Source organism: Acinetobacter sp. YH01003, from assembly GCF_013420525.1.
GTDB lineage: Bacteria > Pseudomonadota > Gammaproteobacteria > Pseudomonadales > Moraxellaceae > Acinetobacter > Acinetobacter towneri.
On sequence record NZ_VOXY01000002.1, the window covers coordinates 57,672 to 115,342 of the forward strand.

The window sequence follows — 57,671 nt, forward strand, 5'->3', positions numbered from 1 at the left end:
ATCACGTTGAGTGACCAAGTGATCATCCCACAATTTGTCGTACAAAGTTTTTGCAGCTGGATTTTGTGCTTGTTGGTTTTCGCCTGCCATGTCAGATCTACTCCACTGGACTGGGTAATTTTTTCATTAATTTGATTATAACCGCGAATTTGTATAAATCTAATTTATCATTTTTATTAATTTAAAAACTTTTAGGAATTTCTAGCAAAATAATTTTTATTGATTCATCACGACCTGCCTATAAGCAAAAACAAATAGATGCTTAAAATTTTGACCTTATAATCTTTCTATTAAAATCTAATTTTCCAATCAAAATTACAAAATTATTCGTTTTTACAAATTAAATAAGAATAATTATCCTTTAGCTATCCACACAGAAAACGGTCAAAGCAGCAGAAGGAGTATTCACATGAGCCATATTCAAAAATTTGTCGCCAACAATCAACGCATGTTCAAAAAAACTTTAAGCTACTACATCATGCACATCACCGTGGCGATGGTGGTCGGTTATATAGTCACAGGCAATATTTGGATGGCCATTACCTTAAGTTTGGTCGAACCGACAGTACAAGCTGTTGCGTATTTCATTCACGAGCGGATTTGGGAAAAGAAAGCACAAACGCAAGATTCTAAAATTATCGCTTAATGGTTTTATAGATTCTGCTTGTGAATATTCCATTTCAGTTTGAGATCATCTTGGTTGCAGCCCACGATGATCTTTTTTTTATCTCTACTGTATCTCCACAAGATCATCCCAAACGCATAGTTTCAAAATAAGTAGAATTTGTTTTGATTAATTCTAATTTTTTCTAAATAATAAGCACAGTAATAAAAAATCTTTATGGATGGTTCAAATGAATCTTGCAGCCTTTGAAGCCTTTGTAAAAGTCATGGAAACAGGTTCTATTTCTTTGGCAGCAGATCAGTTATTTATTACCCAACCTGCGGTGACCAAACGCATTCACAGCCTAGAAGACTATTTTGGCGTGAAACTGTTTGAATCAGCAGGTCGTGGAGTGCAAGCCACGCATGCAGCACATTCATTATTACCCAAAGTCAAAAACTGGCTGAATGAACTGGGCGATATTCACCACACTCTCAGTCATGAGCAAGGACAGGTTCAAGGCAAACTGAAAATCGGCACCAGTCATCATATTGGTTTGCACCATTTACCCAATCATTTGCGTGAATATGTGCAGGAATTTCCCAACGTCACGCTAGATGTGCATTTTGTCGATTCCGAACAGGCGCATGAACAAGTTTTGGCGGGCGATTTAGAACTGGCTTTTCTGACCTTACCGCCCAAATTAGATGAACGTCTGTCTTATGTCACCATTTGGAATGATCCATTGGTGTTTGTGGTCGCATCTTTTCATCCGCTTGCACATCAGAAAAACCTGCAATTGACCGATTTACTCGCCTACCCTAGTTTGTTGCCTGCCGCGCAAACCTATACCAGTCAAATCACTTTGGCAGAGTTTGAAAAGCAAGGTGTTAAACCTAAAGTCACCATGAGCAATAATCCGCTAGAATCTATTCGGATGTTGGTGTCAATTGGTTTGGGATGGTCTGTTTTACCTAAAACTTTGGTCAATCAAGACTTACAACAGTTAGATATTGACTTAGAAATGAACCGTCAATTGGGCATGGTATGGCATCCGGGACGAACGCAATCACGCGCTGTTTTAGAATTGATTGAGATGATGAAACACTAAAAGATTAATCGTTTCTTTTGAATGAAAAACACCCTCAGACACGATTGTACTGAGGGTGTTTTTTTATTGGCTCAACTTGGACACAAGTGAAGTCTTAACGACTCACCGAATCTTCATGCAAAGATTCATTCAATTGGTCTACCACAATTGCCCATGAACCATCCGATTTCATTTTTTCGACGATAAACTGACGCTGTGCTTCCGTCCAAAATTCTGCCTCGGCAATTGTTGTTTCTGCATTCAATTGATGCGTTTCAATAAATTGCTGAATCGCAGCTTCACTGGCATCCAAACCCAGTTGTTCAAATAAATGTGTCATTCTTGGGCGTACACCACTCATTTTTTCACTCCTGATCATTTTTAATTCTTGTCTTACCTTAGCATGCCTATTCTAAAAATGAATGACATAATCCAACATTGCAATAAATAAAAACAAAAAACAAATCAATAAGCTAGTAAAAGCCAAAGTAGCAACACCTCAAAAAAATTCAGACTTAAATTGACCAGTCCTGCACATCCCAACCTTGCTCTTCAGCCAAAGCCTGTAAACGTGCATCAGGATTTACAGCAATGGCGTGATCTGCATATTCCAACAAGAAACGGTCGTTAATGGAATCTGAATACGCCCAAGACTCAGTCACATCGCGGCCTTCTAGCCATTGCTCCAAACGCACTAATTTGCCTTTTTGGTAACATGCGGTGTTAATCACTTTGCCTGTATATTTACCATCGACTACTTCCGCATTGGTGGCAATAATTTCAGTAATGCCAAATTCACGAAAAATAGGTGCTGTAATAAAGTCAGAAGTTGCGGTGATGCCCACCAATTCATGTCCTAAAGCCTGATGACGCTGAATTGCTTTAAAACCTTCAGGACGCATTTGCGGACGAATCACCTTTTGCATAAATAATTCATGCAATTCGGTCAGGTATTGATTGTTGTGCTGAGTTAAAAATTCAAATACAAATTCGTTATATGCAATTGGGTCGAGCTGCCCTGCCTTATAGTCTTCATAAAACTTGTCGTTCATGGCGCGATGGCGAACAGGATCAACCAAGCCTTCACTTACCAAAAACTCACCCCAAGAATGATCTGAATCAGTATTTAACAAGGTGTGATCGAGATCAAATAGCGCCAATTTCATGAAAATACTCGTAAAAACTGAAATTTAAGAAAAAAATTGTAAATCTATCTCCGCTAGTCGATAGAAATTCGTTAAGATCATAGCAATTTTAACATTATTTACACTTTGCGTTTTCGAGTTGGAGAAAAGAAATCATCATCCCCGAGTGCAAAGTCATAAATTAAACAATATTTAGGTAGCCAAATGATCGACTCAGAAGGTTTCCGACCCAATGTCGGGATCATTTTGGCAAACGAGTTTGGACAAGTTTTATGGGCAAAACGCATTGGTCACAATGCATGGCAATTTCCGCAAGGAGGTATCCAATATGGAGAAACCCCTGAACAGGCACTTTATCGTGAGCTGAGAGAAGAAGTTGGCTTACTGCCCGAACACGTCCAAGTTATCGCGCAAACTAAGGGTTGGCTGCGTTATCGTTTGCCACATCGGTATATACGCACGGATTCAGATCCCGTATGTATTGGTCAAAAACAGAAGTGGTTTTTATTGCAACTGACAGCGTCAGCGCATCATATTCGGCTGAATTTGTCAGACCCACCCGAATTTGATCAATGGCAATGGGTCAGTTACTGGTATCCGCTTGGTCAGGTCGTCAATTTTAAACGTGACGTCTACCGTAAAGCGATGGTGGAATTGTGCAATCAATTGCCCCTGAAAAAACCTTAAAATTTGCATGAAGATGTAGATTTTTTAGCTTATTGTTATAGGGTCATCTGTGGTGTAAAACTGACCTCAAATCATTGATTGGAATATGGAGTAGCGCGTATGTCGAACATGCAACTGGATACCCTTAGACGCATTGTACAAGAAATCAATGCGTCCACCAGTTTGCATGAATCACTCGATATTATGGTCAATCAGGTCGCAGAAGCCATGCATGTGGATGTCTGCTCTATTTACCTGTTAGATGAACGCAATCAACGCTACTTGCTCATGGCATCAAAGGGTTTAAATCCTGAGTCCGTGGGGCATGTGTCATTACATACCAGTGAAGGTTTGGTCGGTTTAGTCGGACAACGTGAAGAAATTGTCAACCTAAACGATGCGCCCAAACACGAACGCTTCATGTATTTACCCGAAACAGGCGAAGAAATTTATAATTCCTTCCTTGGCGTGCCTGTCATGTATCGTCGTAAAGTTATGGGCGTTCTTGTGGTGCAAAACAAGGACAAACAAGACTTTTCTGAAGCCGCAGAATCCTTTTTAGTCACACTTTGTGCTCAGCTTTCAGGTGTCATTGCGCATGCGCATGCCGTGGGCAACATTGATGTGTTCCGCAAACCCAACAACCTGCCTGCCTACAAAACCTTTCAGGGCGTATCAGGTTCGGGCGGGATTGCACTGGGTCGTGCGGTAATTCTGTATCCACCTGCAGATTTGGCGGCTGTACCTGATCGTGAAGCTGAAGACATTAGTGAAGAGTTAGAATTACTAGACAACGCACTAGATGCAGTGCGTCAAGAAATTCAGGCACTAGATGACAAAATGCAGGATGCCTTAATGGCAGAAGAACGCGCTTTATTCAGTGTGTTCCTACGCATGTTGGATGAAAATGCCCTGCCTGCAGAAATTAAAGAACTGATTCGTGAAGGTAACTGGGCACAAGGTGCAGTGCGTATTGTAATTGACAATCACATTGCCCTATTTTCGCAAATGGAAGATGACTATTTACGCGAACGTGTTTCTGACCTGAAAGATTTAGGGCGTCGTATTCTCGCCTCTTTACAAGAAGCCGATGCCAGTCACCGTGAACTGACCGATGAAAGTATTTTAATTGGCGAAGAAATTTCCACAGCAGCTTTGGTAGAACTACCTGTCGATAAAATTGCAGCGATTGTTACCACCGAAGGCGCAATGAATTCTCACATGGTCATTGTGGCACGTGCTTTGGGTATTCCAACCGTAGTTGGCGTAACTGAATTGCCCATCAACAGCCTAGACGATGTGGAAATGATTGTAGATGCGCACCAAGGTCGGGTGTTTATCAACCCGCCACGTCGCATGCGGACGCGCTATAAAGAAATTCAAAAAGAAGAAGAACAGATTGCCAAAGACCTCAAGCAATATGAAACCAAAGATGCCATTACCCCTGACGGCGTAGCGGTAAAATTGTATGTCAATACAGGCTTGATGATTGACGTAGTGCGTGGCGTACAACGCGGTGCTAAAGGTGTTGGTTTATATCGTTCTGAAATTCCATTTATGCTACGTGACCGTTTCCCGGGCGAAGAAGAACAGCGTGCTATTTACCGCCAACAGCTCAGTCACTTTGCCAACAAACCTGTGGTGATGCGTACGCTAGATATTGGCGCAGACAAGGACTTGCCGTACTTTTCGATTGAAGAAGAAAACTCAGCCTTGGGTTGGCGCGGGATTCGCTTCACGCTAGATCATCCTGAAATTTTTTCTTCGCAAATTCGTGCCATGCTCAAAGCCAGTATTGGTTTGAATAATCTGCATATTTTGCTGCCAATGATCACCAGTGTCAGCGAGGTTGAAGAAGCCTTGTATTTGCTAGATCGTGACTTGCAAGCAGTGCAGGAAGAAGAACAGGTTAAAATCACCAAACCGAAAATTGGCATTATGGTAGAAGTACCGAGTGTGCTGCTGCAAATTGATGAATTTGCCCCGTTGGTGGATTTTTTCTCGGTAGGATCAAACGATTTAACCCAGTATTTATTGGCAGTGGATCGTAACAATCCGCGTGTGGCCAACGTCTATTCACACTTTCATCCTGCAGTACTGCGCGCCTTAACCCGCTTGGTGAAAGAATGTCATAAATATGACAAGCCTGTGAGCGTTTGTGGCGAAATGGCAGGAGATCCGCTGTCTGCGGTAATTCTGATGGCAATGGGCTTTAATACCCTGTCGATGAGTTCAAGTAATATCTTGCGGGTGCGTAAAGCAATTTGTCATGTACCGATGACCGATGCGCAACATTTATTAGATCAGGCGTTAAAAATGAATAATCCGCTGATGGTGAAAAGTCTGATGGAATATTATTTTAAAACCCATGGCTTGGGCGATATGGTGAAACTAGCGACACGTATCGTATCTCCATAAAACTTAGTTTAAGCCTCAAGCAACACACCATTCACTCCAAAAACAACAAGGGCGATAATCATCGGAATATCGCCCTTGTTTGTGTTTGCTATAGCCTCGTTTGGCATTTTTCTTACGGTCTACAAAAACCTGACTTTTGTTGACCTCGTGCATGTGCTTGGCCACAAAGTTATGCTGAATAAGCTCAGGCTGTTTTTTCTTTGCCATTACGCTGTTCCTTTCGGTTGATCATGGAAATGAGCAGTGTCGCTACTCTTTTAGATGGAGATGTTGAGGGAAAATTCAAGCCAATTGCTTCTGCATAACGTGACTATTCTCTCACCAATGTTCCATATTAAATTGGGAAGCCGATCATACGCTTTTTGTACATTTTACAAGCGATTTTCACTCAATAGTGCTAAGATAAAAAGAAGGGTAAATAAATTATTGCCGCCACTTTATCAGATTTTTCTGACGGTTATTTTTGAAGGCTATTTTAAAGAACACTCAGCGGCTTCACCCATACAATTATAGCATAAAATTCTAAAAAATTTTATTACTTTTCAAAGACTTATTAGTTATAAAATCCACTAGAAAAACTGCAATGATTGGCTAATATGAATATAGAAGATCAGTTTAACAAGACCATTAAAAACAGGAGTCAAATTCATGATTTATGAAGTTTCTGGAGATATTTTACTGAGCGAAGCACGTGCGATTGCTCACGGTGTTGCCCCTAACGATAACTTTGCAACAGGTTTGGCTTTAAGTCTGCGTGAGCACTGGCCTGCGCTATATAAAGACTTCCGCAACTATTGTCATATTTACCATCCTAAAGCGGGTGAGCAATGGACTTGGGTCAATGCCGAAGGTCAACGCATCGTCAACCTGATGACTCAGGAAGCGGCTTATGACAACGGTTCAAAACCAGGTAAAGCATCGACAGAATACGTCAACCGCACTTTGAAAAACTTAAAACAGTTGATTGAAGAAGAGAAAATTGAAAGCTTGGCATTACCGCGTCTTGCAACAGGTGTAGGCGGTTTAGATTGGGAAGATGTACGTCCACTGATCTACAAACACTTGGAAGATTTGGATATTCCAATTTACATCTACACTCTATATCAAAAAGGTGTAAAAGCTGAAGAGCCTGCGAAATAAGTTTCGCTGAAGCAATCAGCTTTGCTACAAGCGAGCGTGATTGATCACGACTCGACTGCAATATACGGTTCAATTCACCCGTTTGGTTTTACCAAGCGGGTGAATTTTTTGTGCAGAATCAAGTAGCAAGGGATGCTATGCTGAAAATGCACGCTGCAAGATGGATGCAACATCGACCTGTTTAGGTTTAAGCATACCCACCACTTGCCCATGCAATGCACTATAACGCGACTGAATAAAACCTTCTGCCACAAAACTTGGCGCATAACGCAACAACAAAACCGCTTGTGCCAAAATCACCAAACGGCTCACCAAAGCACGTGCCATAAATTGTAAATCGTTGCTGTTCGTGGTCTGCAATAACTGCTGCAAACCATCTAATTCACTGCCCAAAATAGGATGAGTAACGGCAGTGCGAGCAAAATCCTGCAATAACACCTGAATCAGCTCAGGTTCTCGCTGCATAGCGCGTAGTACATCCAGACACATGACATTGCCTGAACCTTCCCAAATGGTATTTACAGGTGCTTCTTTGAAAATACGTGCCATGATGCTGTTATCGACATAACCATTGCCACCAAAAACTTCCATCATCTCACCTGTAAGTTCCACCGCGCGTTTGCAAATCCAGAACTTTGCAGCAGGGGTCATTAAACGCTTCCATGCCAAAGACACAGCATCATCGCTTTCATAACAATGTGCCAAATGAAAACTGAGCTGTACCGCAGCTTCAGTTTCCAAAGCCAAATCTGCCAAGACTGCCTGCATTAATGGCTGATTCGCCAAAGTCTGTCCAAATGCTTGACGTTGTCGAGTATAGGCAAGGCATTGCACCAAGGCTTGACGCAGCATGGCACTACTGCCCACAGCACAGGTTAAACGAGTGTAGTTCGCCATTTCAATAATGGTGGGAATACCGCGCCCTGCTTCGCCAATCATGATGCCCCACGCCTGCTGAAATTCGACTTCAGAACTGGAGTTACTCCGATTTCCCACTTTGTCTTTTAAACGCTGTACCTGAATATTATTTTTTCTGCCATCTTCTAACCAACGCGGTACAAAGAAACAAGCCAAACCATCTTGTTCGGTATTGGCGACCACCAAATGTGCATCACACATTGGTGCAGAGAAAAACCATTTATGACCTGTGAGCAAATAGGCTTGCCCACGCCCTGTTGCTGCGACTGGAATGGCAAGCGTTTGGTTGGCACGTACATCTGAACCACCCTGCTTTTCGGTCATGCCCATGCCCAACCAAATAGATTTCTTTTGTGAAATCGGCACATCACGCGGATCATATTCATGCGATAACAGTTTTTCGCCCATGCTTGCCCATAATTCAGGTTCACGCTGAATGAGCGGAATACTGCCTAAAGTCATGGAATTTGGACATAAATTGCCACACTCAACCTGTCCCGCCAAATAAAAGCGACTGGCCCAATCGACCCATTTTGCCGTAGATTGCGGTTGTTTAAATGGATGTGCATGCGTGTCAAACTTGCGATTCAGCGCCATCCAGTGATGCCATGCGGGATGAAACTCCACTACATCTTTACGGCGTCCACGTGCATCGAAGGCATGTAAAATAGGCGTATGCCGATTGGCTAAATCGGCATAGTGATAATATTCTGCCGATGCTGCAATATGTCCCAATTCGCTCAGTCGAGTCTGATCTTGACTGCCATAACGGGTTAAAATTTCTTGTAAAACCGTATCGGTTTCAAATAAGTTATAGTCTTGTAATTCATCAAACTGATTTTGAATTTGATGGGTCATCCATGTCTGCATTGTGTCACTCCTAGACAAACGCGATGCTATCATTGCATTTAGTATAGAGAAAAATATGTGCTCAGGTGTTCGGCTTTATTTATGAAAAATTCTGAGGTTCAAGTGCGCCGTAAGCCGCGCCAATCGCGGGCTAAACTGACTCAAGAGGCTTTACAGGAAAGTTTTGTTCGGCTTTTGCATGAACGCTCGGCAGCTGAAATTACCATTCGTGAAATTACTAATTTGGCAGGTGTCGGTTTAGGCACTTTTTATGAATACTTTGCCAAGAAAGAAGATTTACTGGCATTGACGATTCACCTGCAAGTCAAACAGCATGCAGAACACTTAAAAAGTTATGCCCAACAGCAACTTGAGTTATCCACAGTTGTTGAAATAAACCGCTATATTGCAACCATCATTCAGTTTCAGCTTCAGCAAATTCAGGCACAACAATGGCTTTGGGCGCAGACTTTTTTACTGGAACGGCAGGTATCACACATTGAAACTTACCAAAAAAGTTACAGCATGATGCTACAGATGTGGCAACAGATTTTCGCACCTGTCATACACAATGCCGAACAACAACTGCGCCTTGCTTTGAATCTGCATCGCATCAGTTATGGTTTTATTTCGCAAAGTTTATTAATCAATCCACATTATCAAGATTGGGATGCCTTGCACACCGATATTTCATTGGCGATTCAACCGTTTTTAGCAGCAGTTTCAGACATTTAGTGCAGCAAAACTGATTATTTAGTTTACAAAGATCTATCGAATACACCAATCATAAACAATAAATTTATCTATTTGTAAAATTATAAAAATCGTTTTACATTAAAATGGTGAGATTTGAAAAGCTTTCATCTACAAAGCCCGATCTGCATGGTATTGTGGTGTTGTAGTTGATTTTTTAAACAAACAAAACGGTTCATGGCCGCTTGTTTTAGAAGCTAAATTTCTAATACAGCCCACCACATGATGATCACAATAATGGAGAACAACGATGAGCCAAGAGATAAAAAAATGCCCTGTAACGCATTTAACCACCGATGCAGGCGCACCTGTTGTAGATAACCAAAATAGTATGACTGCGGGCGCACGTGGCCCACTCCTTACTCAAGATTTATGGCTCAATGAAAAGTTGGCAAACTTTGTACGTGAAGTAATTCCTGAGCGTCGTATGCATGCCAAAGGTTCAGGTGCGTTTGGTACGTTTACGGTCACGCACGACATCAGCCAATATACCCGTGCCAAAATTTTCTCTGAAGTTGGCAAAAAAACTGAAATGTTTGCTCGTTTCTCTACCGTTGCAGGTGAGCGTGGCGCTGCCGATGCAGAACGTGACATTCGTGGTTTTGCCTTAAAATTCTATACTGAAGAAGGCAACTGGGATTTAGTCGGCAACAACACACCAGTGTTCTTTTTCCGCGACCCACGTCAATTCCCTGACCTGAATAAAGCGGTAAAGCGTGACCCACGCACCAACCTGCGTAATGCGACCAATAACTGGGATTTCTGGACTTTGCTGCCAGAAGCACTGCACCAAGTCACCATTGTGATGTCGGATCGTGGTATTCCTGTGGGTTATCGTCACATGCATGGTTTTGGTAGCCACACCTATAGTTTTATTAATGCCAATAATGAGCGTTTCTGGGTGAAATTCCACTTCCGCACTCAACAAGGCATTCAAAACCTGACCGATGCAGAAGCAGCAGAATTGATTGGTCGTGACCGTGAAAGCAGCCAGACTGACCTTTACAATGCCATTGAACGCGGTGATTTCCCGAAATGGACGCTGTTCGTGCAAATCATGCCTGAACTGGATGCAGAAAAAGTCCCTTATCACCCATTTGACCTCACCAAAGTTTGGCCGAAAGGTGATTATCCACTGATTGAAGTGGGTGAATTTGAACTGAACCGTAACCCTGAAAACTACTTCCAAGATGTTGAACAGGCTGCCTTTGCACCAAGCAACCTTGTACCAGGAATTAGCTACTCGCCAGATCGCATGTTACAAGCGCGTTTGGTCAACTATGCCGATGCTGCACGTTACCGTGTTGGTGTGAACCATTCACAAATTCCAGTGAATGCTGCACGCTGCCCTGTGCACTCAAACCGTCGTGATGGTCAGGGTCGTATGGATGGCAACTATGGCAGCTTGCCACACTATGAGCCAAACAGCTTCCATCAATGGCAAGAGCAACCACAATACCGCGAACCACCGCTAAAAATTCGTGGCGATGCAGATTTCTGGGATTATCGTGAAGATGATAGCAACTATTTTAGCCAGCCGCGTGCCTTGTTCAATTTAATGAACCCTGAGCAAAAACAAGCACTGTTTGATAACACGGCACGTGCAATGGGTGATGCTTTAGACTTTATTAAGTATCGTCATATTCGTAACTGTTATGCATGTGACCCTGCTTATGGCGAAGGCGTTGCAGCGGCTTTAGGCATGACCGTTGCCGATGCGCAAGCAGCACGTGCCAGTGACCCTGCACTTGGTCAGCCTGGCGTACTGTAATCTTTGTAGTTAAAGATCAAGTCAGTCTGAACAGCAAGACTTTAAACACCAAAACAAAGCCCCTATTTCGATAGGGGCTTTGTGTTCTATATCTATCATTGCCACTTTTCAGTAGCGTGAAAAGTAGCGTGTCACTTTTATTTAAGGTCAAGTTTTTAAAAGATTAAACAATTAATTTCTTACCTTCACGAATACAATAAAACGGATTCATTAATTTAGATGAACGCTTCATGGCATGATGCAAGTCTGCCTCTGGTTGCTCACGCCCTTCATCGGTCAGCTCAAAAGTGCGGTAATGAATGGCCAAAGAACATTTGGAATGTAAATCTTTATGGGCCTGAAAGGCATCTTCAGGGTTCATATGCATATAACGCATCAGATTCCGTGGCTCGTAAGAACCTATAGGTAAAAGTGCCACGCGCGGTGCGCCAATGCGGGTTTGGATTTCTTTAAAGTGTGACGAGTAACCTGTATCGCCCGCAAAGAAGCAATGATCTTGCCCATGCAAAATAGAAAAACCGCCCCATAACGCCATGTTCTGATCACGTGCGCCACGCCCTGAACCATGTTGTGCAGGGGTGTAGACAATTTTCACTTCTTTAAATAAAGCCGATTGCCACCAGTCCATTTCAATCACATGCAAATCAGGCGGCAAATACCAAGCATTGCCCAAACCTGTATAAATAGGCATGGCAAATTGATGATTCAGCCATTTTAAGGTGGCTAAATCCATGTGGTCATAATGGTTATGGCTCAAGAAGACGGCATGAATGGTCGGTAAATCTTCCAGTGCAATCCCTGCAGGACAGGCACGTTTAGGCCCTCGCCCCTGTTTCGGACTGGCATGCTCTGCCCAGACTGGATCGGTTAAAAAGTTATACGGTCCAATTTGAATCAGCACCGTTGCATGCCCCACAAACCAAACTTGCCAATCATCCAAACTGGCGTGTGGACGTAATTGTGGCAAAGCACTTGGCGCTGTAAAAAATTGCTGTGCTTCTTGTTGCGGATTGACATTCCAACTGTTCGATTTGCGTTTTAGCAACCATTTCAATAAATCAGTTTGGCTGCGCCCCTCAGGACACGCAATCGGATTAAAAAACTGCGCTCCATCATAATGATTTGAAGGCAAAAACTGCAGCTTGGGTTTACGCCAAGTATGCGACCAACAGGCTTCCGTTGGCAGTTGAAAATGCTTTTGTTCCACGTTGTTCATGTAAGCCCAATAATATATAGCGCATCTACCATGATGCTTTTTATCCTGATCTGTTCAGAAAAAAACACAGCTTTGGTTCATGTGTTGACTCTATCACGCATAGTAGCGAAATCAAGCAGGCAATTTCCTTTATGTTTTTGTTGTTTTGAGAAAAAAGTCGTATCGACAGCGGGTTAATGATCGGAAATTTATACCTCAGATAAACGAGGCTTTAGAAAAACCTAAACACGGGTATAGCAATGCGGGCTTAGCGTTTAGCAAAATATTGTTCGCGCCATTCTTTCCAGAAATACATCACAATCCCGAACATCACCACGGCAATGCCAATAAACGCATTCATGCTGATGTGTTCATTATTTAAGGTCGCACCTAAAATTAACGCGATGATGGGAGTCATCACATTACTTAAAGATACGGTTGAGGCATTTAAACGACGAATCAGCCAGAAATAACACAGCATGGCGACAATAGACGACATGATCATGGTAAATACAAAACCAATCATGGCTTGGCTGCTTGGCATTTGAGTCGGGAAATGCGACCAAATAAAGGGAATTAATAACAATGACCCTGCCGATGATACCAATAAAGAACCTGTGGCTTGTGACATCGGCTTTAAAGGAGCATTGATTTGTTTGACCCAAAAAATTGAGCTGATATAGGACAACATGCTGATAAACATCAGCACCACGCCCCATGGATTCACTTTGCTGTCGGCAGAGTCTGCAAAGACAAAGCTGAGTCCTGCAATCGCAATTGCCATCCCTGTCCACTGTAAGGCAATCAATTTTTGCGTGCGTAAAATCACATGACCAATCAAGCCTGCGATTAAAGGAGAAAAGCCAAAAATCAGCGCCATTAAGCCTGAAGTTAAATAATTGGCAGCCAAGTAAATAAATAGCTGTGCACCAATTAAATTCAGACTACCCGCCAAATAGCTTTTCACTGAGGTGTGATCAAAAGGCAGTGGATCGCGCATCAGTTTGAGCAAGCATAGCGCAATCACGGAAGCCCCAATGTAGCGGATAATCAAGACCCACATAGGGTGAATTTCCTGCACACTCCAGACAATCGCCAATGGCGTGGTCGCCCAGATGAGTACCAATAAGGCATAAATACTGGCAGTTACCACAACAGGAGATGTATTCGCATTCATCGTTTGCTCAACATAAAATGGACACTTTTCTTCGGCAGATAAAAAACAGACCTAAGTTGCCTCAGGTCTGTTTGATATCAGTTCAAGCTTACTTCACCAATTTACGAAGGTCTTGGCTCACATCTAAATATTTGTCTGCTTCAAAAGTAGCTTGCTTGGCAATCATCTTTTTCAAGTGACGCATATCTTTGGCTGAGTTGACGGTAATTCCGCCGACAATCACGCCATCGGTCACACCAAACAATACGAATGAAGACTCACTGCGTTTGGCAGCATCCATCTCACCACGCACATGCCATTCTGCTGCTGACATATCTCCTACAAACTGGTAGTTAATGTCGAGTTGATCAGTCCAGAACCAAGCAGGATTGGCTACAGGATGTTCCACGCCCATCACATGACGCGCGAAGATACCTGCTTGCAGGTTGGCATTTTCCCAAGTTTCTACACGACGATGGTTGCCACATTCACGCAGTTGTGATGCGACATCACCCGCGGCATAAATATCTGGGTTTGAAGTTTGACAGTTTTCATTCACATGCACCGCAAAGTCTGCATCTAAACCTGCTTCAACTGCCAATTGTGCGTTTGGAATAATGCCAATACCGTAAATCACCGCATCGGCACGTAGTTCTTCGCCACCTTCTAAGGTCACGACAATTTCTTCACCATCTAGCTTGCAGTCTGCAATTTGCGTAGACAGACGTACATCAACTCCTGCCAATAACTGCTGTTGCAGTAAAAACTCACTCAAGATGAGTGGTGATGAACGTCCCATCACCATTGGTCCCATTTCAATGACGGTTACCTGACAGTCTTTAAAGCGTGCTGAAGATGCCAACTCTAAACCAATCACACCACCACCAATTAAGATGATGCGATGACCCGCTTGTAATACAGGGACTAAGGCTTGCGAGTCTTCAAGATTACGCAACGTGTAAACGTGTTTACCTAAGGCATCAAAATTTGGCAAGCGACGTGCAGCACCGCCTGTGGCAAGTAACAACTTGTCGTAGGCAATAACCTCACCATTTTGCAATTCAACCGTATGTGCTTCGGCATTGATTTTGCTCACGCCATTGCCACGAATAGTGGTCACACCTAGTTCTGCCAATTTTTCTTCCGACAGAATCTCGATTTTGGTTTCTTCAGGACGCAAAATCACGTCTTTAGACAGCGGTGGACGCTCATAAGGCAAATGTGTTTCATCGCCAATTAAGATGATGTTGCCTGCATATTGATTGCCGCGCAGCTCAAGAATGGCGCTCGCCCCTGCCTGACCTGCACCCACAATCACAATTGTTTCTACACTCATGGGCTTAACCTTTTAACTCGGCAGATACGATGCCAAAGCCCGCAATCCACTCACTAATATCTTCATAGCAATGCGTGGTCATTTCATACGCACCCAGTTCATCTAACGCAGCAAAAGCAGCCATCCACGAACGGACTTCCTGACCACCACGACCACCATCACGACGAATTTCAGCTTCGGTCATGGCTTCCATAGCCACAAAGTCTGCCTGTTTGAATTTTTCAAGCAAGGCAATATCCCACTCAGGGCTGAGCGGCACAGCCACAGAGGTATCGCCTGCGGCAAGTTTCTGACCGACTGCAATCACTTTGGCCTGACGCGCATGACGTGCTTCAGGGTTCGGATTACGACCTGCAATTAAAAATTCTTCAACTTCTGGCGGTACTGAACCCATTTGTGGTGTTGGTGGATCGTGTGAAAGACCACCTGTACCCAAGACCAAAACGCGCTCATTTTCAAGATTCAACGACTTGATGAATTGACCCACAGCACGACCTAAAGCAATAGTACGCTTGGTGGTTGGCATCGGTGCTGCAGCGCCATTAATAAATACGGGAATGGTTGGATAACGATCTAGCTGCCCCTCACACAAAAAGTGTAATGGCTGAGTCACCCCATGGTCGGCCTGCATACGATACGAATATGCAACATCTACACCTTCATCCAACACACGGCGCACCATCGCCAAGGCTTTGTCTTCAGGCACATCAATACGGTTGTTGTCTTTGCCGTAGTCCCAGTCACCCGCAGCCGTAGCACGAATACCGACACAGAAACTTGGCATCAAATCGTAAAAGAAACCGTTGAAATGGTCTGGACCAAAGGTAATGATCAGGGTTGGATCGTATGCTTTGACTTCGGCAGAAAGTTGCTCAAAGGCAGCACGAACTTTTTGTTCTTTAGATTGATCTTGCGGTGTTGCAAATTCCATTAAAGGACTGTGCGATGCACAAATGAGTTTAACGGCCATGAAAGACTCCTAAATAAGGAAGGCAGCCCAGAGAAAGGCTGCCGATTCGTCTATTGAATTTAGACTCAATTTTATTCGTCAAAAAAACCTGCACGTGGTTGACGCAAACCACGAATACCCAAACCACATTCTGCATTGATCAGAACGCCAGTCAGCGCACGGTTATTTTGACGCGATGCCAAGAGCACATACGAACCAGTCATGTCTTCTGGCTCAGGCAAGAAATTCAGCGGCATACCGCGTGCAATTTTTTCAGGATCACGTGCATCGAGTAAGCCTAGGTTTTCCTGACCTAAAGATGCTGCGCCCTTAATATTGACATTCATCGCTGAAGGCGCAACAGCATTGACACGTACTTTAGGTGCCAATTCATAAGCCAACTCTTTCATGATGCCAACACCTGCATGTTTAGATGCAGTGTAAACAGGACCACCGCCTGAAGAATACAGCGCAGAATTGGATAAGGTTAAGATGATAGAACCTTCAGATTTCACCAACTCATCCAGTGCTGCTTTTGCCCCCAAGATTAACGCCTTGGTATTGATGCCCATGATTTCATCAAAGGCTTTTTCAAGCTGCTCACCAGAAGTATTGACGATATCTGCGTAGTGATCCCAAATCCCTGCATTGCCAATAAAGCAATCCAGCTTTCCAAAACGCTCCACAGTGGCCTGCACAGCACGGACATTGTCTGCATAGTTGGCAACATCACCAGCGACTGCCACGATTTGATCACCAAAACGTTCTTTTAAGGCATCGACTTTAGATTGTGAGCGCTGTAACACGCCCACATGCGCACCTTCTTCAAGAAAGCGCTCGACCAAAGCCCAACCTAAACCAGAACCGCCACCTGTAATCAGTGCCACTTCGCCTTTTAGCCAACCCATGCTTACTCTCCTGCCATTTCTACATATAACGCGCCGTCTTCAACCACCACAGGGAAAGTTTGAATCGGGTCGGTGGCTGGCAAGCATAATGCTTGACCAGTCTTTAAACAGAAACGTGCAGAATGCAGTGGGCATTCAACTGTGCCATCATCTTCAAGATAACCTTCAGACATTGAGGCATTGCCGTGTGAACAACGGTCATTCATGGCAAAGAACTCACCACCGTTGTTGAATACTGCCAGTGCTTCAATACCGTTCACACCGCAATCCACTTTTAACGCTTCGCCTTCGTCTAATTCGTCAACTTGGCAAACAAAGATTTTATTCATTAGAAGAATACACTCAGGTTGTGTGAGTTATAGGTTACTTGGTCAAGTACAATCTTACGGTTGAAGATCTGGAAGCCTAAGCCACCTTCAACACGACGGATTTTGTCATGGCGCTTACCACAGTAAATAGTCACGTCTTTCTCTTTTTGAGTACGGTACAACAAGTAAGTCACGTGTACGTCGTATTCGCCTGCTACCTCTGTCGCTTCAACAATCACGTTGCTGACCATGTGCGTTGTACGTGACGGAGGTTCTTCAGCCCACGCCATACCAGTTTCCAGACGTGCAACACGGCGCTCAAGCAAGTGTTTGTTGTCGTTGAACACCCACGTTGTTGGCGGTTCAACTGAACGACGACGGTCACGAGTTTGTGCATTTGGTGTAGTACGCAAGGTATAAGAAATGTCTTCTGCCATGAGGTCTAACCACTCACGGAATTTCCAGTCGTCCAGCAATTTTGCTTCGCGATACAAGAATTGGCTCACTTCATGTTGAAGTTCTAAACTGATTTGACTCATTTCATTAGCTCCTTCTCGTATTCGTCAGCTGCTTTTTCAACGTCTTCCCATTTTTCATGGATCAGCAAGTCTGCCCAACGGCGGTACATACCACGTGCTGCAGTTTCAGAGAAAATGTAGTTGGTGATTCCTGGAATACCATCTTCACGTACTTTTTCGTTGCCTTTACCCATTTCTACAATGAGCTTGTTTTGACGTGCTTTATAGCCGCGCAATACTTTTTGAATTTCAATCCAGTTCTCAGAGTCATCTTGCTCTAAGAAACCTGCAGGACCGAAAGCACGTGTTGCAGAACGCTCAAATGCTTCTTTCACGTCTTGAGGTGCTTCAGCATCGGCAATACAGAATGCCCATACTTCAGTTTTATTTGGACCACGTGGATGCCATACGCGCAGTGTTGCAGTACCGTTCAACCAAGACAGTGTTGGGAACATGGTGTTGTGACCTGCAAGACGTAAGGCACGTACTTCGCCTAAACGCTCTTTCACTTCTTCGTAAGTTTCACGGAAGTAGTTGGCAACTTCACCATCAACCCAAACGTTTGCATCTGGTTTTTCTGTAAAGAAGAAACCTGAACCATGACCACGTGAACCATACTGAATCGCATCTTTGGCAGTTTCCCAAACAGGACGAGCTGTTTGCGCTGCACCTAATTGTTTGCTGCTGTCATCATCTGGTTTTGCACCAAGTACCTGAATCGCAGAGGCGTGTGAGAACAAAGCGTGATATTGGTCAGAAGCAAACTGTTCTGCAGCAAATTTCCAGTTACAGTCAATTTCCCACTTGTGTACACCACCAATAATTTCAGTACCACCCGGACGACGGTCAATCACGCCATCTAAGTACCAAGCGATGTCGCCCATGTATTCTTCTAGATCTGGAGTAGTTTCATCCCAGCAACCAAAGATCAAGCCTTTGTAAGACTTCACACGGTTCACTTCCACCAAGCCCCATTGCTCTTTACAAGCACCTTGTGGATACGCACGTTCTTCTAAAGGAATATCTTTGAGTGAACCATCAATACCGTAAGACCAACCGTGATATGGGCAAGTAAATGCACGGGTATTACCACAGTCTGCAAAGCTCACACGCATAGAACGGTGACGGCACTGGTTTAAAAATGCTTTGATTGAACCGTCTTTTTGACGTGCCACAATAATTGGATCTTCACCCATGTAGGTGTTGAAGAAGTCGCCAGCTTTAGGAATTTGGCTTTCATGACACAGGAACAACCACGTACGGCCGAACACACGTTCAAGTTCTAATTCGTAGATATCTGGATCTGTATAAATAGATGGAGTGATACGTCCATTTTGTGCATCGACCAAAGCGTCGATTTCGCGCACATCAATTTTTCCACTCATGAAAAGCTCTCCTGTGACCAACAACGGCACAAAGTAAATAGACTCAACTTCTGATGGATAATGGTTTTTTAGGGACGTTTAGTGAAATATTTTTTTTGTTTCAATTAATAGTTTTTATAGATTAATCCAACATTATATTTTGCATTTAAATCGTTGCATAATGATGAAACCCTATTTACTTCGCGAATGACACAATAATTCTCACCGAATAGTTGTTTATAGATCATTCTTTTATTAATCTATAATTAGACATATTTTGAATTAATCTTTGGAATGGTTGTATGGAATTACGTCACCTTCGCTACTTCATTACCGTTGCTGAAGAACTCAACTTCAGTAAAGCCGCACTTAAACTTTATACGGCGCAACCTTCGCTGAGTCAGCAAATTAAAGATTTAGAAGAAGATGTCGGCGTTAAGCTACTCAACCGTACCAAACGTAAAGTCGAGCTAACCGAAGAAGGTGCTGTATTTTTAGAACAGGCGCGTCTGACTTTGGCGCAAGCCGACAAAGCGGTTGCCATGGCACGTCAGGTGTCACAAGCCAAACAGAAAATGCTGCGTATTGGCTTTGTTCCTGTGGCAGAAATGAAAATTTTCCCTTTTGTACTGCCTAATTTACGAGTACAAAACCCAGAATTAAAAATTGAATTGCTAAGTTTGAACAACACTGAGCAAATGAAAATGATTAAAAAAGGTGAACTCGATATCACCTTTACCCGCCACAATATCAACAGTGATGAAATTGAGAGCCAGTTTGTACTGCGTGAACCGTTAATTTTTATTTTGCCCAAAGATCATCCGTTAGCAAAATACGAACGCATTCCTGTCAAAGCATTGAATGGTATTGATTTTATTATTCCTTCGGCAGAAGCTTCGTATAATCTGCATCACCTGATTGTCGATTTTGCCAAACAGCACAACATTGAACTAAACATTGTGCAAAAAGCTGACAACATTTTATTTAATATCAACTCGATTGGTATGGGCTTGGGTTGCACCATTTTACCGGGCTATGTTGCTCCGCTAACCATGGAAAATACCGTCATCCGCCCACTTGATGTAGAACTTCCGCATTTAGATTTGTACGTCAGCTACGGCAAAAACAGCCATTCCGCTGCGGTACAGAAATTTATGGAACTGCTCACACGTGTGTTCTATTTGGACATCAACCGCGAACAATAATTCTAAAACCACTCGCGTTTTTCAACCTTTCAAAAGTGCTTGCTGCTTGATGTAGTAAGCACTTTTTTTGTGCATCCTAAATGCTAAAACAAAGCTTTAGACTTAAGTCTAAACTTATTTTTTTAATCTTTTTCTGAACTACTGCTCATTCTTACACTCAAACATTCGCATTTTTGCAGTCTGCTTTTTCCTCGCTTCGCTACCACATTTCCTGCAAATTACAACTTAAGTCTAATAAGTTAAAATAGGCACCCCATCGCTATTTTCTAAAATTAAGCCGATGATAACAGGCAGTAACACCTTTAGATTGCACATCCAGAAAGGATCAAGAATGATAAAAACACCCTTCAGCAGAATGAAAACAGGGATTCAATATCGTCCTTATTTTTTTATCAGTTTTGTGATTACCATTGTGCTGTATGCTATTTTTCAGACCCTCACTGCATGGTCATGGTCAAGCTGTTTATTGATTAGCTGGAATATCGCGATTTCCTGCTATTTGGTTTTAACCATGCGCAGTTTGTGGCACAGCGATCATGCACATATTTTACAACGTGCCCAACAACAAGATGCCAGCAAATGGCTGATTTTATTCTTGGTATTTCTAACCTTAGTGATGTGCTTTATTGCGATCATTGTCGAGGTGAATTTATTTGCACAAAGTGAGTTTGTGCGCATGGGACATTTTATTTTATCCATTACCACTATTTTATGTGCTTGGTTTTTTATGCACACCATTTTTGCGATTCACTATGCGCATGACTATTATTTGGCACTGCAACAGCAGCAAGAAGGTGGTTTGGATTTTCCCAAGACGTCGCATCCAACCTATCCTGACTTTTTATATTTCAGCTATGTGATTGGTACATCTGCACAAACCGCCGATGTCTCGATTAGCTCACAACCCATGCGGGTACTGAACACGCTACATATTATTTTGGCTTATAGCTTTAATACCACTATTTTGGCAATTTGCATTAACTTGGTCGCGAGCTTTATTCAGCACTAAATTGGGTACATAAAACATCCATAAAAAAGGATGGCAAATTGCCATCCTTTTTTACCTCACTGCGCTTAATTTACGCCACGTGCAGTTAAGTAGTTTTTAATCACAGTGTTAAATTCTTCCGCTTTTTCAACCTGTGACCAGTGACCACATTGGCTGAAAATGTGTGCATCGGCATGTGGCACAATATTTAAAATATCCCATGTACGCGATACTGGAATCACCACATCTTGCGTACCGTGAATCAGCAATACAGGCACAGTGATGTCTTTCATTTTGTCAAAGTCGAGTGGGAACTCGAAACGGTCACGGTCACGCGCGCCCACAACATCCATTAAACGGTCTGAAGCATAGTCATTTTTTGCAGAAGCAAAACGGACTTTGACCAACTCATCTGTAATCAAGTCTTTATTTACCACGAACATTGAAAGCGTCTTTTTAATGCCTTCTTCAGTCAATACAGGATTTGCATGCGCTTTGAGGGCTGCAGTCTGTTTTGCACCGCCTGTACCCATTGAGATAATACCAAGAACACGCTCTGGGTAATCCAATGCCAACTGGAATGCCAACCAGCCACCCAACGAGTTACCCACCAACCAAGTTTTTTCAATGCCCAATGCATCTAAAGTACGTACAGCATGATCTACCCATGCACGGATGCCATATTGTGTGCCCGGTGCAACCACAGTTTGACCATAGCCGATGGTATCAATGGCGATACAACGTGCTTGCTCACCAATTTGTGGCAAGTTTAACCACCAGTTTGCAGCAGCCGATACGCCTGTACCTGAACCGTGTAAAAATAGAATAGGTGTACCTTCACCCACTTCATGATAATGCGTTAATTCGCCTTCTGCTGTTTCAATCCATTTATCTTCTAAGCCAAAGAATGGATCTGTTGTATAGTCAGGGATTTGAACAGTGCTCATATATACTCCTCGTACAGTCTTTAGCTTGCGTTTGGCTCTAGGTATAGAATTTGACGTCAAGTGGACTCATTCAACATTACTTTTTACAGGCTTATATTACCTGTTCACACAGCATCAACTGATACAAATTTACGATCACAACCCATAAAAAAACGATTAAACAACTCTTTGAATTTTATAACTTTAATAAAATAAAAGTCTTAATTTATATAAGGTATTTATTCAGTAAATATTAAAAAAAGAGCGACTATAAAAAGCCGCTCTGATTTTTATCTAGCTTTAGAATTTATAAGTGTAAGTCGTGGCGATACGGTGTTCTTCTAAGTCATTCGCAAAGTTAAAGTTGGTATCGATGAACATGTACTGAAAACCAAGTCCTTTAAGTTTACCTTCAGGCACAACATAATTTACGATTACATTCGTTTCGTTTTCTTTACCCTCTTTAAGCGACTGACCAGCATTGTTGGTTAACTTATGGTAAGTACCATCTATATTATCACCGCGAAAATGACGTACTGTCGCTGTTAAACCAGATACACCCACATCGGCAAAATTATAGGTATAACCCAAACTCCAAGAACGCTCATCTTTACGAATGAAGCTCGCCACAGACCAGTTGTCTAAGTAAGGCTGCGGCACCCACCCGCCCAAGGTCGGGAACATTGGGGCTTTTGTACCGTGCTCACCAAACATTTGTTGATAACCTAACTGTACAGTGTGCATCCCATTGTTGATTTTTGCACCCGCAGACACGGCCTGGCTGTCAATATTGCCATACAGCTTGTCACCCGATTCGCTGTTGTCAAAATAGCGTACATGGGTATCCAGCTTAGTTTTTTCAGCCAAAGTCGTTTTATAGTTTGCAGCGACATAATGTTGTTGATAGATGTTGGTTACATCCGCATACCAATAACTTCCACCTACTTTAGGGGTAAATTGATGATCTACTCCCACAAGATACATGCCATCGTCTGTGCTTAATTTATTCGCTTCAGCAGCAGAAAAATTATTTTGAGGGAACAACGTAAAATCTTGGTATTGGTTATCATAACGTGCATTAATACCATCTAAATAAGCCAAAGTTAATTTAGTATCTTTTAAATCCTTTGATTCTAACCATGCACCGCTATAAGTCGTTAACAATTGACGCGATGGGTCAAAAAACACCACAGGTGACATTGGTAATAAGTCACCTACTTTTAATTCAGTTTCAGAAAATTTAACTTTTAGAGTTGCACCAACTTTTGCATTATCACGCTCAGTACGCTTCTCGGTATAGTTAAAAGGCATGTGAATATCATTCACTTCACCACGTGATTTTAAACCTATCGCATATTGAGCTAATAAATCTGCACCGACTTGAATGCCTGCACCAATATCTTGATAGCCAGATTTGGCATCTAAAGTTACAGCTTGAGTCCAGTTTCCATAACCCGGAGTAACTGAGCGTCCTGCTTCATGAGCATATTCACGATCTAAATAAAAATTCTTAAATTTAAGTTGAATATTGCTGTCGTCAATAAAATCTGCCTGAGTTGCAGTTGTCCCTAAAGTTGCTGTCGCAGCAAAAAGTACTATCCATAAATTGTGACGATGCATGCGTTTTTCCTATTCATCCAATAAGCGAATCTGGGCATCATGCAAAACTCTTGTCATGAAAAAAATCCGACCACAGTATTAAGCTTTTCTACAAATTCAGCACTTTCTGTATCGAGCAGCTTTTTTCCAAGTTTTTTAATTCTTTTTAACGATAAAAAATTAAGCTCAAAATCCTCACTAAATGAATTTTTATTTGAATTCACTGCTTAATTTAGGTGAAAAACGCTGTTATTTTTTGCATCATGTGAAGGATTAATCTTTTTTAACTTTAAACCCATGTGTTAGCGTTATTTTCTATAAACCTAACTTATAAGAAAAACATTTTAATTAGCACAAAATTCAGCACGTTTTACATCTTTCACAGCATAAAAAAAGCACCCCAAACGCATTTGGAGTGCTTAATTCAAGCCTGCTTTATATTAAAAACTTAGGCTTGCATTTCACGTGCTTTAGACATAGTCAATGCCAAGTCTTCAATCATATCTTCCTGACCGCCCACCGTACCGCGACGACCAAGCTCAAGTAGAATTTCACGCGCAGATACTCCATATTTTGCTTCGGCACGTTTTGCGAACAATAGGAACGATGAGTAAACACCTGCATAACCTAAAGTTGCTGCATCACGGTCTGCACGAATTTGATGCGTCATCATTGGAATGATCAAGTCTTCAGCAATATCCTGCACTTTAAACAAGTCCACACCTGTTTCCATTTGCATACGGTTTGCGACCGCTACAAACAATTCAAGTGGTGTATTACCTGCGCCTGCACCTAAACCAGCCGAAGCCAAGTCAACACGGGTTGCACCTGCGGTCACAGCCGATACAGAGTTCGCAACGCCCATGCCCAAGTTATGGTGACCATGGAAACCAATTTCGATGTCTGAGGCGAGGTTGGCACGTAAAATACCTACGCGATCAGTCACATCTTGAGGCAACATATAGCCTGCAGAATCTGTTACATAGATACAGTTTGCACCGTAAGACACCATTTTTTGTGCTTCTTCGAGCAATTTTTCAGGAGAAGCCATGTGCGCCATCATCAAGAAGCCCACAGTGTCCATACCCAGTTTACGTGCTGCAGTAATGTGCTGTTCAGAAACGTCTGCTTCAGTCGAATGTGTCGCCACACGAATGGTTGCCACGCCTACATCATGCGCCATTTTCAGATGATCAACTGTTCCAATACCTGGCAGTAATAGTGCAGAAACTTTTGCCTGTTTCAGGTTTGGAATCACTGCTTTCAGATATTCTTCATCAGTAGCGGCTGCAAAACCATAGTTCACAGAGTTACCACCTAAGCCATCACCGTGTGTGACTTCAATTAAAGGCACACCTGCATCATCCAAAGCAGTGGCAATCGCAACCATTTGCTCTGGCGTGGTTTGATGGCGCATTGGGTGCATACCATCACGTAAAGTCATATCATTAATAATAATCTTAGACATTTTGGTATTCCTTAAGCTTCAGCAGTTTTGAAAACGTGTTCTGCAAACATTTCTGCAGTACGTGCAGCCGCTGCAGTCATAATGTCTAGGTTACCTGCATATTTAGGCAAGTAATCACCCAAACCTTCAACTTCCAAGAAAATTGAAACACGGTTGCCATCAAAAACAGGGCCGTTTACAAGTTTGTAACCCGGTACATATTTTTGCACTTCTTTGATCATGGCATGCACAGATGCTGTAATCGCTGCCTGATCTGGCTCACCTTCCACCAAGCAGTGAACGGTATCACGCATCATTAATGGTGGCTCAGCTGGGTTAATGATGATGATGGCTTTACCTTGTTTTGCACCGCCAACTTCTTCAATCGCGCCTGCAGTTGTACGGGTAAATTCATCAATGTTTTTACGTGTACCCGGCCCCACAGATTTAGTTGATACCGTTGCAATAATTTCACCGTATTCCACAGGTTGAACGCGAGAAACTGCAGCCACCATAGGAATTGTTGCCTGACCACCACAAGTCACCATGTTGACGTTTGGCACTTCGCCCGCTTCAAGCAATGCTTCAAGGTTCACTGGCGGTACGCAGAATGGGCCAATTGCCGCAGGCGTTAAGTCAATCATCAACACGCCAAGCTCATTCAGTTTGCGGCTATTTTCTGCATGCACATAAGCAGAAGTTGCATCAAAAGCAATTTTAATGTCATCTTCAAGTACGTGAGGAAGAAGACCATCTACACCGTCACTTGTGGTTTTTAAACCCATTTTTGCCGCACGAGCTAGACCTTCAGATGTTGGGTCAATTCCCACCATCCACACAGGCTCTAACCATTCACTGCGTTGTAATTTATAAAGCAAATCTGTACCAATATTACCTGGACCAATCATTGCACATTTAATCTTTTTCATGCATGTACTCTCTTAGAATCTCGATTTATTCCGCAGCAAACGCAGCTGTCACTGAACCAAAGCCTTCAATTTCGACTTTAAATTCTTCACCTGGCTGTGCAACAACCATAGGACCTAAAGCACCAGTTAAGATGATGTCGCCTTTTAACAATGGACGACCACGGCGCACCATTTCATCGGCTAACCACACTGCAGCGTTTAATGGATTTGCTAAACAAGCTTTACCCACGCCTTGAGAAACTACTTCTTCACCACGGGTCATCACCATTTTGCAGTTCACCAAATCCAGATTTTCTAGCTTGACTGGTTTTGAACCTAGAACGAATGCAGCAGAAGATGCGTTATCGGCCACGGTATCAATCAAACTAATTTTCCAGTTTTCAATACGGCTATCGACCACTTCAATGGCAGGCAAGGCATATTCAGTCGCGCTGATAATATCCGCATACGTGTGTTTTTCTTTGGTTAGATCTTGGTTAATCACCAATGCAATTTCTGCTTCTACTTTTGGCTGAATCAGCAAACCCGCAGGAATCGCTTCACCATCACCATAAGCCATATCGGCAAACAACATGCCAAAGTCAGGCTGATCTACACCCAGTTGTGCTTGAACCACTTTAGAGGTCAAACCAATTTTACGCCCCACCAAACGACGACCTTCTTTTAAGGCACGTTCGGTATTCACTTCTTGAACGGCATAGGCAATATCTACGTCAGCACTTTCACCACCAAGTTCTGGGCGGATTGGCGCAATCGCAGTTTGAGAGAGTTCGGCAGTACGTAATGCTTGCGCAACTGATTCAACAACAGCAGAATTCGACATCAATGTTTCCTTAAACTGCAAAAATTGGGCATATACCCCGAGATGTTGGAAAGGTAATAATAGAAAATAGGGATGATGACCCCGATCTTGTCCATTCTCAGGACAAGCTATCCAGCTCAGAGGTATGTAAACTGATTAAGAATCGGAAAAATGGCGGGTTTATGCCAATACTTATTTTCTTTTTTTCAATAGCTATTAGCTATTAATCTATTTTTATAAAAAGCAAGCAAAACAGTTGTCTGTAGGCTATGACATTATTTTCCGAGTCATTGACTCGGCAATTCGCAGCAATCTTAAAATGTCTTAATCCTAACTTTAGACTAAAAGCTAAGCCTTTTTATGACGCTCCCAAAAGTACATAAAAAAAGAGCAACCTGAAATTTTTCAAGTTACTCTAATTTCAAATTCATCTAAATTGTTTTACTGGGTTTAACTCGCCTGACGTAAACGATATTGCTGCACTAAAAAATCATGCAAACTCGGCACATCATCTGCAATGGTTAAAGGCTGATAACGTTGCAACACCTCTACACTATGCACGCCATAACTCACGCCTACACGCGGCATAGCAATATTTTGTGCCATTTCTAAATCGTAAGAAGTGTCACCCACCATAATCGCTTGCCCGACCTGCACCTCGGTACTGCTCAAAATTTCCTGCAGCATTAAAGGATCAGGTTTAGATTTGGTTTCACTTGCAGCACGTGTCGCCACAAACAAATCCTGACTTTGGGTTTGCGCCAACACTCGGTCTAAACCTTTACGGCTTTTGCCTGTTGCCACTGCCAATTTCAGTCCCAAACCTGACAACTCATCGAGCATATCTGCCACACCCTCAAACCAAGCATCGGTTTTTGAGTGTTCGACATAGTGTTCTGAATAGCACTGCAAAATCGCTTGATGCAGCTCTGGAACTTCAGGAAATAAACGCTGTGCCACTTCAGGCAAACCCAAACCAATAATACTTTTAGCCGCAGCATCGGTCAGGGGTTGCTGAAATTGTTGTGCTGCGAACTGCAAACTCGCCACAATTTGACCGACGGAATTAAATAAGGTGCCATCCCAATCAAAAATGATGAGTTCTACAGGTTTGTTCATATTAGATTCCTAGATTTGATTCGGCTTTTAAATTCCCTCGCTTTACCTTAACTCAAAAGGATAAACGACCAAGAATCAGCACATATATCACAACAAATATTCGATACGCGAAGGGCGACATGGATGTCGCCGTTTCGCTGTGGCACAGAGATGTTCCATCAGCGAAACAAAAGTTTTTTGTTACTTTTCATCTTTGAAAAGTAAGGCATAGCCTATACACCAAAAATTTAAATTAAAAACTTTAAAATGTGGCAGTGAATTACCCCTGAAAACCTCATCTCCTTTTTGCGAAACAATGTTCCTCATCTTTAAAAAGAAGCAAGCTGCTATCGCACAACAGAGAGTTACAAAAATTAAAACTCAGGTGGCGCCGTCGGCTTATCCGCCTTTTGCGCTCTCAACTGCGCCACCAAACTCTGCATATCTTCAGGTAAAGGCGCTTCAATCACAGGATAGCCTGGAATTTCCAAACGCATGGCATGTAAGCACAAACGACGTGGCGCAGGACCCCGATATTCAGTTTGATGACCATATTTATCATCACCCACCAACGGATGCCCAATGCTTAAACCATGCACACGAATTTGATGGGTACGTCCTGACAACGGCGAAGCATATACCAAGCTTGCATGCATAAAACGCTCAGCCACATTCCACTGGGTTTTAGACTCTTTACCTTCTTTAGATACACGTACACGACGTTCGCCATTCGCCAATTCATAACGATGCAACGGCGCATCAATCAATTGTTGATCCAAACTCACCTGCCCTTTGACAATCGCAGCATAAGTTTTTTGGATTTTATGTTCGCGCAATAAATCTTGCAGGGTTTTTAAGGTACTGCGTTTTTTGGAAATCATCACCAAGCCTGAAGTATCACGGTCAATACGGTGAATCAATTCCAAATATTTTTTACCTGTCGCAGCACGTAAGCCTTCAATCAACCCGTAGGCAACGCCACTGCCGCCATGGACTGCAATGCCCGAAGGTTTATTCACCACCATCAAGCCTTCATCTTCATAAACCACACGGCTCAATAAACCCTGTGCCACCTTGTCTGAAATTGGAGCAGCACTGTCGTCTTTTTGTTCATAGCGAATCGGCGCCACACGAATTTGATCGCCAATATTCAGTTTGGTTTCTGCTTTAATGCGCTTTTTATTGACCCGCACCTGCCCTTCACGAATCAAACGATAGATGCGACTTTTAGGCACCCCTTTTAAACGACTAAACAAAAAATTATCGATGCGTTGACCCGCTTGATGCTCATCCACTTCAAACCAAGTGACACTTTGCCATTGTTGGGTAGAATTCATACAGTTAAGAGACCTAATAAAATACTAAAATTGATTAAAAACTGATCATTTAGGCTATGCTTTACACAAGAAACATAAGCTTAGCCCATAGGCAGATGATGCAAGGTTTGATATAGTCAGCGCACGGAAACCATCGTCAGTGGGTTCACGTTGAATCTTTTCAGGTTTTTCTGAAATAGAGCAATCAACCAACATCCCACTACATACGAGCAGGTCCCAAAAGAATTATGCCGACGCCGAAGGCTTATTATATCGGCAAAAAAGCAAACTGTTGCGTTTAATTGTACCTCAGGTACATAAATCAGTTTGCCTGAAAAAATATGTCGCCAACTCTAGTTGGTTTTTAAACGTAAACTGATACACATCAGATTAGTCGCACCCTGAAAACCACTTCAGGCTAAAGCGTTTGATGTATTGGATCTGCACAATTTGTAAAGATACGACGATAATTCCGTATCAAGACACTCTATCTATGAAAGAAGAGATGATCTTCGAGCAATGTGACAGTGAAAGTTACACACATCCAATACACCGCTCGTCCGCCAGTGAAGCGATCAGGTGACTTTATCCGTTTAAAGGTTAAAGCCGTATTGCCATCATCAATACGTGAATCATACACCGCAGCCAACCTAAATAAGGCCGGTAAAAAAAGCTCAGACCACAATAGGTTTTTTGAGATCTGAGCAGTTGATCCGTGATGCTTGATGTTCGCTACGTGTCTAGCGATTTTTTGCTGTGTATCACTATTAGGTGTTACACCCATGAAACGTATGTTGATTAATGCAACACATGCCGAAGAAATTCGCGTTGCACTTGTCACTGGTCAGCGTCTTTACGATTTTGATTTAGAAAATCGTACCCGTGAACAAAAAAAATCGAATATCTACAAAGGTCATGTGACCCGTGTAGAACCTTCTTTAGAAGCCGTATTTGTTGAATACGGTGCAGGTCGCCAAGGCTTCCTGTCTATGCGTGAAATCGCAAACTCTTACTACAAAGCCGATCCTCGCCAAACTTCAAATATCCGCGAACTGATTACTGAAGGTACTGAGCTTTTGGTTCAGGTAGAAAAAGAAGAACGTGGCAACAAAGGTGCTGCGCTATCCACCTTCATTTCTTTGGCAGGTCGTTATTTAGTACTTATGCCAAACAACCCGAAAGGTGGCGGTATCAGTCGTCAAATTTCGGGTTCAGTCCGTGAAGAACTGAAAGAGATGTTAGCTTCACTGAACATTCCTCGTGGCATGAGCGTGATTGTGCGTACTGCGGGTATTGGTCGTTCTCAAGAAGAATTGCAGCTTGACCTTCAACACTTAATGGACCTTTGGGCACAAATTCAAAGCACTGCAAGTTCAGGCCCATCACCAATGCTAGTACACCAAGAAGCAGGTGTCGTCACACGTGCCATTCGTGACTATTTGCGTGATGATGTTGCAGAAATTTTAATTGACTCAGAACAAGCCTATAACGAAGCTTATAACTTTGTGAAAGCGGTTATGCCACGTCAGTTAGACAAGCTAAAAACTTACACTTTAAATGAACCACTGTTTGCACATTTTGGTATTGAAAGCCAAATTCAAACTGCGTATGAGCGTGAAGTAAAACTGCCTTCAGGCGGTTCAATTGTCATTGACCAAACTGAAGCATTGGTTTCAATTGACATCAACTCAGCAAAATCGACCCGTGGTCAAGACGTTGAAGATACAGCGTTAAATACCAACCTTGAAGCTGCTGAAGAAATTGCACGCCAATTGCGTTTACGTGATATTGGTGGTTTGGTTGTTATCGATTTCATCGACATGACCAAAGACCGTAACCAACGCATGGTTGAAGCCAAACTCCGTGAAGCCACTCAAAGTGACCGCGCACGTATCCAGTTTGGTCAATTATCACGTTTTGGTTTAATGGAAATGAGCCGTCAGCGTTTACGTCCATCGCTTGAAGAAGCGACTGGTTACGTTTGCCCACGCTGTCACGGTACAGGTATGGTGCGTGACTTACGCTCTCTATCTCTTTCGATTATGCGTAAAGTGGAAGAAATTGCACTACGTGAACGTCATGGCGAAGTTCAGGTTGAAGTGCCTGTAGAAATTGCAGCATTCTTACTGAATGAAAAACGTCACAGTCTGGTTTACCTTGAGCAAACTTCAAATGTGCGTGTGACTGTATTACCTCACCCACACTTAGAAACCCCGCATTACGAAATTTCGTATAATCCTGAAGGCTTTGCACCAACCAGCTATGAACGTACTGAAGCAACTCGTTCAAGCGAAAAAGAGTTGGGTTATGAATCTTCTGAATGGCATTTAGAAGAAGCCGATCAATCGCACAGCCACGCTGCTGCACCTGCGGCAGAAAAAACTTCTGCAAGAAAACCACAAGCAGCACAGCAAAATAAAGCATCTGCACAACAGCAGCTTGCACCTGCGGCAGCCACAACAGCTGCAAGCCCATGTGCATGGTTAGAAAACCTGTTTGTTCAAAAGCAAGCCAGCACTATTGATCAAGCACGTAGTGCCAACAATGCTGCAGCAGCCATTGAGCAAATGGTAAATAGCGGTGCTGTGAGCCGTGGTCAGTTTGGTCAAATTGCAACTGCGTCTACTGCCCCTGCTGCAAGCAGTCAAAATGTGTACCTTGCACCATCAACAGTGGCACAAAAAACTGAACGTGACTCTGCAGATAAATCTGCTGAACGTGAAGACAAACCTGCTCCGCGTCACAACAACAAAAAGCCGCGTCACAGCAACAACAATAACAAGCACAAAGAGCAACGTGAGCCGCAAACTCAGCACGATAATCAACAACATCAAGTGCATGAAGAAGTGGTTCAAATGTCGCGTCAGGAGCAACGTCAAGAAGCGCGTGAAAACAAACGCAACTCTCGTCGTCAGCACAACAATGACCAAGCACCGCAGCAGCAAGAAGCTCAAAACAACAATGAGCAGCAGCAAAATGCCGTACCACGTCGTGACCGTCGTAACCAACCTCGTCCAGAACGCCCAAATCGTCACCGCGACCCAAGCGTATTGAATGAGCAAGCACCTACCGCAGTGGCTTCTAATCAGCCAAAAGTGGACTTAATTGATGCACCGCGTCAAGAGTTCAACACGACGGCTTTGGTAGTGAATGTCGATCAAGCTCAAACTGAAATTGTGGCATTGAATGCTGCGCCAGTAGCGGCTGAACCAGTGACAGCAGTAGAAGCAACTGTGCTTGAAACGGTTACTGAACCAACTCAAGCTGTTGCAGTGGTAGAAGCTGCAGCCGTTGTTGCAGAAGAAACAGCTGCACCTGCGGAAGCTCAAGCACAACCGACTGCGCCTGCAAAACGTGCCAGCAATGACCCGCGTCAGCGTCGTCGTCAGCAACGTGAAGGTCAAGCGCAGCAAGTAACTGCACCAAAGTTAACACCTTCACAGGTGCCAACTTTAGCGCAATACAGCATTGGTAGCCTGATTCGCCACGTATATGGCGAAGATTGTTCAGTTCTGATTGAACAGTTTGGTTTAATTCCAACGTTCAATCGTGCTTTGCAGAAGTTCACTGACGAGTATGCTGCAAGCCTTGTTAGCACTGCGCCTGTGGCAGAGAAAAAACCTGTCACTCGTGATGTGGAAGTTGCCAAAGCTGCTCCTGAAGCTGAGCCTGCACCTGTGTTAGACCTAACACCACCAAAACCAGTGTCAGATAAGCGTGTTGCCAACGATCCGCGTGAGCGTCGTCGTTTAGCCAAACAAGCTGCTGAGCAAGCATTGGAACAAGCCAAGCAAGCACAGGCAGTAGAAAAAGCTGAAGCGGAAAGCACACCTGCAGCAGAGCCAACGACTGAAGTTGTGGCAGCTACAGAAGGATCTGTAGAAGCAAGTTCTACGGTAGAAACGTCTGCAACAGTAAGCACTGAAGTCGAAGCAACTACAGAAGTAAACCCTGAAGCAGTGGCTACAACTGAAGCTACTCAGCCTGAGTTGAACGCGCAAGACGACCTTGCACAAGCTGTCACTGAAACTGCAGCAGCGCAAGAAGAAACTGCCGTTGAAGTGGTCGCACCTGTACAAGCGGAATTGGCTGTAGACGACCCAGTCGAAACTGCTGAATCTGAACAGGACAAAGCAGAAAAAGAGAAAACTGCACGTCCGCGTCGCCCACGTGGTCGTCCACCTAAAAAAGTAACTCCGCCAACTGAGTCTTAATTCGCACTTTTGCAGCGGAATAAAAAAATCCAGTCATTTTAATGACTGGATTTTTTTTGCTACTTTAGAGCAAATGCAGTGGTGACTTAAATTTAAGCAAGTTAATTTGGTGTTAGGTGTTTTTGATTTTTAACAGCTTTTATAAAAACATCAGTCAAAGCTAAAAATTAGGTTGATTGCACTAGGACTAAGGGATTACAAAACAATAAGACGCGATGCTTTGCAGATGCAACGGATGATGACAAAAACAGGATTCTTATGTACCAGATGACAAAAAGCGATTTAATTGGCTTAACGGATGTTGCGGCAAAAATTCCGCAGTTTATGACTAAAGTGCCCCACCTGATCACAGGGTTAAAGCAAGCCTATTTACGCACACCCAATACGCCTGCAGGCTTAGGTCTTGCGTTTGAAAAAGCCGTGCATCGTAACCCGCATGGTTGTGCCTTGATGTTTGAAGATCAGCAGTACAGCTATTTGCAGCTCAACGCATGGGCTAACCAAATTGCACATTACTATTTAAGCATTGGCGCACGCAAAGGTGATGTCATTGCGGTGATGTTGGAAAATCGCCCTGAATTAATTGCCAGTGTCATTGGCTTGGCAAAAATTGGCGTTATCGCGGCTTTGGTCAATACCGCACAAGTCGCCAAAGTTTTGGCGCACAGCATCAATTTAGTCAAACCAATTGCCGTGATTGTGGGGGAAGAATGTCGCCAAGCCATTGCCGATATTCGCCAAGAACTTGAGCTTGCAGAAAATCGTCTGTATTGGTTTGCAGATCAAAATACCCGTACCGATGCCGGCACTGCGCCTGAAGGTTTTCAAAATTTAGCGCAATGCATTGCATCATTCCCAAGCTTTAATCCTGCCACCACACAGTCGGTACAGGGCAAAGATGGGCTGTTTTATATCTATACCTCAGGTACAACAGGCTTGCCTAAAGCGGTGATTTTCACCAATAGCCGTTGGACGTTGGCTTATGGTACCTATGGTCATGTCTTGGGTTTAAATCAGGATGATGTGATGTACTGCACTCTGCCGCTGTACCATGCCACAGGTATTGTGGTGTGCTGGTGTGGCGTAATTGCAGGCAGTGCCACCTTTGCCATCCGTAGAAAATACTCCACTTCATGCTTCTGGCAAGATGTACACAAATTCAATGCCTCTGCGATTGGCTATGTGGGCGAATTGTGCCGTTATTTAATGGATGCGCCTGCTTCTGATTTAGAGCGTGGGCATCGTGTGACCAAAATGATTGGCAATGGCATGCGTCCTAATATTTGGAGCAAATTCAAAACACGCTTTGGCGTTCAGGAAATTCTGGAACTGTATGCGTCTAGCGAAGGCAACGTCGGCTTTAGCAATGTGTTTAACTTTGACAACACGGTTGGTTTTTCACCGACACCTTATGCGGTCATTCAGTTTGATAAAGAAAAAAATGAACCCGTACGCGATGCCAAAGGCAAATGCATGAAAGTCAAAAAAGGCGAAGTCGGCTTATTGATTGGAAAAATCACCCGTCGCTCACCGTTTGATGGTTACACCGACCCTGAAAAAAACAAGGCGGTGATGATGCAAAACGTGTTTAAACAAGGCGATGCCTATTTTAACACGGGCGATTTAGTCCGCGACATTGGCTTCCGTCACGCCCAGTTTGTTGATCGTTTAGGTGATACCTTCCGCTGGAAAGGTGAGAACGTATCCACCACAGAAGTAGAAAACATTGTCAGTGACTATGAAAAAATTGCTGAAGCTGTCGTGTATGGCGTTGAAATCCCACATACCAATGGTCGTGCAGGTATGGCTGCGATTACCTTAAACGAAGGCTGCCAGTTAGATGAACAAGACTTGCGTCAAATGCTGGTGGAGTTTAAAAAAGCAATGCCCGCTTATGCAGTACCCGTTTTTTTACGCATTCAAAAGCAAATGCAAACCACAGGTACATTTAAATATCAGAAGAACACCCTGAAAACTCAAGGTTTTGATTTAAAACAGTGTGATGAAAAAATTCTGGTGTTATTGCCAAACCAATCTGCTTATTGCGAGCTGACCCAAGAAATTTACGACAATATTCAACAGTATCAATATCGCTTCTAAGCCACTATGTTGCCTATTTTTTGATTAGATACGACAAATTTGTTGCATTTATAATCAAACATAGGCAACTTTTTTATTTTTTACTTGCGCTCGCTTCATATCTTGCTACAATACGCTCCATCAAACGAAGTGGTGCTTAAAACCCTCTGGTTTTTCTTGCACTTCACAATCAAGCCTGCTTGATTGCTGGTTCAGGGTCGTTAGCTCAGTCGGTAGAGCAGCGGACTTTTAATCCGTTGGTCCCGCGTTCGAATCGCGGACGACCCACCATTTCCTTGATCAACCTTAGATGGGTCGTTAGCTCAGTCGGTAGAGCAGCGGACTTTTAATCCGTTGGTCCCGCGTTCGAATCGCGGACGACCCACCATCTTCTTCAAGGTTGATACTCTAAAATGATGATCGTCATTTTTACTCCTCTGGGTCGTTAGCTCAGTCGGTAGAGCAGCGGACTTTTAATCCGTTGGTCCCGCGTTCGAATCGCGGACGACCCACCATTCCTTATGAAAAATCCTTTAAATTGCCAGTCATCACAGCACTATTCTGTGGATCATGCAGTTTCGTAATTTACTATACAATTCCCGTATTCTGCCCTATTTGACTAACACTTTTATCCACTACACCCTGCTCCATTCAGTTGTAGAAGATGTACCATCATTGGCAAATCATGCTTTACACATCCCAAAGAAAAACTTGATGTAAAAAAACAAAAGCCCAAAAGTTTTTCACTCATGGGCTAAGAATTGAGTTGAATCAACAATTAACTTGCTCTGATTAAATGATAATTTTGCGAAGGTAAGGGATTGCTTTTAAAGTATTCACGATTATTTTCTGTTGCAATCGCAATTTTGTTTTTATCCATAATTAAATTATGGTCTTGATCAACATTATAGTAAAAGTTCACCCCAGAGGCGCGTGCCACCACAATTTGATGCGCGTCTTCATCATAGAACCATAAATCTTTGCGGTATTTTTTTTTATTGTCGTAACTGATTTGCCCCGCATTGACAAAAATACGATGCGCTGTCCCATCAGGCAATAAGGTCAGAATATAATCGACTTTTCCGCTTTCGCACATAACAAACTTATCTTCACAGCTAATCTGAATGGTATAGCGTCCCACATAAGTCAGATGATTCTCGGGAATATGATGTTCCGTTGCAGCCGTTTGTATGGGTGCGATTGCCTGCCCTGCCACCTCAGTCAGTCTTTTGGTTTCTGCCTGTTCTGTATATTTTTGCACGGCAGCTTGCTCAAGTTGTGAATCATCGCATCCAAGCAATGCCACTGCACTCCATATTGAAACTGCGCAAATATTTGATTTAGCTGACACACTATCCCTCATATAGAGTGACCAGACTGAATACTCAGTCCTATTCAAACCACTGAATAGGCAGCTCGATGTAAGCCATGCTTTTCCTCAATCCTTTGTGGTCAAGCGCTTACTCTGCCCATCGCTTCTTTAGGATATTTTAGGTGGATGCTGGTTTAAGCAACACCAAATGTTACATAACTTTACTAATTGCCTTGCTTACCGCCCTTTAAAAACCCAAGTGCATCACCATTTTTATTTTATATATAGATGATGTGCTGTGAAGCTAAACATCAGCCTGTATTTATTTTGAATTTTAGATCTCTTAAGGAGAATTAGATGGCCAATGTTGGTTTATATCGCTCAAACCGCTCAAATATGATTGCTGGGGTTATGGGTGGTATTGCTGAACGTTTTGGTTGGAACGCAAATTTACTGCGCTTAATTTTTGTGATTGTTTCCGTGATGAGCGCTGCCTTTCCTGGCATTTTGGTGTATTTGGTGTTGTGGTTGGTGATTCCTAAACAAAACCAGTCGAATACAGCAAACTATACTCAGGGCTACACAAGACCTGTGCGCACAGTCAATCCTGATCAAGACCGATAAACGGTATTGAAATTTGAAAGACTGACCATATTTAAAGATTCATAGGCTTGAATCGTTTACCGATTCACTCGTAGACACCACCCTATTCACACAACTTTCTTCTTTTTCGCTACGATTGCTCCCCCAAGCATCGTAGCTTTTTTTTGCCTTTCAACCTGCAATATATTTTAAAAGTCACAGCATTTCAGGATTGAGTCGTGTTGAATACGCATCGACAATACAAGTCAATCAATTGGTCTTTACAGCAAGCTGTTGATTTAAGACGGCAATCATATCGGCACGGCTAATAATCCCCACCAAACGCTGCTGCTCTACCACAGGAATGTAGTTAAAAGAACGCTCGACAAAGTACGGTACAAGGTCTTGAATACTTTGTTGCGGTTGCACCGTGACCACTTGGCGCAACATGATATGTTTTACTTGATGTTTCCAGCTATAAGGTAAATCTGTTGCGTGTTTAAACCATTCCACCACTTCATACAATGCCAAAGTTCCCACCAAATGTTGTTCAGTATCAATGACTGGCAAACTCATTAAATTCATGTGTTTGAATTTTTCTAAAGCACTGTGAATATCCTCATCTTGCTGCAAACTGACCACATCTTTACTCATAATATCGGCACAAGTCAGTGCTTGAGTTTGTCGTTCACTGGCTTTGTGCTGCGCTTCTAAAATGATTTTTTGTAAGTCATATTCACTAATATCTAGCAACTGGGTTTGGGCATCTAAAACATCTTGAATATCTTGCGGCTGAATAGTGGCTTTTTGAGTAGGCGTTGGGTCTTGGGTACGTTGATTCAACTGTGGCGTTTGAGGATAAGGCTTGCCAATCATGCGGTTAAATACGATTGCAATCATCATCAGCAAAACTGAATTAAGCAGCACAGGATAAAAGATGAAGTGATAACCCAGCTCACGCACGGCATCTCCGCCAAGCACTGCGGTAATGGCCACTGCTCCACTCGGTGGATGCAGCGAATCGGTGGTCATCATCAAGAAAATAGATAAAGCCACAGCCACACTAAAGGCTTCGGTTAAATTTGGAATATATAAAGCACAGCTCACGCCCATAATTGCTGCAATACTGTTCCCAACTACAATATTCCACGGCTGCGCCAAAGGACTGGCAGGCACAGCAAACAACAATACCGAAGATGCACCCATTGGCGCGATATACCATGCGTTAATATCGCCCAACACCCACCAACTGATCAGGGAAGATAATGCCAAACCCAATAATGCGCCCAAACCACAAAGTAGGCGTTCTTTTAACGGCAATACTTTAAAATTGGGTTTCAGCGTATTCAGCCAATCAAGTTGTGAATGAAACACGGGCAGGCAATCCAGTGGTGACAATTGGACAAGATTATAAGGCAATCATTTAGTAATGATGTATTTGTTTTATATCTTTCATTTATCAGTGAATTTGTAAAACCCCAAACAACCAACCGCTAGTTGTGCTTTAACCTTTGCCAGCACCCCGCAAAATCCTTATAATTGAGCACAATTTTTCTCTAATTTTAAGTGGATGACCATGAGTCGCGCCATATCGCATATTGATACCTTTCAAGGCTTAATTCTTGCCTTACAAAACTACTGGGCGGAGCAGGGCTGCGTCGTTTTACAACCTTACGATATGGAAATGGGTGCAGGGACATTCCACACTGCCACTTTCCTACGTGCTTTAGGTCCAGAAACATGGAACGCGGCGTATGTACAACCATCTCGTCGTCCTAAAGATGGTCGTTATGGCGAAAACCCGAACCGCTTACAACACTACTATCAATTTCAGGTGGTGCTGAAACCAAACCCAGACAACATCCAGCAGTTGTATTTAGATTCTTTAAAAGCGATTGGAATTGACCCATTGGTGCATGACATTCGCTTTGTGGAAGATAACTGGGAATCTCCAACACTTGGCGCGTGGGGCCTAGGTTGGGAAGTATGGTTAAACGGTATGGAAGTGACGCAATTCACTTACTTCCAGCAAGTGGGTGGAGTTGAATGCTACCCTGTAACAGGCGAAATCACTTATGGTCTTGAGCGTTTGGCAATGTACCTGCAAGGTGTAGACTCAGTTTACGACTTGGTTTGGACTAAAGGACAGTTTGGTACTGTGACGTATGGCGATGTGTTCCATCAAAACGAAGTTGAACAATCGACCTATAACTTTGAATACGCACCTGTAGAAAAAATGTTTGAACTGTTTGACTTCTATGAAGTAGAAGCGAGCCGTTTAATTGCAGCAGAATTACCATTACCTGCTTATGAGCAAGTGATTAAAGCATCTCACTGCTTTAACCTGTTGGATGCGCGCGGTGCAATTTCTGTGACTGAACGTCAGCGTTATATTTTACGTGTTCGTACTTTGGCACGTTCTATTGCACAAAGTTATGTGGCTGCACGTGCAAAATTAGGCTTCCCAATGGCTGAACCGCATTTACGCGATGAAGTCTTGGCACAATTAAAAGCACAGGTTGAAGCGGAAGCCAAAGCGCAAAATACTGAGGAAAGCAAATAATGTCTAAACATACAGTTTTATTTGAACTCGGTTGCGAAGAACTCCCACCGAAAAGCTTAAAAACCTTACGTGATGCACTACTTGCAGAAACTGAAAAAGGTTTGAAAGATGCAGGCTTGGCTTTTGATGCAATTGAAGCCTATGCAGCACCACGTCGCTTGGCACTTAAAATTGCTAATGTCGATGCCGCACAAGCAGACACACAAAAACGCTTTGACGGCCCTGCTGTTCAAGCTGCTTACGATGCCGAAGGCAAACCAACCAAAGCCCTTGAAGGCTTTATGCGCGGTCAAGGCATTACGGTAGATCAAGTCTCTACATTCCAAGCAGGTAAAGTTGAAAAAGTGTGCTACTTAAAAGACGTGAAAGGTCAAAGCCTTGATGCGTTATTGCCACACATTTTACAAACAGCATTGGACAACCTGCCAATTGCAAAACGTATGCGTTCTGCTGCAAGCCGTACTGAATTTGTGCGCCCAGTAAAATGGGTCGTTTTACTTAAAGATCATCAAGTAATTGAAGCAACGATTCAAGACCATCAGGCAGGTAATGTCACTTATGGACATCGTTTCCATGCACCTGAAGCTATCACTTTAACGCATGCCGATGAATATCTAGCGAAGTTAAAAGCTGCTTACGTTGTGGCGTCGTTTGAAGAGCGTCAAGCGATCATTGATCAGCAAGTAAAAGCATTAGCGGATGAAGTTAATGCGATTGCGATTGTACCAAGCGACCTACGTGATGAAGTAACTGCATTGGTTGAATGGCCTGTTGCCTTACGTGCCAGCTTTGAAGAGCGTTTCCTTGCTGTGCCGCAAGAAGCTTTAATTACCACCATGCAAGACAACCAAAAGTATTTCTGTTTGGTCAATAGCGACAACAAATTACAGCCTTACTTTATTACTGTTTCCAATATTGAGTCGAAAGACCCGACTCAAATTATTGAAGGCAACGAAAAAGTGGTACGTCCACGTTTGTCTGATGCTGAATTCTTCTTCTTGCAAGACCAAAAGCAACCACTTGCATCACGCAAAGAAAAATTGGCAAACATGGTTTTCCAAGCACAATTGGGTACGCTGTGGAACAAATCTGAACGTATTGCCAAACTGGCTGTTGCTTTGGCGCCAATTACGGGTGCAAATCCGCAAGATGCAGAAAAAGCTGCTTTACTTGCAAAATGTGACTTAACCTCTGAATTGGTGGGTGAATTCCCAGAACTTCAAGGGATTGCGGGAACTTACTACGCACGTCTTGAAGGTGAAAATGATGAAGTGGCTGAATCTTTAGGTGAGCAATATTTACCTAAATTCGCGGGTGACGTTCTGCCTAAAACCAAAACGGGTACAACGATTGCCCTTGCGGATCGTCTAGATACTTTAACTGGTATTTTCGGTATTGGTCAGGCACCTACAGGTTCTAAAGACCCATTTGCGCTACGTCGTTCTGCCATTGGTATCCTGCGTCTAGTGACTGAAAATGAACTTGATGTATCTATCGAAGACCTGATCAAGCTGGCATTGGCTGCTTATGGCGATGTATTGAAAGACCACGACAAGACTCTGGCAGATGCGGTTGCATTCCTAGAAGGCCGTTACCGTGCGAAGTACGAAGACCAAGGCGTTGATGTTGACGTGATCCAAGCGGTTCAAGCGTTATCACCAAAATCTCCACTAGATTTTGATAAACGTGTGAATGCGGTAAATCACTTCCGTGCCTTGCCTGAAGCGGCTGCATTGGCTGCTGCAAACAAGCGTGTTGCCAACATTTTAGCCAAAGAAACCGCACCTGAAGGAAGCGTCATTGAAGCTAACTTGGTGGAAGATGCAGAAAAAGCATTATTCGCGGAACTTGCGAAAATCACACCTGTGGTGGAGCCATTATTGGCAGCAAAAGACTACACCACCGCACTCTCTCAATTGGCTGCATTGCGTGCGCCTATTGATGCTTTCTTTGACAGTGTCATGGTGATGGCAGATGATGCAGAGTTGAAAGCCAACCGCTTACGTTTACTTGCGCAGTTACGTGATTTGTTTACACGTGTTGCGGATGTAAGTGTATTGCAGCACTAAAATCTTAATTACTTGTAAATTAAAAGAAACCCCGCTATTTTGATAGTGGGGTTTTTACATATTGATGAAAATGAAATTATCACAAGCTCAAAAAGCATTAGAATTTTTAAAATCTAATCCTAATCAAAAATTTACAGCTAGATTTATTGCTGATAAATTAATTGCTACATATCCTCAAGATTATATCGAGAAAAGAAATAATATTAAATTTGAAAACAATGAGGGTGCTTTTAAACAACAAGTTATTCGAGAGTTATATAGTATTTTCCCAGACTTAATTCAAAATAATCCTTGTGTAAAATATCAAGAAAGACCACGTCCACGCCAATATTGGTATGACCCCCCTTCAAATCTTTCACCAACAACAGGAATTGACTTCCATAATTCATTAATTATTGATGCAGAAGACAATAATCCACCACCAATTCAAGAAAAAATATTTTCAGAGTACGACTTATACCCTATTCTCATCGAATATTTGTCTAAAGAGCTAAACCTCTATAGCCTGAGAATTGATGAAAAAAAGTCTTCAAATAATCGTGGTCAAAACGGCAATCAATGGTTACACCCCGATATTGTTGCGATGCAACCCATTGATAAAAAATGGCATGAATTAATAAGAACTTGTGTTAAACATGGTTCTGGACAAAATGTGCGTTTATGGTCATTTGAAGTAAAAAAAGAATTAACAGGCTCAAATATCCGAAGTAGCTTTTTCCAAGCAGTCAGTAATTCCAGTTGGGCAAATGAGGGCTACCTAGTAGCAACCTCTATTTCAACAAATGAAGTTGAAGAAGAACTGCGTATGCTTTCAGCTTTACATGGTATAGGTGTAATTTTACTCAACCCAGAAAATCCAACAGAAAGTGAAATCCTTTTGCCAGCTCGACGACGTTCAGAGGTGGATTGGCAATCAATAAATCGAATTTTGACTGAAAACTTGGATTTTAAAAACTTTATAGAGTTGGTTTCTATCTACTATCAAACTGGACGTATTCGTTCACAAGATTGGAATCATTAATCTGTAGGCATTTCACTTCAGATTCCCTATACTCAACCTAACAACACTCAACAAGAAAACAAGCTTATGAAACTTAAAACACTCATTTTATCGGGTTTAACTTGCCTTTCTCTTAGTGCGTGTACTTCTGCACCTGTCATTCCACAGCTCACAGCAGGTGTTTTACAAGAAGTGAAAAATATTGAAGTTTACCCAGACACTGTCAATAACAGCGCCAAACTCACAAAATTTATTGATAAATGCGTGATCGAATTTACAGGCACACTGCAAGCAGGTCGTTCTATTGAACAATGGGCATTTAAAGGCAATGCATTAATTTCAGCTGGTTCTGCAACATTTGCACAAGATGGGACTAGCATAGCAACTCACTTTGACTTGCATGATGCAACTGTGCAAAAGAACTTCATCACCTTACGCAACCATTTTCATAAAGATGCGCTTGCACAATGCAACTAAGCTAAAAACAGCTTTGAATGTATCTTGATGTAGCAAGATTGTTGGACTTTCAATATAAATACAGCATCGCTTGATATTTCAAACTAAGATGATAAAAGCAGTGTAGCCATTGCTGCCCTGCTTTAACAACTCTCCAGAGTAACAAGACCCACAATTTTATGTGGGTCTTCTTCTTTAAGTCTGAAACTCTGCCATAGTTTCAAGCACTTTAAAGTCTCAAACACTGTAAATTTCACCTAAAAATACATCATACTTGCGAAAAATAAACACTGCAGATCATCTAGGCTTTATACAATGCAGTACATTCCATTCAAAACCTTTCAACGACCAGTATTCGGCATCCTAAGAGGCACAGCACAATGAAAAAGATCAATATCAGCATTTGTATTGGACTATTGTTCAGTAGTGCTTCGGTGTGGGCACAAAGTAGTGCTGCACAAACTCAAAGTAATAAACCAATTCAGCCTTATGCAGACAATCCAAACCTCTTACATGTTTGGGCATATAAAACTCAGGAAGGTGTGATTCAGGCAGCACAAAAAGTCGGTGAAGTAACCGAAAAAGGTATTGAAAAAATTCGCCCATCGGCACATCAAGCTTTAGACAACGCCAAACAATTGGGCAGTCAGGGTGCAGCGCAAGCCAAGCAAACAGGGCAGCAACTGGCGGGTCAGGTCAATAATAAAATTCAGGAAACCAAAGAAGTGATTACAGGGCAAAGTGATCAAGCCGTGCCGATCTATCAAGCGCCATTAAGTACACCATCACAAAATGTAACGCCTGCGCCAACCACTACAACGCCACAGACACAGGAAGCACAGACTCAGGCTGCCCCAAGTGACGAATCTGAAGAAGAAATTAAAGTGATTAAACTATAAAAATATTGGATTGATGATTTGCTTTAAAATTATAAAAAAGCCTGCAATTATTCTGCAGGCTTATTCATGTGAAAACGAATAGAGTTTTGTATTTGTCGGAACACATATAGGCTAAGCCCAAGTAATACCAACACAGCTAAAGCAAAGAATAAATAGGCTTTAGGCTCTGGCGCATCGACAAAAGCCGTTGCAGATACAATTAAACTGAACAATAAAACAAGCACAGCAGGCATCAACAACTTGGTCATACATACTACCCTTGGAATGATCAACAAAACCATGTTTTAAGATCATCTTAGCCCAATGGCAAAACAATACAAGTGTCTAAAATTTAAACCATCTAAATAATGGATCAAACTTTGCAGCTTACTGTTCCAGTTCTAGGGTAAATTTGGCAGTATCTGGCAAATCTTCCACAAAGTCGTTGCCGCCAAACTCATCACTGCTCAGGTTCAAATCTTTATAGCTCAACACAAAATAGTCGCTATATTTTTTCAATATTAGTGGGTGCATGCCTGCAGCAAGTGCATCTTGTTCCTTGCATAGTTTCATGACATGACGATCATTCATACTAATTAAATAGCGTTCATCGTTCAGATAAATTTGCACCAAACCACTGCCCTTTGCATAAATTGGAATCAGGAATTTATGGTTTAAGGCAATCGCATGTGCGGCATAGCTCTCAATTTTTTGGCTGATGATGTTAAACACCAAACCATGACCAAAATGGTCGAGCAAGACATTACGATTTTCATACGGCAACTGAATTTGTAAGCCAAGTTTGTTTAAATCGTGCTGATCGACCTGTTTATTACTAAGCAAAGAGCGAATCAGGTTTTGTTTTAACTTGGCATCAAAAAAGTTACTGTCTAGCTGTAAGTTATTGTATTTTAAAATACGACCTAAAGACCAACGATGATTCGGCAAGACATTTTCAATCACTTTACGATAGTAAAACTTGCTGTTCTTTTTCACCTTGCGAATTTTTTGGTAAAAGAACGGCGCATCAAAAGGATGGGTTAAAAAGTCATTCAGTAATTCAGAGTTGGCTAAAATCGCAATTGCATCATGCCCTGTAAATGGCAAATGTAAGGTATGTAAATGCGGAATTAAAGGCTGAATTTTTAAATAATGCCCACGATCTTCAGCATAATATTGGTCATAGACCACAATATATTCACGCTGTGCCGATACATCTTGCGCTTGAATGCGCATATTGGCATTTAAGTCTGCATGATAAAACATGTTATAGCGTGGGTCATGAATATCTTCAGGGTCAATTGAATATTGCGGCACCAAAGCCACAATGCGGTTTAAATCCAGCAAATTGGAATATTTAATTGCCGCATAGCCACCCATTGAGCCGCCATAGCCCACGCGAATTTTAAACGAGGCAATCAGGTCTTGAATGGCTGCCAACATGGCACGCATAGAAGCTTCAGGAAACCATGATTTTTCCTTAGGCATGACCCCAATCACATTAAAATGAAACTTTTCCAGTGATTTTTCGGCATTAATAGACGTTCCTTTGGCCCGTGTAATTAAATCGCCAAAAGAAAAAATCAGCTCCTGAGATGAGCCTTTCATGAAAATAGCGCGGATATGTCCGTCTTCAAAAATTATGTGTTTGTCCATTCCCACACCGGCGCCAAGGCGCTGAATTAAACCGTTACTTTAAACTTGAATACCCTGTACGCAAGTCCAAAAGTGAATATGTTATTTTATAGATGCACAGCAGATTAAAAATCGCAAAATATGACACAATCTCTACATCCTGCCGCACAACAAGGTTTTGCTTTAGGGGCAAACCTATATCAACAAGTTCGTCCCAGTTACCCGCAAGAAGTCGATGTTTTCCTGCAAGATCAGCTCCAAGTTCCACTTAATAGCAATATTGTAGACTTGGGTTCTGGCACAGGAAAGTTCCTGCCACATTTGCTCAAACTGACAACTCAGCTTATAGCGGTAGATCCGATTGCCAGCATGTTAGCCGAATTAGAACAACTTTACCCACAAGTTAAGACAATTCAAGCACGAAGTGAGCAATTACCACTGCACGATCAATGTGCAGATTTGGTGAGCTGTGCGCAATCTTTTCATTGGTTTGCCAATCTGCAAAGTTTAAAGGAAATTCACCGAATCTTAAAACCGCAAGGTCATTTGCTGTTAATTTGGAATCAACGTGATATTTCAGTCAATTGGGTCAATGCACTGGCAAAGATGATTTTGCCTTTTGAGGGCGATACACCGCGTTTTCACAATCAGGACTGGCGTCAGGTATTTGCCGATACAGATTTATTCCAACTTACTCACGAGCAGAAATTTCATCACACGCATGTTGGTACAGTTGAACAAGTCGTGTCTAAGCGTTTGCTTTCGACCAGTTTCATTGCTGCAATGCCAACTGAACAGCAACAACAACTCAAAACACAATTTGAACAATTAGTATTAGAATATACGAATAAGCATGTGCAAGATGAAATTGAATTTCCCTATTGTACACATTTGTATGTCTATCAAAAAGTTGAATGAGAGGGAGCAAATAAATGCAAATAACCTTTAAACACGCGATTGCTCCCTTAACAATTTTTTTGGCGTTCTCCCTCAGCGCTTGCGAGCGCAGCAAAGTAGAACATGCAGACAAACTCAGCCCTGAAGATCAAATCATGCAAACTCAGGTCGAGCAAGCCGCGATTCAGCCCTTTGAAATGACTGCGGATGACCCGCATGATATTCAATTGCTGATGGATTATGAACAACGCCATGACCAAATGAGCAATGATTTGGAAGATGAGTTAGAACGCTTGCATGAAAGCCAACAACTCGATGCTGCATTTGCACAAAATCGCCTGCAGGACAACATTCAATCTGCCTTGAGTATGCTCAAAGAACTGGATTTAAAGACACCGCAAGGGCGTTATATTCAAGGCCTAATGAGTCATTATTGGGAACAGCAAGCGCAATATCTAGCAACTCAAAATACAACTTCTGCACCTTATCCTGTCAGTAAAGAACAACGTCAGCAAGGCTTAGCAGACTTGCTACAGGCGCAGCAACAACTAGAACATTGGCGTGGGCAATATCCACAACTTGATGAATAACGTGTTTTACGGACGCTGCTGTAAATACTGATGCACTCCTTCAGCGGCAGCGCGTCCTGTAGCAAAACAGGCTGTCAGCAAATAGCCGCCCGTTGGCGCATCCCAATCCAGCATTTCACCACAGAGAAAAACGTGTGGATTGGAATTTAACTGCAATTGTGCAGATAAAACCTCACGTTTGACTCCGCCCGCACAGCTAATTGCTTCTTCAATAGGACGAAAACCCTTTAAAGGCACCGTTAAATTTTTAATCTGCTGCGCCAATTGCATAGGTTGCTGCCAAAGGGCTTTATCCACCAACTCACGCACGACTGCAGACTTCACGGCATCCAAACCTGCCTTACGCCAAATATTGCTTACAGACTGTTTTTTGGAAAGTTGCAACTTTTGGCAGAGTTGCTCAACGGTTAAATCGGGTAGCAAATCGAGTTGTAACTGCAGCGGTTGTCGAGCGTGCTGCAACTGTCGCAATGCTCGCCCTTGCTTATAAATTAAGCCACTTTCCAAACCATAATGGCTAATCACAATATCGCCCATGCTTGGTTCAGTACCTTTCACCCATGCTTGCACACGTTTTAAAGGTTGCCCAAAAACTGGCTGCATATAGTTAGACCAGTGACATTCCACTCCTGCATTGCTGGCTTGGAAAGGCTGAATTTCATTGGCAGATAACCAACGCTGCCATGCACCATCACTACCCAATTTCGACCACGACACTGCCCCACATGCCATCACAATGGCGGCAAATTGCTGTTGTTCAATGTGACCTGTACTTAGATTTTGAATACTGAGTTGATTGTTCTTTAAATCACATACCTGATGCCGATAATGAAACTGCACGCCTGCATCAACCAAGCGTTTTAACCATGCGCGTAGCAAAGGTGCGGCTTTCATTTCTTGTGGAAAAATTCGCCCCGATGAACCTACATAAGACTGAATACCTAAACCCTGCATCCAGTTTTGAATCCAAGCCGCATCCCATTGTTGAATCCACGGCGCCAACCATTCCGCCCGATCATAACGCTGAATAAATTGTGCAATCGGTTCGGCATGTGAAATATTCAGCCCCGTTTTACCTGCCATCAAAAACTTACGTGCCGCTGAAGGTTTCTGCTCATAGACATGCACATCATAGGCATACTGACTCAGCACTTCGGCAGCCATTAGCCCTGCTGGCCCTGCTCCTATAATTGCAATGCGCTGTTTCATGCCTGTTTACTCAGTTGTTGCACTTGAGTCTGCAGAAACTTTCGCCTCAACTGCAGCAGGTGTTAAAGTCGGCTGCTGTCCTTGCAAAGGCTGAAAATCATCAAAACGGGTTGTATAAGCCGCAGGTTTGGTGATCAGCAGTTCCTGACAACGCTCACCACGTGCTAAATATTTGATTTCAAAATGAGTGCGTGCTGAATCTACTGGAACATCCTGCTGAATAAATGGCAATTTCCACACTTCAATCAGCTGTTGCTGTGCTTCTGCAATATATTCAGGAATATTACTTACCAAAGTAATACTGCCGCCTGCTTTTAAACGCGACAATAAAAACTCAAAAAATGGCATATTCAACCAACGCTGGGTGGCATTATGTGGTTCTGGATTCGGATATAAAATAAAGAATTGCTCAACTTGAGCAGGAAATAAAGCATGCACAATCCATGGAATGGCATCGGCATGCACAATTTGTAAGTTGTGCTGACCTTCAAGCTGATGCTGTTTTTGCATCGCCAAAAATTTTTCACGGGTGCGCTCAATTGCAATCAACTTGTGCTCAGGATGCTGCCCGCTAAACAATAGGGCGTGTTTACCTTTTCCGGCCCCAATTTCCACACAAACCGATTCATTGGCAATGGCTTGAAAATCACGAGGGGCATGCATACGCTGTGCTTGAAATTGACGAATTGGCATAATCAGATCAAACTTACAAAATTCGGCACAAGTCTATCAAGTCAGGTGCTATTTGCCTAATCCAATCCTGCATTTTTCATTTGGAGTTGATCATGCCACGCACTTTTCCTTGCCCTCGTTGTGGTGAACCTTCGCAATGGGAAAACAATCCATTTCGTCCTTTTTGTTCTGAGCGTTGCAAGCTCATTGATTTAGGCGCATGGGCAAATGACGAGTATCGTTTACCCACCCAAGATGCTCCGCAAGCAGAAAACTCTGAGGAATAAGCAATAAATTTCCACGCCAAATATTGCCTAAAACTACACACAGTTTCATGGAATTTTTCACATTTTTAGAAAAATTATTCAAAATTTAGTTGTTCTATAATTGCTTTCAGCAGAATTAGCACAGGTTATACTTTGCACTATTCGTGACTCCGTCACTGCACATAACAATAAAGAAAGCAAAAAATAACCTAGGAACATTTCACCATGGAAATCATGTTAAAAGGAATTGTAATGCTGTGTATTTTACTCTCTACCAGCAGTTTAGGCTTTGGACTGTACGCGCATGATTTACTCATGCTGTGCATAGGCATCTTACTGACAATTTTCACAATGCTGTTTGCAATTGAAAGCAAACAAATGCTGAATAATCCCTTTCGCAAATAAAAAAGTCAGCGACTGCTGACTTTTTCTTAAAGCATAAATACACACTGCTTTTAACCTGCTTGCCCTGCTACAAACGGGTTATGCTGTTTTTCAAAACCAATGGTGCTGATTGGCCCATGCCCCGAAATAAACTGGGTGTCATCAGGCAAACTAAAACACTCGCGCTGAATTGAATCTAATAATTGTTGATGATTCCCACGTGGAAAATCGGTGCGTCCAATCGAGCCTTTAAATAGCACATCGCCTGTCCACAAGACGCCATATTTTGCATTATAAAACATCACATGGCCTGGGGTATGCCCTGGTGCATAACGCACTTCAAAGCTTTCTTGACCCAATTGCAGCACTTCACCACCCTCTAACCACTGTGTAACCGTGACTTGTTCAGGGATAGGAAAACCATAACGTGCAGACACTTCTTGCAGTTGATCTAACCAAAAAGCATCTTCTTTCTGTGGACCAATCACAGGAACATTCCAGTAATGTTGCAACGCACCAACAGCCCCCGCATGGTCTAAATGTCCATGAGTGAGCCACAAAGCTTTCACCGTTAAACCCAACGCTTCAACTTCGGCTTTCAGCTTTTCAGGCTCACCGCCTGCATCAATCAAAATTGCTTCTTTGCTTTCTGCATCCCACACAATCGAGCAGTTTTGCTGAAAAGCGGTGACGGGAACAATTTTGACTTGCAACATGGTGGCGAACCTCAAAAATTAATGGCTTAGGTTAAGCTTTACAGCATCAAGATTAGCTTGAAGTAAATGTTTGAGCAAATCCAAATGATCGGCACGGGTATTCAGTGCAGGAATATAGGCATATTCTTTGCCACCTGCTTGTAAAAACAATTCTGCGTTTTGAATTGCCAATTCTTCTAGCGTTTCCAAACAATCTGCAGAAAAAGCAGGACTCATAATTTGCACCGACTTCACGCCCTGCTGTCCCCATTCTTCAAGTAAGACATCGGTATAGGGTTTGACCCATTCTTGTTTGCCAAAACGTGACTGGAAGCTAATTGCCCACTGATCATCATTTAAATTTAAAGCATCGGCAAGCAATTTGGCCGTGATCCGACAACGCTCTGCATACGGATCACCCTTATCGGCATACGGCTGTGGAATGCCATGAAACGACATCAATAATTTTTCTGCCACACCATGCTCGGCTTGAAATTCACGCACACTTTGCGCCAACGCCTGAATGTATAAAGGATGCTGATAATAATCACGAATGATGGATAAGCCCGGCAAATTACGCTGCTGTGGCACCCATTTGGCAACGGCATCATATAAAGGTGCAGTCGAAGTTGCCGAATATTGTGGAAATAAAGGGAACAAAATCACGTGATCTTGAGGATTTTGACTCAAAGCTGCCAAAGCCTGTTGAATACCCGGATTGCCATAGGTCATTACCGGTAGAATATTCAATTCAAACTCAGGATATAGCGGCAATAACTGCTGTTTTAAAGCATCAACCTGTTGCAACAAAATTTCCCGCATCGGTGAATCTTGCTGCCAGACCATGGCATAAGCATGTGCAACACGCTTAGGACGAAATGGTAAAATGAATAAGTTCAAAATAATTTGCCAAATCGGTTTTGGAATTTCAATCACCCGTTGATCGGATAAAAACTGCTTTAAAAAACGGCGAACCGCTGCTGCAGTCGGTTCATCAGGCGTACCTAAATTGGCTAAAAGAACGGTTACTTTGGGTTTTGCTGTAGACAACATTCAGCCCTCGTGTCTGATGATTGAGCCCGACTACTTTAACAGTTTTTTCACTCTGTATTGAGAGATTAATACGGTGTTTTAAATGAATAAACCCGATCGGTATCTAGCAAATTGCTCTCTAAAAGTTTTTGCGCTTTTGCCGTGGTTTGCCACAACATCCGCTGACGATCATCACGCCCCGCCTGCACAATCCAGTCATTTTGACGCATTTGCATTTTAATCTGATGCAAGGCCCGAATATTGATTTGGGCACGTGCAACTGCATGCGCACGTGGCATGATCCGACGTGCATCCTCCAAACCAGTTTCATTCAAATATTCATTCATGCGTTTCGAAAAATATTCTTCAGGGGTTGGATGAATAAAAGTATTGCCTAAAATTGCCAACAACTGCGCCCAACTTAAACTTCGCTCAACTTTCAGCTCTCTAAAGTTACCATCCTGATAGGCATGCATGCGATATTCAAAACGATATGATTCATTCATCGACACTTTAGATACGCTTAGAAACGGGTCTGCTTCGCGCTGTCCCACATCGGTTTCCAGCTGACGTAACTTACTTTTTAAACGTTCAATTTCATCATGCAAAGCTTGTGTATTTTGCGGGCGCACCCAACCAGAAGTCGGATAACGTTCTAGCATTTGCGACATATTAAAGCGGACAGCAAGCTCTAAATCACGCAGAGTGCGGTAGCTAAACACCTGATCGACTTCTTGTTGTAATAATTTACGGAACTCTTTGAATTTTTCACGCAATTCAGGTTTTTCATCATGTAAAGATGAATCACGTGAATCTGGGTCTTCGTGCATAAATACAATGATCGGCTTTTGCTTGGTGACTGCATAAATATACTCTAAATGCATATACCCCACGCCCGACACCGATTGCTCACCGTACTGGCTGCCCAATAGAATCACCACATAATCACAATCATCAATTTGACGGCGTGCAAATGCAGTGCTGAGTGGGGTACGTTGTTCTAAACCCCACGAAAAAAAACCCATTCCCACCAATGTTTGTGCCAAGATCACTCGTTCTGGCTGCATATCTGCCCCAGACGTCGAGATAAAGACCTGATAGCGCTTATCGAGCATTGGTTTCCCCTCTCCTATTGCCATTACAAGTCGGTCACCGTCTACTTGTAATGCCTTTCCCCAATCATAAAAAAATTATCTTAAAGTCAGTCCACAGTACTCACATTTGCGATACTCCAAGAAATATTGCCTGGAATAAGATGCTGCAACACGGGCTTTAATTGTTCTGCATTGTTCCCGCTGACATAACACGCAATTTGTAAAGTATCTGCCAAACTTTGTTCAAATAATAACTCATTTTTAATTAAAATGCGGGAAGTTTGACGCGCAACGGCAATTCCTGAGTCAATTAATGTCAGTTTCTGACCAAAAATGGACTCAATCGCAGGTTTTAGGAAAGGATAATGGGTACAACCGAGCACCAAATAGTCCGCGCCCTGATCGACCACAGGTTGCAAACTCTGCTGTAAGGAACTTAAACATGCCTCACTCATTTGCGCCCCTTGCTCAACAAAAGGCACTAAATCTAGATTGGTGACATTCAAGACTTGCACTTGAGCAGGAATCGCAAAACGCTGCATCACATCTTTAATAAGTTGTCCGCGAAAAGTCGCAGGCGTCGCAAGTACAGCCACAGTTTTGCTTTGGCTATTTAATACGGCAGGCTTTAAAGCAGGCACTAAACCAATAATGGGAAAATCTTCGCCGTAATGATCGCGCAGATAATCTAGACTAAAAGCAGAAGCAGTATTACACGCCACGACCGCAACTTTACAACCTTGTCGATATAACCATTCGATTGCAGCTGCAGTGAGTTCTCGAATATTTTGATCATCACGTGGGCCATACGGCACATGTGCAGTATCGGCATAATAAAGGATGCGCTCATTGGGCAAATATTCTGCAATTTCAATGGCAACTGACAAGCCTCCTATGCCCGAATCAAAAATACCAATTGGCGCACTGGCTTGTGCTTTTGGCATGGCTTGATTTAAGGGAGAAACAGGATGAATGGCTGTCATAGCAAGAGATTCAGCAATACAAAATGGGATGAATAAAGCTTAAACCTCAGCTGCTTAAATGCAAGTGCAAATCACCACTTTTCAACGATAAAATCGTTTCGCCCTGCGCATTTTCACTCAGCTCGCCCAATTCCACCAAATGTAAAAAAGCCGCACGCTGAATCAGGGCATTAATACCAAAACGCACATGCACATAAGGACGCAGCTCACCTGCATATTCACGCATAAAAATAGGATGCTCGGCATCAACAATCACAATATCCTGATGTGTAGTGATAAGTTGAATATAATTTTGCTGTCCGATTTCGACCACATCAACCTGATTGATGAACAAAGGCTCATCTTCTACCTGGATTTCAATTTGTTCCACTGGGGTTTTTAAATAAAACTTGCCCTGCTCTTTCCATAACACACTAGAAAACAGATCAACCAATGCCTGACGTTTGATCAATTGACCTTCGTGCCACCATTCTCCATTGGCTTTGACCAGCAAATCCATTGCTCCACAATGCTTTGGATGCCATTGCTCCAAAGGAGGGATTGATCTTTTGTGACCTGACTGTCCAGTTTTTATATATTGTGCAATGTGCATTAAATTTTTATTATCAGCCGTAGCTACATTTTCTGTCGGTTTGATTGAATTATCGTCATGCTTCATGCTGCAGTACCTTACTGACGGAAAAATAATACGATTCAGCCAATTGGCTAAGACTCGGTTTAAAACTATACTAGCTCACAATACTTACCCATACTGTAAAAGACACGATTAAATTTGTGTCTGGCAACTAAAAATACTCATGGCAGCACCGTTGCTTGATGCGGTTGCCACCTTCAATTATATGAGGAGTCCTACATGGAACACATCGAACGTGAATCGATGGAGTTTGACGTAGTCATCGTAGGCGCAGGCCCTGCGGGTCTTTCTGCTGCGATCAAAATTCGTCAACTTGCAATTGAAAACAATTTAAATGATCTGTCCGTTTGTGTGGTCGAAAAAGGCTCTGAAGTTGGTGCGCATATCCTTTCGGGTGCAATTCTTGAGCCTCGCGCCATCAACGAGTTATTTCCTAACTGGAAAGAAGAAGGTGCGCCTTTAAATGTGCCTGTGACTGAAGATAAAACTTTCTTCTTGATGTCACCTGAAAAAGCTCAGCAAGCACCGCATTGGATGGTGCCTAAAACCATGCATAACGATGGTAACTACGTGATCTCGTTAGGCAACGTGGTGCGTTGGTTAGGTCAAAAAGCCGAAGAATTAGAAGTTTCTATTTTCCCTGGCTTTGCGGCATCTGAAATTCTTTACCATGCCGATGGTACGGTTAAAGGCATCCAAACTGGTGACATGGGCATTGGTAAAGATGGCGAGCCAACGCATAACTTCACACCGGGTTATGAACTACATGCCAAATACACCATTTTCGCAGAAGGCTGTCGTGGTCATTTAGGTAAGCGTTTAATCCAACAATTCAATTTGGATAAAGATGCCGATCCGCAACACTACGGGATTGGTATTAAAGAACTTTGGGAAATTGACCCTGCAAAACACAAACCAGGTTTAGTCATGCACGGTGCAGGCTGGCCATTAAGTGAAACAGGTTCTTCAGGCGGTTGGTGGTTATACCACGCAGAAAACAACCAAGTGACTTTGGGTATGATTGTGGACTTGTCGTATACCAACCCACACATGTATCCATTTATGGAAATGCAGCGCTGGAAAACTCACCCTCTAATTAAACAGTATCTAGAAGACGGCAAGCGTATTTCTTATGGTGCACGTGCTGTGACCAAAGGTGGCTTTAACTCATTGCCAAAATTCACCTTCCCAGGTGGTTCTTTAATTGGTGATGATGCAGGCTTCTTAAACTTTGCCAAAATCAAAGGCTCTCATACCGCCATGAAGTCTGGCATGCTTTGCGGTGAAGCAGTATTTGAAGCGATTGCTGCAGGTGTCGCAAAAGGCGGTGACTTGGCGATTGCTCGCGTAACTGAAGGCGAAGATTTCTTTGTGAAAGAGCTAACGGCTTACACTGAAAAATTCAACAACAGCTGGCTGAAAGAAGAACTTTATAGCGCACGTAACTTTGGCCCTGCAATGCATAAGTTTGGTCAATGGATGGGTGGTGCGTTTAACTTTATCGACCAGAACGTGTTTAAAGTACCATTTACTTTGCATGATTTAGTGCCTGATTTCAGCGCACTCAAAACTGTAGATGCAACCAGCTTTAAACCGAACTATCCAAAACCAGATGGCAAGCTGACTTTTGACCGTTTATCTTCAGTGTTCGTATCGAATACCGTACATGAAGAAAATCAGCCAGCACACTTAAAGTTGACAGATACCTCTATTCCAGTGAACGTAAACTTACCTAAATGGGATGAGCCTGCACAGCGCTACTGCCCTGCGGGTGTTTATGAAATCATGGAAAATGATGATGGTTCAAAACGCTTCCAGATTAACGCAGCCAACTGTGTTCACTGTAAGACTTGTGACATTAAAGACCCATCACAGAACATCACTTGGGTAACACCTGAAGGTGGCGGTGGTCCGAATTACCCGAATATGTAATTGCGAATCGCAATTGAGAAACCCAAAAGCAGTGCCTCGGCACTGCTTTTTTTATACACAGTTTACAAAATGACCAAGGTCTCATAATCCCTTACATTTTTCAGGTATTTCTCTATTCAAAAGCAGGCGATTGAATAACTTTCCTTGTTATGCTGTTTTTGCTTATTTTTTATCTTTTCTATTTTTAGTTTTTTATTTCGTTTTTTTCAGACTTGAACAACCGAAAATGTTGTTTTGTCAGCTTTTATACAATGCTATTCGGCATTTTATGCAGCACTTAGCACGGTAGCAAAATGTTGTAGATGCTGACTAAAACTGACTTGAGTGGAGTATAAAGCAGTACTTTGAGTTTTATCTTGCTCAAGCATTTGGTTGTTCTTCTTATTTTCATTAGAAGAGGAATTCCAACATGCTTAATTTAACAGACACCCTCAACCAACTTAAAAATGTGCAGGCACAACCTGCAGTCAGCTTATTTCTACCCACACATCGTACCTTTCCAGACAATCAGCAAGATGTGATTGCTCTTAAAAACCAACTTAAACAACTCGAAGAACGCCTGTTGGCAGACTATGACAAACGTCTGGTGGCACAAATTTTAGAACAGATTCATCATCAAACCAAAGATTTGAATCCCAACTACCATTTAGACAGTCTGGCTATTTTTGCCACAGCCGACAGTGCACAAGTACTGCGTCTGCCATTCCCTACCCAAGAACGTATTGTGATTGATCAACAATTTTCAGTGCGTGATTTTATTCGTGAGCTATCTTATGCAGTGCAATACTATGTGGTAGTGATCAGTCGTGAAATTGGACGTCTGATTAAGGCCTCCAATGATCGTGTAATCCATGAGTTTTCTGTAGATGACAGCGACTTGAATGAACGACTGCCACATGGTGCATTTCCTGTTCAAAATGATAACTTATATAGCACCAGCGGTGCAGAACGTGCCACAGCCGCCAATGAAGACCGTTTACTCAAAGAGTTTTTAAACCGTGTCGATAAAAATGTGCAAACTGTACGTGCCAGTGAGCCATTGGGCTTGGTCATTGTGGGTGATCGACGCAATATCAGTTTTTATGAATCTATTTGCG

General features: G+C 42.7%; 53 protein-coding genes and 3 tRNA genes (2 of these 56 cut by a window edge). 25 read left to right on the forward strand and 31 right to left on the reverse strand.

From position 1 onward, the window contains the following. A protein-coding gene (leuC, locus tag FTT70_RS03655) for a 3-isopropylmalate dehydratase large subunit (RefSeq protein WP_004976092.1) crosses the window boundary here: on the reverse strand, positions 1-90 show its start. Its footprint begins 1,359 nt before the window's first position; 90 of the gene's 1,449 nt are visible here — the first part of the coding sequence; the start codon lies at positions 88-90; its stop codon lies beyond the left edge, outside the window. A gap of 319 nt (positions 91-409) precedes the next feature. On the opposite strand from leuC, the gene FTT70_RS03660 reads away from it, so the two are divergent. Together FTT70_RS03660 and FTT70_RS03665 are read left to right on the forward strand one after the other, a co-directional pair. Next, positions 410-646: a DUF2061 domain-containing protein gene (locus tag FTT70_RS03660; protein ID WP_004976091.1), complete on the forward strand. Its 237-nt coding sequence runs from the start codon at positions 410-412 to the stop codon at positions 644-646. 208 nt (positions 647-854) lie between these two features. Further along, positions 855-1,715 carry a LysR family transcriptional regulator gene (locus FTT70_RS03665; RefSeq protein ID WP_004976089.1) on the forward strand — a complete coding sequence of 287 codons (861 nt, stop codon included), beginning with the start codon at positions 855-857 and terminating at the stop codon, positions 1,713-1,715. Positions 1,716-1,809: 94 nt separating this feature from the next. On the opposite strand, the gene FTT70_RS03670 is transcribed toward FTT70_RS03665, so the two are convergent. Both FTT70_RS03670 and FTT70_RS03675 read right to left on the reverse strand, forming a co-directional pair. Continuing rightward, on the reverse strand, positions 1,810-2,055 hold the full coding sequence (locus tag FTT70_RS03670; protein ID WP_004976087.1) for a DUF2789 family protein: 246 nt from the start codon (positions 2,053-2,055) through the stop codon (positions 1,810-1,812). Positions 2,056-2,209: 154 nt separating this feature from the next. Beyond that, complete coding sequence (locus tag FTT70_RS03675) at positions 2,210-2,860, reverse strand: HAD family phosphatase (protein ID WP_136144728.1); 651 nt, start codon at positions 2,858-2,860, stop codon at positions 2,210-2,212. Between the two features lie 183 nt (positions 2,861-3,043). Between FTT70_RS03675 and FTT70_RS03680 the strand changes: the two genes are divergently transcribed. Next, entirely contained in the window at positions 3,044-3,526 is a 483-nt protein-coding gene (locus FTT70_RS03680; RefSeq protein ID WP_004976084.1) for an RNA pyrophosphohydrolase, read from the forward strand. Between the two features lie 99 nt (positions 3,527-3,625). Further along, positions 3,626-5,923: a phosphoenolpyruvate--protein phosphotransferase gene (gene ptsP, locus FTT70_RS03685; protein WP_004976082.1), complete on the forward strand. Its 2,298-nt coding sequence runs from the start codon at positions 3,626-3,628 to the stop codon at positions 5,921-5,923. Between the two features lie 15 nt (positions 5,924-5,938). Here the strand turns inward: ptsP and FTT70_RS03690 are convergent, their stop codons facing one another. Continuing rightward, positions 5,939-6,130 (reverse strand): hypothetical protein, encoded by a 192-nt coding sequence (locus tag FTT70_RS03690; protein ID WP_004976081.1) that lies wholly within the window; start codon positions 6,128-6,130, stop codon positions 5,939-5,941. Between the two features lie 441 nt (positions 6,131-6,571). Between FTT70_RS03690 and FTT70_RS03695 the strand changes: the two genes are divergently transcribed. Next, entirely contained in the window at positions 6,572-7,063 is a 492-nt protein-coding gene (locus tag FTT70_RS03695; RefSeq protein ID WP_004976080.1) for a macro domain-containing protein, read from the forward strand. 135 nt (positions 7,064-7,198) lie between these two features. Here FTT70_RS03695 and FTT70_RS03700 read toward each other — a convergent pair whose 3' ends face one another. Then, entirely contained in the window at positions 7,199-8,851 is a 1,653-nt protein-coding gene (locus tag FTT70_RS03700; RefSeq protein WP_131261059.1) for an acyl-CoA dehydrogenase family protein, read from the reverse strand. Positions 8,852-8,932: 81 nt separating this feature from the next. Between FTT70_RS03700 and FTT70_RS03705 the strand changes: the two genes are divergently transcribed. Together FTT70_RS03705 and FTT70_RS03710 are read left to right on the forward strand one after the other, a co-directional pair. Further along, complete coding sequence (locus FTT70_RS03705) at positions 8,933-9,565, forward strand: TetR/AcrR family transcriptional regulator (protein ID WP_131261060.1); 633 nt, start codon at positions 8,933-8,935, stop codon at positions 9,563-9,565. Between the two features lie 268 nt (positions 9,566-9,833). Further along, positions 9,834-11,354, forward strand: a complete 1,521-nt coding sequence (locus FTT70_RS03710) for a catalase (protein ID WP_096902685.1) — start codon at positions 9,834-9,836, stop codon at positions 11,352-11,354. Positions 11,355-11,517: 163 nt separating this feature from the next. Here FTT70_RS03710 and FTT70_RS03715 read toward each other — a convergent pair whose 3' ends face one another. From FTT70_RS03715 to hcaE, 8 genes are all read right to left on the reverse strand, one after another. Further along, positions 11,518-12,570 carry an MBL fold metallo-hydrolase gene (locus FTT70_RS03715; RefSeq protein WP_180168299.1) on the reverse strand — a complete coding sequence of 351 codons (1,053 nt, stop codon included), beginning with the start codon at positions 12,568-12,570 and terminating at the stop codon, positions 11,518-11,520. A 247-nt stretch (positions 12,571-12,817) separates the two neighbouring features. After that, positions 12,818-13,726 (reverse strand): DMT family transporter, encoded by a 909-nt coding sequence (locus FTT70_RS03720; RefSeq protein ID WP_004976074.1) that lies wholly within the window; start codon positions 13,724-13,726, stop codon positions 12,818-12,820. Positions 13,727-13,814: 88 nt separating this feature from the next. Further along, the gene (gene hcaD / locus FTT70_RS03725) at positions 13,815-15,041 is read right to left on the reverse strand and encodes a 3-phenylpropionate/cinnamic acid dioxygenase ferredoxin--NAD(+) reductase subunit (RefSeq protein ID WP_180168300.1); all 1,227 of its coding nucleotides are present in this window, start codon (positions 15,039-15,041) and stop codon (positions 13,815-13,817) included. A 4-nt stretch (positions 15,042-15,045) separates the two neighbouring features. Then, entirely contained in the window at positions 15,046-16,011 is a 966-nt protein-coding gene (locus tag FTT70_RS03730; protein ID WP_180168301.1) for a 3-carboxyethylcatechol 2,3-dioxygenase, read from the reverse strand. Positions 16,012-16,082: 71 nt separating this feature from the next. Beyond that, the gene (hcaB, locus tag FTT70_RS03735; protein WP_004976058.1) at positions 16,083-16,898 is read right to left on the reverse strand and encodes a 3-phenylpropionate-dihydrodiol/cinnamic acid-dihydrodiol dehydrogenase; all 816 of its coding nucleotides are present in this window, start codon (positions 16,896-16,898) and stop codon (positions 16,083-16,085) included. A 2-nt stretch (positions 16,899-16,900) separates the two neighbouring features. Next, the gene (hcaC, locus tag FTT70_RS03740; RefSeq protein WP_004976057.1) at positions 16,901-17,227 is read right to left on the reverse strand and encodes a 3-phenylpropionate/cinnamic acid dioxygenase ferredoxin subunit; all 327 of its coding nucleotides are present in this window, start codon (positions 17,225-17,227) and stop codon (positions 16,901-16,903) included. Continuing rightward, positions 17,227-17,745 carry a 3-phenylpropionate/cinnamic acid dioxygenase subunit beta gene (gene hcaF / locus FTT70_RS03745; RefSeq protein WP_004976055.1) on the reverse strand — a complete coding sequence of 173 codons (519 nt, stop codon included), beginning with the start codon at positions 17,743-17,745 and terminating at the stop codon, positions 17,227-17,229. Before hcaF ends, hcaC begins: the two co-directional genes overlap by 1 nt. Beyond that, entirely contained in the window at positions 17,742-19,109 is a 1,368-nt protein-coding gene (hcaE, locus tag FTT70_RS03750) for a 3-phenylpropionate/cinnamic acid dioxygenase subunit alpha (protein WP_004976053.1), read from the reverse strand. The genes hcaF and hcaE overlap by 4 nt, the downstream gene beginning before the upstream one ends. 281 nt (positions 19,110-19,390) lie before the next feature. Here hcaE and hcaR point away from each other — a divergent pair, with 281 nt between their 5' ends. Together hcaR and FTT70_RS03760 are read left to right on the forward strand one after the other, a co-directional pair. Beyond that, positions 19,391-20,293: a DNA-binding transcriptional regulator HcaR gene (hcaR, locus tag FTT70_RS03755; protein ID WP_004976051.1), complete on the forward strand. Its 903-nt coding sequence runs from the start codon at positions 19,391-19,393 to the stop codon at positions 20,291-20,293. A gap of 331 nt (positions 20,294-20,624) precedes the next feature. Beyond that, the gene (locus FTT70_RS03760; protein ID WP_096901303.1) at positions 20,625-21,302 is read left to right on the forward strand and encodes a DUF1345 domain-containing protein; all 678 of its coding nucleotides are present in this window, start codon (positions 20,625-20,627) and stop codon (positions 21,300-21,302) included. 65 nt (positions 21,303-21,367) lie between these two features. On the opposite strand, the gene FTT70_RS03765 is transcribed toward FTT70_RS03760, so the two are convergent. The 7 genes from FTT70_RS03765 to FTT70_RS03795 all read right to left on the reverse strand — a co-directional run bounded on the left by FTT70_RS03765 (position 21,368) and on the right by FTT70_RS03795 (position 29,419). Next, positions 21,368-22,228, reverse strand: a complete 861-nt coding sequence (locus FTT70_RS03765; RefSeq protein ID WP_004976044.1) for an alpha/beta fold hydrolase — start codon at positions 22,226-22,228, stop codon at positions 21,368-21,370. 279 nt (positions 22,229-22,507) lie between these two features. Next, on the reverse strand, positions 22,508-23,827 hold the full coding sequence (locus FTT70_RS03770) for an OprD family outer membrane porin (RefSeq protein WP_179989465.1): 1,320 nt from the start codon (positions 23,825-23,827) through the stop codon (positions 22,508-22,510). Positions 23,828-24,254: 427 nt separating this feature from the next. Next, a complete protein-coding gene (gene dmpG / locus FTT70_RS03775; protein WP_096901305.1) occupies positions 24,255-25,274 on the reverse strand; it encodes a 4-hydroxy-2-oxovalerate aldolase in 1,020 nt (339 codons plus the stop codon). Positions 25,275-25,285: 11 nt separating this feature from the next. After that, the gene (locus FTT70_RS03780) at positions 25,286-26,182 is read right to left on the reverse strand and encodes an acetaldehyde dehydrogenase (acetylating) (RefSeq protein WP_004976037.1); all 897 of its coding nucleotides are present in this window, start codon (positions 26,180-26,182) and stop codon (positions 25,286-25,288) included. A gap of 25 nt (positions 26,183-26,207) precedes the next feature. Beyond that, positions 26,208-27,005 (reverse strand): 2-keto-4-pentenoate hydratase, encoded by a 798-nt coding sequence (locus FTT70_RS03785; RefSeq protein ID WP_004976036.1) that lies wholly within the window; start codon positions 27,003-27,005, stop codon positions 26,208-26,210. 429 nt (positions 27,006-27,434) lie between these two features. Further along, positions 27,435-28,103: an HAD-IA family hydrolase gene (locus FTT70_RS03790; protein WP_180168302.1), complete on the reverse strand. Its 669-nt coding sequence runs from the start codon at positions 28,101-28,103 to the stop codon at positions 27,435-27,437. A gap of 353 nt (positions 28,104-28,456) precedes the next feature. After that, positions 28,457-29,419, reverse strand: coding sequence for an RluA family pseudouridine synthase (locus FTT70_RS03795; protein WP_154321085.1), 963 nt, complete (start codon positions 29,417-29,419; stop codon positions 28,457-28,459). Between the two features lie 761 nt (positions 29,420-30,180). Here FTT70_RS03795 and FTT70_RS03800 point away from each other — a divergent pair. From FTT70_RS03800 to FTT70_RS03820, 5 genes are all read left to right on the forward strand, one after another. Further along, positions 30,181-33,612 carry an Rne/Rng family ribonuclease gene (locus FTT70_RS03800; protein WP_180168303.1) on the forward strand — a complete coding sequence of 1,144 codons (3,432 nt, stop codon included), beginning with the start codon at positions 30,181-30,183 and terminating at the stop codon, positions 33,610-33,612. A 258-nt stretch (positions 33,613-33,870) separates the two neighbouring features. Next, entirely contained in the window at positions 33,871-35,712 is a 1,842-nt protein-coding gene (locus tag FTT70_RS03805; protein ID WP_131261071.1) for a long-chain-acyl-CoA synthetase, read from the forward strand. A gap of 194 nt (positions 35,713-35,906) precedes the next feature. Further along, a tRNA-Lys gene (locus FTT70_RS03810) sits at positions 35,907-35,982 on the forward strand. A 21-nt stretch (positions 35,983-36,003) separates the two neighbouring features. Beyond that, positions 36,004-36,079, forward strand: a tRNA-Lys gene (locus FTT70_RS03815). Between the two features lie 51 nt (positions 36,080-36,130). Next, positions 36,131-36,206 (forward strand) — tRNA-Lys (locus tag FTT70_RS03820). Between the two features lie 263 nt (positions 36,207-36,469). On the opposite strand, the gene FTT70_RS03825 is transcribed toward FTT70_RS03820, so the two are convergent. Further along, on the reverse strand, positions 36,470-36,997 hold the full coding sequence (locus FTT70_RS03825) for a hypothetical protein (RefSeq protein ID WP_225530221.1): 528 nt from the start codon (positions 36,995-36,997) through the stop codon (positions 36,470-36,472). Between the two features lie 363 nt (positions 36,998-37,360). Here FTT70_RS03825 and FTT70_RS03830 point away from each other — a divergent pair, with 363 nt between their 5' ends. Beyond that, positions 37,361-37,627, forward strand: a complete 267-nt coding sequence (locus tag FTT70_RS03830; RefSeq protein WP_004976022.1) for a PspC domain-containing protein — start codon at positions 37,361-37,363, stop codon at positions 37,625-37,627. 228 nt (positions 37,628-37,855) lie between these two features. On the opposite strand, the gene FTT70_RS03835 is transcribed toward FTT70_RS03830, so the two are convergent. Beyond that, a complete protein-coding gene (locus FTT70_RS03835; RefSeq protein WP_096901312.1) occupies positions 37,856-38,959 on the reverse strand; it encodes an HPP family protein in 1,104 nt (367 codons plus the stop codon). 202 nt (positions 38,960-39,161) lie between these two features. On the opposite strand from FTT70_RS03835, the gene glyQ reads away from it, so the two are divergent. From glyQ to FTT70_RS03860, 5 genes are all read left to right on the forward strand, one after another. After that, on the forward strand, positions 39,162-40,148 hold the full coding sequence (glyQ, locus tag FTT70_RS03840) for a glycine--tRNA ligase subunit alpha (RefSeq protein ID WP_004976017.1): 987 nt from the start codon (positions 39,162-39,164) through the stop codon (positions 40,146-40,148). Further along, positions 40,148-42,217, forward strand: coding sequence for a glycine--tRNA ligase subunit beta (gene glyS / locus FTT70_RS03845; protein ID WP_180168304.1), 2,070 nt, complete (start codon positions 40,148-40,150; stop codon positions 42,215-42,217). Before glyQ ends, glyS begins: the two co-directional genes overlap by 1 nt. Before the next feature lie 70 nt (positions 42,218-42,287). Beyond that, entirely contained in the window at positions 42,288-43,238 is a 951-nt protein-coding gene (locus tag FTT70_RS03850) for a COG2958 family protein (RefSeq protein ID WP_179996343.1), read from the forward strand. Positions 43,239-43,304: 66 nt separating this feature from the next. Further along, positions 43,305-43,694: a hypothetical protein gene (locus FTT70_RS03855; protein WP_004976007.1), complete on the forward strand. Its 390-nt coding sequence runs from the start codon at positions 43,305-43,307 to the stop codon at positions 43,692-43,694. Positions 43,695-44,053: 359 nt separating this feature from the next. Beyond that, on the forward strand, positions 44,054-44,572 hold the full coding sequence (locus FTT70_RS03860) for a hypothetical protein (protein WP_180168305.1): 519 nt from the start codon (positions 44,054-44,056) through the stop codon (positions 44,570-44,572). 47 nt (positions 44,573-44,619) lie between these two features. On the opposite strand, the gene FTT70_RS03865 is transcribed toward FTT70_RS03860, so the two are convergent. Beyond that, a complete protein-coding gene (locus FTT70_RS03865; protein WP_168460379.1) occupies positions 44,620-44,820 on the reverse strand; it encodes a hypothetical protein in 201 nt (66 codons plus the stop codon). 118 nt (positions 44,821-44,938) lie between these two features. Then, a complete protein-coding gene (locus FTT70_RS03870; protein WP_154321092.1) occupies positions 44,939-46,207 on the reverse strand; it encodes a hypothetical protein in 1,269 nt (422 codons plus the stop codon). A gap of 120 nt (positions 46,208-46,327) precedes the next feature. On the opposite strand from FTT70_RS03870, the gene FTT70_RS03875 reads away from it, so the two are divergent. After that, positions 46,328-47,104, forward strand: coding sequence for a class I SAM-dependent methyltransferase (locus tag FTT70_RS03875; protein WP_167845740.1), 777 nt, complete (start codon positions 46,328-46,330; stop codon positions 47,102-47,104). Positions 47,105-47,118: 14 nt separating this feature from the next. Next, complete coding sequence (locus FTT70_RS03880; protein ID WP_096901318.1) at positions 47,119-47,673, forward strand: hypothetical protein; 555 nt, start codon at positions 47,119-47,121, stop codon at positions 47,671-47,673. 6 nt (positions 47,674-47,679) lie between these two features. On the opposite strand, the gene FTT70_RS03885 is transcribed toward FTT70_RS03880, so the two are convergent. Next, the gene (locus tag FTT70_RS03885) at positions 47,680-48,882 is read right to left on the reverse strand and encodes a TIGR03862 family flavoprotein (RefSeq protein WP_180168306.1); all 1,203 of its coding nucleotides are present in this window, start codon (positions 48,880-48,882) and stop codon (positions 47,680-47,682) included. A gap of 6 nt (positions 48,883-48,888) precedes the next feature. Further along, positions 48,889-49,581, reverse strand: a complete 693-nt coding sequence (locus tag FTT70_RS03890; RefSeq protein WP_257229358.1) for a tRNA (guanine-N(7)-)-methyltransferase — start codon at positions 49,579-49,581, stop codon at positions 48,889-48,891. Between the two features lie 86 nt (positions 49,582-49,667). Here FTT70_RS03890 and FTT70_RS03895 point away from each other — a divergent pair, with 86 nt between their 5' ends. Beyond that, complete coding sequence (locus FTT70_RS03895) at positions 49,668-49,841, forward strand: DNA gyrase inhibitor YacG (protein ID WP_004975985.1); 174 nt, start codon at positions 49,668-49,670, stop codon at positions 49,839-49,841. 434 nt (positions 49,842-50,275) lie between these two features. Here the strand turns inward: FTT70_RS03895 and FTT70_RS03900 are convergent, their stop codons facing one another. The 5 genes from FTT70_RS03900 to FTT70_RS03920 all read right to left on the reverse strand — a co-directional run bounded on the left by FTT70_RS03900 (position 50,276) and on the right by FTT70_RS03920 (position 54,666). Continuing rightward, positions 50,276-50,920 carry an MBL fold metallo-hydrolase gene (locus FTT70_RS03900; RefSeq protein WP_178866025.1) on the reverse strand — a complete coding sequence of 215 codons (645 nt, stop codon included), beginning with the start codon at positions 50,918-50,920 and terminating at the stop codon, positions 50,276-50,278. 18 nt (positions 50,921-50,938) lie between these two features. After that, positions 50,939-51,952 carry a ferrochelatase gene (gene hemH / locus FTT70_RS03905; RefSeq protein WP_104852985.1) on the reverse strand — a complete coding sequence of 338 codons (1,014 nt, stop codon included), beginning with the start codon at positions 51,950-51,952 and terminating at the stop codon, positions 50,939-50,941. A gap of 65 nt (positions 51,953-52,017) precedes the next feature. Next, entirely contained in the window at positions 52,018-53,046 is a 1,029-nt protein-coding gene (locus FTT70_RS03910; RefSeq protein ID WP_096901324.1) for a DUF4062 domain-containing protein, read from the reverse strand. 86 nt (positions 53,047-53,132) lie between these two features. Continuing rightward, on the reverse strand, positions 53,133-54,008 hold the full coding sequence (murI, locus tag FTT70_RS03915; protein ID WP_004975969.1) for a glutamate racemase: 876 nt from the start codon (positions 54,006-54,008) through the stop codon (positions 53,133-53,135). A gap of 46 nt (positions 54,009-54,054) precedes the next feature. Continuing rightward, entirely contained in the window at positions 54,055-54,666 is a 612-nt protein-coding gene (locus tag FTT70_RS03920) for a DUF1285 domain-containing protein (RefSeq protein WP_004975967.1), read from the reverse strand. Between the two features lie 195 nt (positions 54,667-54,861). Between FTT70_RS03920 and FTT70_RS03925 the strand changes: the two genes are divergently transcribed. Both FTT70_RS03925 and FTT70_RS03930 read left to right on the forward strand, forming a co-directional pair. Continuing rightward, positions 54,862-56,574: an electron transfer flavoprotein-ubiquinone oxidoreductase gene (locus FTT70_RS03925; protein ID WP_180168308.1), complete on the forward strand. Its 1,713-nt coding sequence runs from the start codon at positions 54,862-54,864 to the stop codon at positions 56,572-56,574. A 409-nt stretch (positions 56,575-56,983) separates the two neighbouring features. Then, positions 56,984-57,671, forward strand: partial view of a hypothetical protein gene (locus tag FTT70_RS03930; protein ID WP_180005823.1) — the 5' portion only. 446 nt of this gene lie beyond the right edge of the window; the window shows 688 of its 1,134 coding nt (coding positions 1-688); its start codon is at positions 56,984-56,986; the stop codon falls past the right edge of the window.

Bases quoted from the DNA above. Each gene is read 5' to 3' on its own strand.
- FTT70_RS03660 (WP_004976091.1), top strand. From the start codon at position 410: ATGAGCCATATTCAAAAATTTGTCGCCAACAATCAACGCATGTTCAAA.
- FTT70_RS03665 (WP_004976089.1), top strand. From the start codon at position 855: ATGAATCTTGCAGCCTTTGAAGCCTTTGTAAAAGTCATGGAAACAGGT.
- FTT70_RS03670 (WP_004976087.1), bottom strand. From the start codon at position 2,055: ATGAGTGGTGTACGCCCAAGAATGACACATTTATTTGAACAACTGGGT.
- FTT70_RS03675 (WP_136144728.1), bottom strand. From the start codon at position 2,860: ATGAAATTGGCGCTATTTGATCTCGATCACACCTTGTTAAATACTGAT.
- FTT70_RS03680 (WP_004976084.1), top strand. From the start codon at position 3,044: ATGATCGACTCAGAAGGTTTCCGACCCAATGTCGGGATCATTTTGGCA.
- ptsP (WP_004976082.1), top strand. From the start codon at position 3,626: ATGTCGAACATGCAACTGGATACCCTTAGACGCATTGTACAAGAAATC.
- FTT70_RS03690 (WP_004976081.1), bottom strand. From the start codon at position 6,130: ATGGCAAAGAAAAAACAGCCTGAGCTTATTCAGCATAACTTTGTGGCC.
- FTT70_RS03695 (WP_004976080.1), top strand. From the start codon at position 6,572: ATGATTTATGAAGTTTCTGGAGATATTTTACTGAGCGAAGCACGTGCG.
- FTT70_RS03700 (WP_131261059.1), bottom strand. From the start codon at position 8,851: ATGCAGACATGGATGACCCATCAAATTCAAAATCAGTTTGATGAATTA.
- FTT70_RS03705 (WP_131261060.1), top strand. From the start codon at position 8,933: ATGAAAAATTCTGAGGTTCAAGTGCGCCGTAAGCCGCGCCAATCGCGG.
- FTT70_RS03710 (WP_096902685.1), top strand. From the start codon at position 9,834: ATGAGCCAAGAGATAAAAAAATGCCCTGTAACGCATTTAACCACCGAT.
- FTT70_RS03715 (WP_180168299.1), bottom strand. From the start codon at position 12,570: ATGAACAACGTGGAACAAAAGCATTTTCAACTGCCAACGGAAGCCTGT.
- FTT70_RS03720 (WP_004976074.1), bottom strand. From the start codon at position 13,726: ATGAATGCGAATACATCTCCTGTTGTGGTAACTGCCAGTATTTATGCC.
- hcaD (WP_180168300.1), bottom strand. From the start codon at position 15,041: ATGAGTGTAGAAACAATTGTGATTGTGGGTGCAGGTCAGGCAGGGGCG.
- FTT70_RS03730 (WP_180168301.1), bottom strand. From the start codon at position 16,011: ATGGCCGTTAAACTCATTTGTGCATCGCACAGTCCTTTAATGGAATTT.
- hcaB (WP_004976058.1), bottom strand. From the start codon at position 16,898: ATGGGTTGGCTAAAAGGCGAAGTGGCACTGATTACAGGTGGCGGTTCT.
- hcaC (WP_004976057.1), bottom strand. From the start codon at position 17,227: ATGAATAAAATCTTTGTTTGCCAAGTTGACGAATTAGACGAAGGCGAA.
- hcaF (WP_004976055.1), bottom strand. From the start codon at position 17,745: ATGAGTCAAATCAGTTTAGAACTTCAACATGAAGTGAGCCAATTCTTG.
- hcaE (WP_004976053.1), bottom strand. From the start codon at position 19,109: ATGAGTGGAAAAATTGATGTGCGCGAAATCGACGCTTTGGTCGATGCA.
- hcaR (WP_004976051.1), top strand. From the start codon at position 19,391: ATGGAATTACGTCACCTTCGCTACTTCATTACCGTTGCTGAAGAACTC.
- FTT70_RS03760 (WP_096901303.1), top strand. From the start codon at position 20,625: ATGATAAAAACACCCTTCAGCAGAATGAAAACAGGGATTCAATATCGT.
- FTT70_RS03765 (WP_004976044.1), bottom strand. From the start codon at position 22,228: ATGAGCACTGTTCAAATCCCTGACTATACAACAGATCCATTCTTTGGC.
- FTT70_RS03770 (WP_179989465.1), bottom strand. From the start codon at position 23,827: ATGCATCGTCACAATTTATGGATAGTACTTTTTGCTGCGACAGCAACT.
- dmpG (WP_096901305.1), bottom strand. From the start codon at position 25,274: ATGTCTAAGATTATTATTAATGATATGACTTTACGTGATGGTATGCAC.
- FTT70_RS03780 (WP_004976037.1), bottom strand. From the start codon at position 26,182: ATGAAAAAGATTAAATGTGCAATGATTGGTCCAGGTAATATTGGTACA.
- FTT70_RS03785 (WP_004976036.1), bottom strand. From the start codon at position 27,005: ATGTCGAATTCTGCTGTTGTTGAATCAGTTGCGCAAGCATTACGTACT.
- FTT70_RS03790 (WP_180168302.1), bottom strand. From the start codon at position 28,103: ATGAACAAACCTGTAGAACTCATCATTTTTGATTGGGATGGCACCTTA.
- FTT70_RS03795 (WP_154321085.1), bottom strand. From the start codon at position 29,419: ATGAATTCTACCCAACAATGGCAAAGTGTCACTTGGTTTGAAGTGGAT.
- FTT70_RS03800 (WP_180168303.1), top strand. From the start codon at position 30,181: ATGAAACGTATGTTGATTAATGCAACACATGCCGAAGAAATTCGCGTT.
- FTT70_RS03805 (WP_131261071.1), top strand. From the start codon at position 33,871: ATGTACCAGATGACAAAAAGCGATTTAATTGGCTTAACGGATGTTGCG.
- FTT70_RS03830 (WP_004976022.1), top strand. From the start codon at position 37,361: ATGGCCAATGTTGGTTTATATCGCTCAAACCGCTCAAATATGATTGCT.
- glyQ (WP_004976017.1), top strand. From the start codon at position 39,162: ATGAGTCGCGCCATATCGCATATTGATACCTTTCAAGGCTTAATTCTT.
- glyS (WP_180168304.1), top strand. From the start codon at position 40,148: ATGTCTAAACATACAGTTTTATTTGAACTCGGTTGCGAAGAACTCCCA.
- FTT70_RS03850 (WP_179996343.1), top strand. From the start codon at position 42,288: ATGAAATTATCACAAGCTCAAAAAGCATTAGAATTTTTAAAATCTAAT.
- FTT70_RS03855 (WP_004976007.1), top strand. From the start codon at position 43,305: ATGAAACTTAAAACACTCATTTTATCGGGTTTAACTTGCCTTTCTCTT.
- FTT70_RS03860 (WP_180168305.1), top strand. From the start codon at position 44,054: ATGAAAAAGATCAATATCAGCATTTGTATTGGACTATTGTTCAGTAGT.
- FTT70_RS03865 (WP_168460379.1), bottom strand. From the start codon at position 44,820: ATGACCAAGTTGTTGATGCCTGCTGTGCTTGTTTTATTGTTCAGTTTA.
- FTT70_RS03870 (WP_154321092.1), bottom strand. From the start codon at position 46,207: ATGGACAAACACATAATTTTTGAAGACGGACATATCCGCGCTATTTTC.
- FTT70_RS03875 (WP_167845740.1), top strand. From the start codon at position 46,328: ATGACACAATCTCTACATCCTGCCGCACAACAAGGTTTTGCTTTAGGG.
- FTT70_RS03880 (WP_096901318.1), top strand. From the start codon at position 47,119: ATGCAAATAACCTTTAAACACGCGATTGCTCCCTTAACAATTTTTTTG.
- FTT70_RS03885 (WP_180168306.1), bottom strand. From the start codon at position 48,882: ATGAAACAGCGCATTGCAATTATAGGAGCAGGGCCAGCAGGGCTAATG.
- FTT70_RS03895 (WP_004975985.1), top strand. From the start codon at position 49,668: ATGCCACGCACTTTTCCTTGCCCTCGTTGTGGTGAACCTTCGCAATGG.
- FTT70_RS03900 (WP_178866025.1), bottom strand. From the start codon at position 50,920: ATGTTGCAAGTCAAAATTGTTCCCGTCACCGCTTTTCAGCAAAACTGC.
- hemH (WP_104852985.1), bottom strand. From the start codon at position 51,952: ATGTTGTCTACAGCAAAACCCAAAGTAACCGTTCTTTTAGCCAATTTA.
- FTT70_RS03910 (WP_096901324.1), bottom strand. From the start codon at position 53,046: ATGCTCGATAAGCGCTATCAGGTCTTTATCTCGACGTCTGGGGCAGAT.
- murI (WP_004975969.1), bottom strand. From the start codon at position 54,008: ATGACAGCCATTCATCCTGTTTCTCCCTTAAATCAAGCCATGCCAAAA.
- FTT70_RS03920 (WP_004975967.1), bottom strand. From the start codon at position 54,666: ATGAAGCATGACGATAATTCAATCAAACCGACAGAAAATGTAGCTACG.
- FTT70_RS03925 (WP_180168308.1), top strand. From the start codon at position 54,862: ATGGAACACATCGAACGTGAATCGATGGAGTTTGACGTAGTCATCGTA.